A 57,430-nucleotide genomic window follows, 5' to 3' on the forward strand; every position below is an offset into this window, starting at 1 on the left:
GCCGCATTGAACGTCAGTCAGGAAGCGTCAGCCGGTGCCACCTTCGCCCGTGAGGGGAGCCTGCCGCGCGTGCCGCTGCCCACACTGGAGGCGAGCTGCGAGAGGTTCCTCGCCTGGTGCGCCCCCCTGCTGACCGCCGAGGAACGGGCCGCGACCCAGGCCGAGGTCACCGCCTTCCTCCGGCCGGACGGTCCGGGCAGGAAACTGCACGCGGCGCTGGAGGAGTACGACGCGACGGACGGCGTGCACAGCTGGCTCGACACCTTCTGGCCGTACCGCTACCTCGGCCGCCGGGACCGGATCGCGCTCAACGCCAACTTCTTCTTCCTCTTCCGGGACACCGGCCTCGGGCAGCTCGAACGCGCCGCCGGGCTCGTCGCGGGAGCCCTGCACTACAAGCACCGGCTCGACGAGGGGCTCGTCGAGCCGGTGGAACAGCGCGGCGTCCCGCAGTCGATGGTGCAGAACGCGTATCTCTTCTCCACGACCCGCATCCCCGGCGTACCGCTGGACAGCGTGCGCGCCCCGTACAGCGAGCGGGAGCCCGGCCCCTCCAGGGCGCGGCACATCGTGGTTTTCCACCGGGGCACCATGTTCCGGCTGGACGTGCTCGGCCCCGACGGCGTGCCCCACAGCCTCGACGAGATCGAGTCCGGGCTGCGCGCCGTGACCAAGGCCGACGTCCACACGGCCGAAGAGGACCGGGCCGGCCACCTGACCACCATGGCGCGCGCGGAGTGGGCGGAGGCCCGGCAGTCGCTCCTCGCGCTCCACCCCACCAACGCCCGGACGCTGGAGGACATCGAGACCGCCCTCTTCTGCGTCTGCCTGGAGGACTTCGCACCCGAGGACACCCAGGCGGCCTGCGACGAGCTGCTCCACGGCGACCGGGGCAACCGCTGGTTCGACAAGGCCGTCTCCTTCGTCGTCTTCGCGGACGGCCGGGCCGGCATCAACGTCGAGCACTGCGAGCTGGACGGGACGACCGTCCTGAGCTTCACCGACGCCCTGCTCGGCACCACCCCGGACGAGCACTCCCGCCGGTCCGGAGCGCGCTCCCAGGGCGAGCCGGTGCCGCAGCCGCTGGCCTTCGAGCTGGACGAGCGGCTGCGGGCCCAGGTCCGCTCGGCGGCCGAGGCGTTCGCCGCGTACGGACACGACACCGCCACCCGCACCGTGTCCTTCGACGACTTCGGCAGCACCGCGGCGAAGGCCCTCGGGGTCTCCCCGGACGCCTTCGTCCAGGCCGCCTACCAACTCGCCCACCAGCGCGCCAAGGGCCACCTGGGCGCCACCTACGAGTCGATCGCCACCCGCCAGTACCGCCACGGCCGCACCGAGGCGATGCGCGTCGTCACCCCCGAGATGCCCGCCTTCGTCGCGGCGATGGACGACCCCGCCGCCGGCCGCGACGCACGCCGCGCCGCCTTCCGGGCCGCGGCCGGAGCCCATGTGGCGCGGGCGAAGGAATGCCAGGCGGGCGAGGCCCCCGAACAGCACCTCTGGGAGCTGGAGTTGATCCAGCGCCGCCGGGGCGAGGAACTGGGCGTGCACGAGCAGCCTGCCCTGTACCGCTCCCCGGGCTGGCTCGTCATGCGCGACGACTACCTCAGCACGAGCTCGGCGCCCTCCGAGAACATCCAGTACTTCGGCTTCGGCTCCACGAGCAGCCGCTGCATCGGCGTCGCCTACGTCCTGCTGCCTGACCGCTTCAACCTCTACCTGAGCACCCCGCTCGCCGTGGCCGGCCAGATGCACGGCTTCGCCGACCGCCTCCGGGAGGCGGTGGCAGAACTGCGCGCACTGCTGACGGACTGACGGACGGACGCCGGCACGCCGAAGGGCCGCCGCCCCGTGCGGGGACGGCGGCCCTTCGGCGTGCGTCTGAGCTCGTGACCCTTAGAGGTCGAAGTACAGCTCGAACTCGTGCGGGTGCGGGCGCAGCTGGATCGGGGCGATCTCGTTGGTGCGCTTGTAGTCGATCCACGTCTCGATCAGGTCCGGCGTGAAGACGCCACCGGCCTGGAGGTACTCGTGGTCCTGCTCGAGGGCCTCGAGGACCGCCGGGAGCGAGGTCGGGACCTGCTGGACGCTCGCGTGCTCCTCGGGAGCCAGCTCGTAGAGGTCCTTGTCGATCGGCTCCGGCGGCTCGATCTTGTTCTTGACGCCGTCCAGGCCGGCCATCAGCAGCGCCGAGAACGCCAGGTACGGGTTCGACGACGGGTCCGGGGCGCGGAACTCGACGCGCTTCGCCTTCGGGTTGGAGCCCGTGATCGGGATACGCATCGCGGCGGAGCGGTTGCGCTGCGAGTACACCATGTTGACGGGGGCCTCGAAGCCAGGGACCAGGCGGTGGTAGGAGTTCACCGTGGGGTTGGTGAACGCCAGCAGCGACGGGGCGTGCTTCAGGATGCCGCCGATGTAGTAGCGCGCCATGTCCGAGAGGCCCGCGTAGCCCTGCTCGTCGTAGAACAGCGGGGAGCCGCCGGACCACAGGGACTGGTGGACGTGCATGCCCGAGCCGTTGTCACCGAAGATCGGCTTCGGCATGAAGGTCGCGGTCTTGCCGTTGCGCCAGGCGACGTTCTTCACGATGTACTTGAAGAGCATCAGGTCGTCGGCCGCGGCGAGCAGCGTGTTGAACTTGTAGTTGATCTCGGCCTGGCCGGCGGTGCCGACCTCGTGGTGCTGGCGCTCGACCTGAAGGCCGTTCTTGTCCAGCTCCATGGAGATCTCGGCGCGCAGGTCGGCGAAGTGGTCGACCGGCGGGGTCGGGAAGTAGCCGCCCTTGTAGCGGACCTTGTAACCCCGGTTGTTCTCGACCGCACCGGTGTTCCAGGCGCCCGCCTCGGAGTCGATGTGGTAGAAGCTCTCGTTCGCCGACGTCTGGAAGCGGACGTTGTCGAAGACGTAGAACTCGGCCTCGGGGCCGAAGTACGCGGTGTCGGCGATGCCGGTCGAGGCGAGGTAGGCCTCGGCCTTCTTGGCCACGTTCCGCGGGTCACGGCTGTACTGCTCGCCGGTGATCGGGTCGTGGATGAAGAAGTTGACGTTCACCGTCTTGTCGCGGCGGAAGGGGTCGACACGGGCCGTCGACAGGTCGGCACGGAGCGCCATGTCGGACTCGTGGATGGCCTGGAAGCCGCGGATCGAGGAGCCGTCGAAAGCCAGTTCCTCGGCCGGGTCGAAGGTCGCCGCCGGGATCGTGAAGTGCTGCATCACACCCGGCAGGTCGCAGAACCGGACGTCGATGAACTTGACGTCGTTGTCGGCGATGTACTTCTGGGCTTCGTCGGCGTTCTGGAACATCCAACTCCTCCTACTCCCGACCCGGGAAAGGGCGGGGTTGCAGCTCATTGTGCGGCCAGTGCGGTGGCACACGCTGGACCCGACCATAGGCAGGCCGGATTTCTCAAGCGTGACCCATTTGTTTCGCCCAAGTTAACCGGGGCGGCAGCGGGCGGCACCTCAACGCCCTGTTCCGTGCCCCGCCCGGCCAGGTGCAAACGCGGGCGCAGTACCGTGGACGGGTGGACAACAGGCAAGCAATCGGATCGTGGCTCTCCGGGCCTCGCGCGGCGGCGGAGGAAATGGGCGCCGACTTCGGCTACCGGGGCGAGCGCCTCGGTCTGCCCCAGGACGGCCCGGGCTCGATCGCCCCGCTCGGCCGGCGCTTCGGGGCCCTCTTCATCGACTGGGCCCTGTGCATGCTGATCGCATACGGGCTGATCGCTGCCGGTGACCAGCAGGCGGCCGGGAACTGGGCGCTGGGCGTGTTCCTCGTCATGAGCCTGCTGACGGTCGGAACGGTCGGTTCCACACCGGGCAAGCGGATTCTGGGCCTGCGCGTCATCGCCGAGGACGGCTCCCGGCTCGGTGTCCTGCGGGTCGCCCTGCGCAGCGTGCTGCTCCTCCTGGTGATCCCGGCGATCGTCTGGGACCGCGACAGCCGCGGTCTCCACGACCGGCTGGCCCGCGCCGTGCAGGTCCGCATCTGAGCGTGCGTACCCGTTCGGCGCCCGCCGCCGGACAACCGTGCGCATCGACGCCGGACGGACCGCGCACGACAACGGGCGTGCGCATCGACGCCGGACGGACCGCGCACGACAACGGGCGTGCGCATCGACGGCGACGGACCGCGCACCGACGAAGAGAGCGGCCCCGGACGATCTCCTCGTCCGGGGCCGCTCTCGTCGTCCATGCTCGGTCAGCGCATCTTTCCGCCGCGCGGCATCCGCATACCCTTCGGCATCGGGCCCTTCGGCAGCGGCATGTTGCTCATCAGGTCACCCATGGCCCGCAGCCGGTCGTTGGCCGCGGTCACCTGCGGGCCGGTCAGGACCCGCGGAAGCTTCAGCATCGTGGTGCGCACCTTCTTGAGCGGCACCTGGCCCTCGCCGTCGCCCACGATGATGTCGTGCACCGGGACGTCGACGACGATCCGGGCCATCCGCTTCTTCTCGGCCGCCAGGAGGCTCTTCACCCGGTTCGGGTTGCCCTCCGCCACCAGCACGATGCCGGCCTTGCCCACCGCACGGTGGACGACGTCCTGGCTGCGGTTCATCGCGACCGCCGGGGTCGTGGTCCAGCCACGGCCCACCCGGTCCAGCACGGCCGCCGCCGCGCCCGGCTGTCCCTCCATCTGCCCGAAGGCCGCGCGCTCGGCACGCCGCCCGAAGATGATCGCCATCGCGAGGAGGGCCAGCACGAAGCCCAGGATGCCCGCGTAGACAGGGTGGCCGATCAGGAAACCGATCCCGAGGAGGACACCGAAGGTGATGATTCCCACGCCGGCGACCACAAGACCCACCTTGGGGTCGGTCCGCCTGGTCATCTTGTAGGTCAGGGCGATCTGCTTGAGCCGCCCCGCGTTCTCGGCGCTGTCCGCGCCTTCAGTGTTTGCCTTCCTCGCCATGTACAGAAGTTTACGTGGCGACGGAGTGGCCTAGGAACGGAGGTCGGCCACAGCCCGGAGCACGTGCTCGGCCTCGACCCGGTCCTTGGCCCTGCGGCGGTCCTCCAGGACCGCCGTCCAGGCGTTCTGGCGGGCGGTGCGCTGGCCGCTGCTCAGCAGCAGCGACTCGACGGCGCGGAGCGCGGTGGCGACGGTCGGGATGGCGTTGGCGCGAACCGGTGCGGCGTGCATCGTGGGTGTTCCCCCTCGTAGCGGATGCGCGCGTCCGGCGCGCACTGAGTAGCGGGAAGCAATGACGACGGCGGCCACGGGAGCCGCCGCGTATGTACCTAGGGTCACTGCTCGGTGTTACCAGTGCATGACCGGTCGGTCAAACACCAATGAAACCCTGATTTCGGCGCCGCGCACGCCGACGCGGCCCATACGGGCCCCCGACCTGCGGGAGCCGTAGGGCCGCGTCGTCGCAGCTGTTACCGCTCAGTAGTTCCTTGTGCGCGGATTCACACGGCCGGTGCCGCCGTGGCGGCAGCTCCGCGCCGCTCGATCGCCTGCTGGAAGAGACGTCCCGCGCGGTACGAGGAGCGCACCAGCGGGCCCGACATGACACCGGAGTAACCGATCGCGTCGGCCTCGTCCTTCAGCTCCACGAACTCGTGCGGCTTCACCCAGCGCTCGACCGGGTGGTGCCGGACGGAGGGGCGGAGGTACTGCGTGATCGTGATGAGCTCGCAACCCGCGTCGTACAGGTCCTGGAGCGCCTCGCTGACCTCCTCGCGGGTCTCGCCCATGCCGAGGATCAGGTTGGACTTCGTCACCAGGCCGGCCTCGCGTGCCCGGGTGATGACCTCCAGGGAACGCTCGTAACGGAAGCCGGGACGGATCCGCTTGAAGATCCGCGGCACCGTCTCGACGTTGTGCGCGAGCACCTCGGGACGCGAGGAGAAGACCTCGGCGAGCTGCTCAGGCTCCGCGTTGAAGTCGGGGATCAGCAGCTCGACCTTGGTCGCGCCGCCCTCCCGCTCCGCGGTCAGCGCGTGGATCTGGCGCACGGTCTCCGCGTACAGCCAGGCGCCGCCGTCCTCCAGGTCGTCGCGGGCGACGCCGGTGATGGTGGCGTAGTTCAGGTCCATCGTGACGACGGACTCGCCCACGCGGCGCGGCTCGTCACGGTCCAGGGCCTCGGGCTTGCCCGTGTCGATCTGGCAGAAGTCGCAGCGCCGTGTGCACTGGTCCCCGCCGATGAGGAAGGTGGCCTCGCGGTCCTCCCAGCATTCGAAAATGTTGGGGCAGCCGGCCTCCTGGCACACCGTGTGCAGACCCTCGCTCTTCACGAGCTTCTGCAGCTGGTTGTACTCGGGGCCCATCTTCGCCCGGGTTTTGATCCACTCGGGCTTGCGCTCGATGGGGGTCTGGCTGTTCCGGACCTCGAGGCGCAGCATCTTGCGCCCGTCGGGTGCGACAGCGGACACTCCGGCACTCCCCTTTGCTTTCGCTGCATTGGAATCTTCGGCGAACACCAGGGTACGCCCGTCGTTAGAACGGTCCTACGTCTGCCCAACCTGTGGCCGACGGGGCCTATTCCCGTGGCACATACAGGCGTCTCGGGCCGGGGCGGCTCAGGTCCCGGCGGTCTCGACGAGGCGGGGCGCGAGCTCCGCGTTCTCCAGGACGTCCCGCAGGTGCTTCTCGGCGACCGGGAGGACGTCGTCGATCGTGATCTCGCGGCCCAGTTCGTACGAGAGCGAGGTCACCCCCGCGTCCCGGATGCCGCACGGGACGATCCGGTCGAACGAGGTGTTGTCCGGGTTCACGTTGAGCGAGAAGCCGTGCATCGTGACGCCCTTGGCGACGCGGATGCCGATCGCGGCCAGCTTGCGGTCCTCGCGGCGCTGGCCCGCGTTGGACGGCGCGTACTCGGGACCGTTCAGCCGGGGGTCGAACTCCTCGTCGTGCAGCCGGGGGTCGAAGTCCAGGGAGAGCCCGCCGAGCGAGGGCCGGTCCTCGACCGGATCGCCGAGCACCCAGACACCGCTGCGGCCCTCGACCCGGCTGGTCTCCACGCCGAACTCGGCGGCCGTGCGGATCAGGGCGTCCTCCAGGCGGCGGACGTGGGCGACCACGTCCACCGGCCGGGGCAGCTTGAGGATCGGGTAGCCGATGAGCTGGCCGGGACCGTGCCAGGTGATCTTCCCGCCGCGGTCGACGTCGATCACCGGGGTCCCGTCCAGCGGGCGCTCGCTCTCGGTCGTGCGCCGCCCGGCCGTGTAGACGGAAGGGTGCTCGAGGAGCAGGCAGGTGTCGGGGACGCTGTCCTCGAAGCGGGCGGCATGCACCTCGCGCTGCTTCTGCCAGGCCTCCTGGTAGTCGACCCGGTCCTCACCGAAGCCCAGACGGACGAACCGCAGCTCACTCACTCGGGTGCCTCCCTACTCGCGGTGACGAAAGGCCGGGGGGTGTCCCCGGAGCCGCGTCACCTTGCACTGATATGCGCCCGGAGCAACTGTACGACCGCTCCCGGCGGTCCGGTCGGGCAGGTGGAGTCCGGCGGCCCGCGCACCGGGTCTCCGCCAGCCCGCACCCCCGTTCCCGTCAGCGATCCGGAAATCCTCACACGATCGGATGAACGTGGAGCGAAGGCCGCTGGCCTCGCCGCCGGGGCGGTTAAGTTCGCGCCGTTCCATGACGGGCTCGCCCGCTCCCACTCGTGGGGGAGCCCGTAAGGGCTGCCCGCCCGGCGCCGAAGGCAGGAGACCTTACAGCTGATGTCGGAACGACCTCCGCAGCGAACCCCGAACCGGCGGCTCGCTGCGCTCATCGCGGAAGCCGGTTTCTCCCATGCGGGGCTGGCCCGCCGGGTGGACCAGCTCGGCCTCGAACACGGGCTCGATCTGCGGTACGACAAGACCTCGGTGACCCGCTGGCTGCGCGGCCAGCAGCCCCGGGGCACCACCCCCGCGCTGATCGCCGAGGTCTTCACGCGACGCCTCGGGCGCCGGCTCTCCGCCCAGGACCTCGGCCTGGACGCCTGTGCGCCCGTCTACGCCGGCCTGGAGTTCGCGGCCACCCCCGCCGAGGCCGTCGACATCGTCAGCGGCCTCTGGCGCAAGGACTCGGGCAGCCACGCCGAACTGCGCAAGATCGCCTTCACCCCGGCCGGCCTGGTCGTCCCCAGCCGGGACTGGCTGATCGGGCGGGCCGACGAATGGGGCGGCCGGGCGGAGCCGCCGGACCGGGTGAACGGCGCGGGCGGCCTCCCCGCGCCCCGCACACCCGCCGACGCCCACGGGCCGAGGGCGCCGCACGGCCTCCAGCGGCCCGACGGAGGAAACGGCACCGGCGTCCTCACGCCGCCGGGGCACGCAGCGGCCCAGATGCCCGGTCACGTGCCCGGCCAGATGCCGAGCGCCCCTGCCGGGTCCGCCGGCTCCGGGGCAGGGCACGGGGCGGGCGCGCAAGGGCCCGGCCGGGCCGGCGGAAGCCGTGGGCCCGTCCCCTCGCGTCCGCCCGCGCCCGCGGCGGGGCCGCCGATGGGAGTGCCACGTCAGCGGCAGACCGACCGCGGTGCGGGCCAGCGGGTCGGCAGCGGCGACGTCGCGGCGCTGCGCTCGGTCGGCGAGCTCTTCCGCACGCTGGACCACACCTACGGCGGCGGTCATGCCAGGCAGGCGCTCGTCCGTTACCTGGAGCACGAGGCCGAGCCCATGCTCCGCGGGACCTACGGCGAGGCGATCGGCCGCCGCCTGTTCTCCGCCGTCGCCGACCTGACCCGGCTGGCGGGCTGGACCTCGTACGACATCGCCGCGCACGGACTCGCCCAGCGGTATTTCGTCCAGGCGCTGCGGCTGGCCCAGGCCGCCGGAGACCGGGCGTACGGGGCCTTCGTGCTGATCACGATGAGCCGGCAGGCGGTCTATCTCGGGCACGGCAGGGAAGCCGTGCAGCTCGCACGCGTCGCCCAGCAGGGCATCGGCTCGTCCGCGCCGCCCGTCGTCATGGCGCTCCTGCACTCCGTCGAGGCGCGGGGGCACGGCGTCCTCGGCGACGCCCGGGCCTGTGTCGCCGCTCTCGTACGGGCGGAACGCGCGCTTCAGGCAGCCCGGCCCGGGGACGACGTGCCCTACTGGGGCCGCTACTTCGACGAGGCCCAGCTCGCCGACGAGTTCGGTCACTGCCACCGTGATCTGCAGCAGTACCGGGTCGCCGCGCAGCACGCCGAGCGCTCGCTCCAGTTGCGCGCGCCGGCGTACGCCCGCAGCAGGCTCTTCTGCCGGGTGGTGCTCGCCTCCGCGCGGCTGGGGCTGGGCGAGCTCGACCAGGCGTGCCTGCTGGGCGCCGAGGCGGCCCAGCAGGCGGCGGAGATGCGGTCGGTGCGCGCGACGGAGTACGTACGCGACTTCGAGCGCCGCCTGGAGCCCTACCGGGACGCCGTCGCCGTGCGGGGGTACCGCGACCGGGTGGCCGCGCTGGGCTGACTCCTACGCCGCCGCGGGCAGCGCGGGGCCGTCGCCGTGACGCGGGCCCACCCCCAGATCGTCGAGGATCGCCGACGCGGCCCGCCGGCCGGAGCGCAGGGCGCCCTGGACGGTGCTGGTGTCGCGGTGGTCGCCGCACACGTACAGCCCGGCCAGCACGCGGACCGGCCGGCGTGGATCGTGCGGGGGCGGCATCGCGGGGACCGCATCCGGGTCGTGACGGGAGGCCAGCAGCTCCCAGTCGTGCGTGGGCGTGCCGTAGAGCCTGGCCAGGTGGGAGCGGACCGTGCGGTCCAGGTCGGACGGCGGCGGTCCGAGCACCGTGGAACTGATCAGGGTGCGGCCGGCCGGTGCGCGCGAGGGATCGACCGCGCTCATCACCGCGGTGTGCGCGACGGGCCCCGAGCGGTCCGCGTCCAGCAGCAGCCGCGTGCCCGTGGGCGGAGCCTCGGGAGCCGTGTGGTGCAGGACCGTCACCGGATGGAAGGCGGGCATCCGCAGCCCCGGCAGCAGCTCGGCGGCGGCCCCCGCCCCCGTGGCCAGCAGCAGCGAACGGCAGCTGAGCTCGCCGTGCTCCTTGGTGCGTACGGAGGTGATGTCCGCGCCGGTCACATGGACCCCCGTGCGGACGGTCCCGGGTGGCAGGGCGTCCGCCAGCAGCGCGGGCAGTGCCGCGGAGCCGCCCGCGGGCACGCAGAGCCGGCCGCGTGCGTAGTCGCGCAGGGTGAGTTCGGCGCACCGGCTCGACGAGGTGAGCCCGGGGTCGCCGAGCAGCGCCGAGAGCAAGGGGTGCAGGAAGCCGTTCACGGTCCTGGGGGAGAGCCCGCGCCCGGCCAGGGCCGCCAGCGCCGGCCTCTCGGGCCGCTCGGCGACGCGTGACTCGGGAGCCGTCGCGAGGCGGGTCAGCCACGCGCCGAGCCTGGCCTGTTCTATCGCCCCGACCAGGGGCGCGTGGGGGGCGCTCGAACGGGAGCGCACGGCTCGAAGTGCGCCCCGCGCGCTCCGTACGTCCCCGGCGCGGTACTGCCGCCCCCCACTGTGGACGAGCACCCCGGGCGCGAAGTCCCGGAGGACCAGCCCGCCGAGCGCCGGCGTGCTCTCCAGCTCCGGGTACGCGGAACAGATCAGCGGGCCGAGATGGTCCAGCCGGAACCCGTCCATGTCATGGGTCGCCATCCGGCCTCCCACCTGTGGGGCGGCCTCCAGGACGGTGACGTTCACTCCTGCGCCGATGAGCTGGTGCGCTGCCGACAGGCCGGCGATCCCGGCCCCGATGACGACCACATCCGCGTGGTCTGCTGTGTGTGCCCTGAGCACGTGCCCCTCCCCGAGTCGGTGCGACTGGTGGGGAGCTACTGCCCCCGACAGGCCCCCGGAAAGCCCGAGTTCGGGTCGAGGCTAGGACCTTGGCCGAGTCCGGCGCAGTCGCACGCACCCAGGGCACCGGTGCACGGGGTCGCACGGCCGGCGCCCCGCACCGCCGGCGTCAGCGCAGGGCGGCCCGGATGGCGTCGTCGATCCCCGGGAAGGCGAACGCGAAGCCCGACTCCAGAAGACGGCCGGGAAGCACCCGCTGGCTGCCCAGCACGTCCCCGGCGAACTCCCCGAGAGCGATCCGCAGCGCGGGGGCGGGCGCGGTGAACAGCGTCGGACGCCGCAGCACCCGGCCCATCGCCGCCGTCACCTCCGCGTTGGTGACGGGGGTGGGGGCGGTGAGGTTCACCGGGCCGGAAAGGGACTCGGTGTCCAGGATGTGCCGCAGGGCCGCGATGTGGTCGTGCAGCGCGATGTGGCTCCAGTACTGCCGGCCGTTCCCGATGCGCCCGCCGAGCCCGGCCTTGAAGAGCGGGAAGAGCCGCCCCCAGGCCCCGCCCTCGCGTGAGACGACCAGCCCTGTCCGTGCGTGGACCGTCCGCACACCGGCCTCCTCGGCCGGGACCGTGGCCTCCTCCCAGTCCACGCACACCGACGGCAGGAACCCCTCGCCGGGCGGCGCGCCCTCGTCGACCGCGCGGTCCCCGGTGTCGCCGTAGAAGCCGATGGCGGACCCGGAGACCAGCACCTTCGGCGGGGTGTCCAGGGAGGCCACGGCCTCGGCGACCGCGGCCGTGCCCAGCACCCGGCTCTCGCGGATCTCGCGCTTGTACTCCTCGGTCCACCGGTGGTCCCCGACCCCGGCGCCCGCGAGGTGGACCACGGCGTCGCAGCCGGCCAGACCCGCGACGTCGACGTACTGACGTTTCGGGTCCCACTCCACCTCGTCACCCGTGGCGGCCGGGCGGCGCACGAGGCGCACCACCTCGTGCCCGTCGGCGCGCAGCGACCGCACGAGTGCGGCTCCGATGAGTCCGGTCGATCCGGTGACGGCGATACGGGAACGCAGCATGGCGCTCATCCTGCCCCATCTGCCGTCAGCCACGCGGGACACGCGTGGCACAGTGGCGCGCATGTCCGCGCCACACTTCCGTTCCCTCCTCCCCGTCCGCCTCGCCGTGCCCCAGGACGAATCCGCACTGGGCGAACTCGACCGGGCCACCTGGTCGACGCTCCACGCCGTGCAGCCGCGTCCGGTGCCGCCCTACGAGCCCTTCTTCGACGCGCGGCACCGTCCCGAGGAGTTCCTCCTCGCCGAGGCCGCCACCGGCGCGGGCGGGACGCACATCGCCGGCTACCTCAGGCTCGCCCGGCCGACCCCGCTCGCCTGCAACGCCCATGTGCGCCAGATACAGGGCCTCGCCGTCGCCGGCTGGGCCCGGCGCCACGGGGTCGCGCGGGCGCTGCTGCACGCCGCGTACGCCGAGGCCCGCCGCCAGGGCGCCGGACGGCTCACCCTGCGCGTCCTCGGGCACAACGCGCCCGCCCGGGCGCTCTACGCGGCGGAGGGCTTCGCCGTCGAGGGCGTGCTGCCCGGGGAGTTCTTCCTCGGCGGGCGGTACGTCGACGACGTCCTGATGGGGCGTTCGCTGGAGGACTGAGCCTCAGACCGGCCCGAAGCGCTCCCAGAGCGCGGGGTAGCGCTCGGCCAGCGCGGCGTCGTCGAAGGACACGGGGGTGCCCGCCGGCTCGGCGGCCTGCGGAGGCAGCCCCAGATCCGGGGCGACCACCCCGGTGAGCTGTTCGTAGGCCTCGTCGGCGGCGTAGCCCAGATCCTCGCCGTCGCCGTCCAGTTCCTCGTCGAAGTCGTCGAGGAGCTCGGCGAGGGAGTCCGGATCGTGCACCGCTCCCTCGAAGACCTCGCGGCCCTGCGCGATCAGCCAGCAGCGGAAGAAGTCGAACGCGTCGTCACTCGCCCCGCCCAGCAGTACGGCCGCCGCGCCCCACAGGTCCCAGCGGTAGGCGCGGTTGTAGCGGGCCTCGAAGTGCCGGCCGAAGTCCAGCACGGAGTCGGGGTCGAGCCGCACCAGCCGGTCGACGAGCAGATCGGCATGGTCCTCGGGGTCGCCCTCGGCGGCCTCGCGGGTGCTGTCGATGATCTCCCAGAACTCCGTCTCGTCCATCACGGGTCCAGCATCTGCCCCGACGGGGGGCGACGCACGCTCAGACACCGAAATGAGGCCTTCGGCGTCACTTCCCGGCCACTTCAGCGATACAGGTCGCGCAACCGTTCGGCAGTACCGGCAAAACGTTCGCGCAGGGACGCGGGTGCGAGGACCTCCACCTCGGGCCCGAGCGTGAGGAGCTGGGCGAAGGCCACATCCTCGGACTCGACCCGCAGCACGACCGTGCACAGGCCGTCCCGGTCAGGATCCGCCGCCCCGGCCAGCGCCTCGTCGGCCGCGGCCCGGTCCACGGCGTGCGGCAGCCTCCGCCGGCCGGCCTCGGAGAGCCGCAGGGTCACCTCGGCGCGCAGGAGCGACCGGGCGAACTGTGCGGCGCGGTCCGCCCAGAAGCCCGGCAGGTCGAAGTCCTCGTCCCTCACGAAGCGCTCCGGCGACACCGCGACGGAGGTGAACCGGTCGATCCGGTACACCCGGAAGTCACCACCGGCCCGGGCGCAGAGGTACCAGACGCCCGCCTTGAGCACGAGACCGTACGGCGACAGCTCGCGCTCCACCTCGCCCGACGGCCGGCGGTAGCGGGCCCGGACCGTCCGGTCGTCCCAGACGGCCTCCGCGACGGCGGGCAGCAGGTCGGGGGTGACCGGTTCCTGGTACCAGCCCGGTGCGTCCAGGTGGAAGCGCTGGACGACGGTCCGCGAGGCGTCCCGAACCGAGGGGAGGAGGGCCGCCGAGACCTTCAGCCGGGCGGCCGAGGCGGCGTCGTCGAGCCCCATCTCGCGCAGCGCGGAAGGCAGCCCGGAGAGGAAGAGAGCCTCGGCCTCATGACGTGCCAGCCCGGTCAGCCGGGTCCGGTAGCCGCCCACGAGCCGGTAGCCACCGCTCCTGCCCCGGTCGGCGTACACGGGCACGCCCGCCTCGGAGAGCGCCTGCGCGTCCCGGGTCACCGTGCGCTCCGACACCTCCAGCTCCCGCGCCAGCTCGGCGGCGGTCATGGTGGGCCGGGACTGGAGGAGCAGCACCATCTTGATGAGCCGGGCAGCACGCATGGAGCCCATTGTGGCGGCACCCGGTGACAACGGCGGGGGCGGGCACCGGGCGAACCGGTACCCGCCCCCGCGCGGTCTCACATCCCGTACTTCTCGCGGGCCTCCTTGACCTTCGAGGCCGGGATCTCACCGCGGCGGGCCAGCTGGGCCAGCGCGGCGACCGTGACGGACTGCGGGTCGACACCGAAGTGCCGGCGGGCGCCCTCACGGGTGTCGGACAGACCGAAGCCGTCCGTGCCGAGCGACGACCAGTCCTGCTCCACCCACTGGCTGATCTGGTCCGGGACGGCGCGCATCCAGTCGCTGACCGCGAGGACCGGGCCGGGGGCGCCGGAGAGCGCCTGGGTCACGTACGGCACACGCTCCTCCCCGCGGAGCAGCGCCTCGTCGGACTCCAGCGCGTCGCGGCGCAGCTCGCCCCACGAGGTGGCGGACCAGACGTCCGCCGTGACGCCCCAGTCGGCGGCGAGCAGTTCCTGGGCCGCCAGGACCCAGTGGATCGCCGTACCCGAACCGATGAGCTGGAGACGCGGCGCGTCGGCCGCCGCCGGTACGCCCTCCTTGAAGCGGTAGAGGCCCTTGACGATGCCCTCCTCGACGCCTTCCGGCATCGCGGGCTGCTGCTTCGGCTCGTTGTAGACCGTCAGGTAGTAGAAGACGTCCTCGGCCTCGGGGCCGTACATCCTCCGCAGACCGTCCTTGACGATCACCGCGATCTCGTACGCGAAGGCCGGGTCGTAGTTGAGCGACGCGGGGTTCGTGGACGCGATCAGGTGCGAGTGGCCGTCCGCGTGCTGGAGGCCCTCACCCGTCAGGGTCGTACGGCCCGCCGTGGCGCCGACGATGAAGCCCTTGCCGAGCTGGTCGGCGAGCTGCCACATCTGGTCACCGGTGCGCTGCCAGCCGAACATCGAGTAGAAGATGTAGAACGGGATCATCGTCTCGCCGTGCGTCGCGTACGACGAGGCGGCGGCGATGAAGTCGGCCATGGCACCGGCCTCGGTGATCCCCTCGTTGAGGATCTGGCCGTCCTTGGCCTCCTTGTAGTACATCAGCTGGTCGCGGTCGACCGGCTCGTACGTCTGGCCGAGCGGCGAGTAGATGCCCGCCGAGGGGAACAGCGACTCCATACCGAAGGTACGGGCCTCGTCCGGGACGATCGGAACCCAGCGCCTGCCGGTCTCCTTGTCCCGCATCAGGTCCTTCACCAGGCGGACGAACGCCATGGTGGTGGCCATCTCCTGCTTGCCGGAGCCCTTGTACAGGGCCTTGAAGGCGCGCTCCTCCGGCTCGGGCAGCGCCAGCGCGTGCACCCGGCGGGCGGGGGCAGGGCCACCGAGGGCGGCACGGCGCTCCTGGAGGTAGCGGACCTCGGGGGAGTCGGCGCCCGGGTGGCCGTAGGGGACCAGCCCGTCCTCGAAGGCGCTGTCCGGGATCGGGAGGCCGAGCAGCTCGCGCATGCTCTTGAACTCGTCGATCGACAGCTTCTTCATCTGGTGGTTGGCGTTCTTGGACTCGAAGCCCTTGCCGAGCGTGTAGCCCTTGACCGTCTGGGCCAGGATCACCGTCGGCGCGCCCTTGTGCTCCAGGGCGGCGCGGTAGGCCGCGTACACCTTGCGGGCCTCGTGGCCGCCGCGGGAGCTGTAGAAACACTCGGCGATCTTCGCGTCGCTCAGGAGTTTCGCCAGCTCGGCGAGGGCGGGCTCGGCGCCGAAGAAGTGCTCGCGGATGTAGGCCACGTCACGCGTCGCGTACGTCTGGAACTGCGCGTCCGGCACCTGGCGGAGACGGCGGATCAGCGCACCGGTGGTGTCCAGCTGGAACAGCTCGTCCCAGGCGCTGCCCCAGAGCGTCTTGACGACGTTCCAGCCGGCTCCGCGGAAGGCGCCCTCCAGCTCCTGGACCACGCGGAAGTTGGCGCGGACCGGGCCGTCGAGGCGCTGCAGGTTGCAGTTGATGACGAAGGTCAGGTTGTCGAGCTGCTCACGCGCCGCGAGGGCGAGGGCTGCGGTCGACTCGGGCTCGTCCATCTCGCCGTCGCCCAGGAAGGCCCAGACGTGCGAGTTCGACGTGTCCTTGATGTTGCGGTTGGTCAGATAGCGGTTGAAGCGCGCCTGGTAGATCGCCGAGAGGGGGCCGAGGCCCATCGACACCGTGGGGAACTCCCACAGCCAGGGCAGCCGCCGCGGGTGCGGGTAGGAGGGCAGGCCGTCGCCACCCGACTCCTGGCGGAAGTTGTCGAGCTGCTGCTCGGAGAGGCGGCCGTCGAGGAAGGCGCGGGCGTAGATGCCGGGCGAGGCGTGGCCCTGGATGTAGAGCTGGTCGCCGGAGCCGTCCCCTTCCTTGCCGCGGAAGAAGTGGTTGAAGCCGGTCTCGTACAGCCACGCCGCCGAGGCGAACGTGGCGATGTGACCGCCGACGCCGTACCGGGCGCCCCGGGTCACCATCGCGGCCGCGTTCCAGCGGTTCCACGCGGTGATCTTCGACTCCATCTCCAGGTCGCCGTCGAACGCGGGCTCGGCGGCGGTGGGGATGGTGTTGACGTAATCGGTCTCCAGCAGCTTGGGCAGCGCGATGCCGGCGCCCTCGGCGTGCTGGAGCGAACGCCGCATGAGGTAGGCGGCGCGGTGCGGGCCCGCGGCCTTGGTGACGGCGTCCAGGGAGGCCGCCCACTCGGCGGTCTCCTCGGGGTCGCGGTCCGGGAGCTGGTCGAGCTCGCTCGGAAGCTTTGCTACGGGGTCGGTCATGATCGCCGCCTTCCGGAGTGGGAGGGGGTGGAGAAGGCCCTGACTGGCAGGACAGGGCGATCGGGCCGGTGGGCCCGCTGATGAACTGTAAGTCGCCGATCGATGATCGATCAAAGGGTGAAGGGGAAAACTTCTCGATATGAAGAAAAGTGGCATGCGGTGCCGCTGAACGGGGCACGGAGTGACGGGATCAACGGGGCGAAACGGGCGCTGACCTGCACGGTCGAGCACTGCGCGACGCATATGGGCGCCCCGTCCGAGCCGGTGCTCAGGCGCGCGGCGCGCACCCCAGGACGTGCTGCTTCACCAGCACGGAGATCTGCGGGTCGCGCCGCTGGAACGCCTCGATGAGCGCCTCGTGCTCCTCGGCGTAGGACTTCTGCACCGTCCCCAGCCAGCGGATCGACAGGGCCGTGAACACCTCGATGCCCAGCCCCTCCCAGGTGTGCAGCAGCACCGCGTTCCCGGCGGCCCGCACCATCTCCCGGTGGAAGGCCACCGTGTGCCGCACCTGGGCCTCGCCGTCGGCCAGCCGGTCCGCCTCGTACAGGGCGCTCACGTGCGGGGTGAGCGCCGAGCAGTCCTCCGCGAGCGAGGGGGCCGCCAGCTCTGCCGCGATCTGCTCCAGGCCGGCCCGCACGGGGTAGCTCTCCTCCAGGTCGGCCGCGGTGAGATTGCGTACCCGGACGCCCTTGTTGGGGGCGGACTCGATCAGCCGCAGGGTCTCCAGCTCACGCAGCGCCTCACGCACCGGCGTCTGGCTCACCTCCAGCTCGGTCGCGATACGGCGCTCCACGATCCGCTCGCCCGGCTTCCAGCGCCCGCTGACTATCCCTTCCACGATGTGCTCGCGGATCTGTTCGCGCAGCGAGTGGACGACGGGCGGGGTCATGAGGTGCTCCTTCGAGGGCGAACCGGTGCTGCCGGGGCCGACACGGCGGCCGGAGGTGACCGGTGGTGTCTAGACAATACGGCGGCGCCCCCGCCCGGAGGAGTTCCGGACGGGGGCGCCGCTGGTGAGGCTGGTTACAGCTGTACTGCTCAGAGGCCGAGCTCGACCTCGAACTCGCCCGCCTCGAGGATCGCCTTGACCGTGGTCAGGTAACGGGCGGCGTCCGCGCCGTCCACCAGACGGTGGTCGTAGGAGAGCGAGAGGTAGGTCATGTCGCGGATGCCGATGACGGTGCCCTCGGCGGTCTCGATGACCGCCGGGCGCTTGACCGTGGCACCGATGCCCAGGATGGCCGCCTGGTTCGGCGGAACGATGACCGTGTCGAACAGCGCACCGCGCGAACCGGTGTTGCTGACGGTGAAGGTCGCACCCGACATGTCGTCCGGGGTGAGGCCGCCACCGCGCGCCTTGCCGGCCAGCTCCGCGGTCTTCTTCGCGATACCGGCGATGTTCAGGTCACCCGCACCCTTGATGACCGGGGTCATCAGGCCCTTCTCGGCGTCCACGGCGATGCCGATGTTCTCCGAGTCGAAGTACGTGATGGTGCCCTCGTCCTCGTTGATCCGGGCGTTGACGACCGGGTGGGCCTTCAGCGCCTGGGCCGCCGCCTTCACGAAGAACGGCATCGGGGACAGCTTGACGCCCTCACGGGCGGCGAAGGACTCCTTCGCCTGGTTGCGCAGCTTCATCAGCTTGGTGATGTCGACCTCGAGGACCGAGGTCAGCTGGGCCTGCGAGTGCAGCGCCTTCATCATGTTGTCGCCGATGACCTTGCGCATGCGGGTCATCTTGACCGTCTGACCGCGCAGCGGCGACGCCTCCAGCTTCGGCGCGGCCTTGGCCGCGGGAGCGGCGGCGGCCGGAGCCGGAGCGGCGGCTGCCTTGGCGGCCTCCGCGGCGGCGACGACGTCCTGCTTGCGGATACGGCCACCGACGCCGGTGCCCTTGACCGCGCCCAGGTCGACGCCGTTCTCGGCGGCGAGCTTGCGGACCAGCGGCGTGACGTACGCGCCGTCGTCACCGGAGGTCGCGGCCGGAGCCGGGGCGGCGGCGGCCGGAGCCGGAGCGGCCGGTGCCGGGGCGGCGGCGGCCGGAGCGGGGGCGGGGGCCGCCGGAGCCGGAGCCGGAGCGGCCGGGGCGGGAGCCGGGGCGGCGGGCGCCGGTGCGGGGGCCGCGGGGGCCTCCTGCGCCGGAGCGGCCTCCTGTGCAGGAGCCGCCGCGGGGGCCGGAGCGGCGGCGGGCGCGGCACCCGGAGCACCGATGACGGCGAGCTTGGCGCCCACCTCGGCGGTCTCGTCCTCACCGACGACGATCTCCAGCAGCACGCCGGAGGCCGGGGCGGGGATCTCGGTGTCGACCTTGTCCGTGGAGACCTCGAGCAGGGGCTCGTCCTCCGTGACCTCCTCGCCGACCTCCTTCAGCCAGCGGGTGACGGTGCCCTCGGTGACGCTCTCGCCGAGCGCCGGAAGGGTGACGTCGGTGCCGGAAGCGCCACCGGCCGGAGCGGCGGCGGGCGCCTCCTGGGCGGGGGCCTCCTGGGCCGGAGCCTCGGCTGCGGGCGCCGGGGCTTCCTGGGCCGGAGCCTCCTGGGCCGGGGCCTCGGCGGCGGCGGGCGCGCCCGAGCCGTCGTCGATGACGGCCAGCTCGGCGCCGACCTCGACGGTCTCGTCCTCGGCGACCTTGATGGACGACAGGACGCCGGAAGCCGGCGCGGGGATCTCGGTGTCGACCTTGTCGGTCGAGACCTCGAGCAGCGGCTCGTCGGCCTCGACGCGCTCGCCCTCGGCCTTCAGCCAGCGGGTGACAGTGCCCTCGGTGACGCTCTCGCCGAGCGCCGGAAGGGTTACGGAAACCGACATGGTTTCAGTTGCTCCTTACGAAAGTGCGGAAGTGGTCGGTCGTCCCCGGGACTGGATCAGTCGTGGGAGTGGAGAGGCTTGCCCGCCAGGGCCAGGTGGGCTTCGCCCATCGCCTCGTTCTGCGTCGGGTGGGCGTGGATCAGCTGCGCGACCTCGGCCGGCAGCGCCTCCCAGTTGTAGATCAGCTGCGCTTCGCCGACCTGCTCGCCCATACGGTCACCGACCATGTGGACGCCGACCACGGCACCGTCCTTGACCTGGACGAGCTTGATCTCGCCCGCGGTCTTCAGGATCTTGCTCTTGCCGTTGCCCGCGAGGTTGTACTTGAGCGCGACGACCTTGTCCGCACCGTAGATCTCCTTGGCCTTGGCCTCGGTGATGCCGACGGAGGCGACCTCGGGGTGGCAGTACGTCACCTTCGGAACGCCGTCGTAGTCGACCGGGACGGTCTTGAGACCGGCCAGGCGCTCGGCCACCAGGATGCCCTCGGCGAAGCCGACGTGGGCGAGCTGGAGCGTCGGGACGAGGTCGCCGACGGCAGAGATCGTGGGGACGTTGGTCTGCATGTACTCGTCGACGAGGACGTAGCCGCGGTCCATCGCGACACCCGCCTCCTCGTAGCCCAGACCCTGCGAGACCGGGCCGCGGCCGATGGCGACCAGCAGCAGCTCCGCCTCGAAGGTCTTGCCGTCGGCGAGGGTCACACGCACGCCGTCCTGCGTGTACTCGGCCTTGTCGAAGAAGGTGCCGAGGTTGAACTTGATGCCGCGCTTGCGGAAGGCGCGCTCAAGAAGCTTGGAGCTGTTCTCGTCCTCGACGGGGACCAGGTGCTTCAGGCCCTCGACGATGGTGACGTCGGTGCCGAAGGACTTCCACGCCGAGGCGAACTCGACGCCGATGACACCGCCGCCCAGGACGATCGCGGACTTCGGTACGCGGTCGAGCTTGAGCGCGTGGTCCGAGGAGATGATGCGGTTGCCGTCGATCTCCAGGCCCGGCAGCGACTTCGGCACGGAGCCGGTCGCCAGCAGCACGTGGCGGCCCTGGACACGCTGGCCGTTGACGTCCACCGAGGTGGGCGACGAGAGCTTGCCCTCACCCTCGATGTAGTGCACCTTGCGCGAGGCGACGAGCCCCTGCAGACCCTTGTACAGGCCCGAGATCACGTCGTCCTTGTACTTGTGGACGGCCGCCATGTCGATGCCCTCGAAGGTGGCCTTCACACCGAACTGCTCGGCCTCGCGAGCCTGGTCGGCGATCTCGCCGGCGTGCAGCAGCGCCTTCGTGGGGATGCAGCCGTTGTGCAGGCAGGTGCCGCCGACCTTGCCCTTTTCGATCAGTGCGACGTCCAGGCCCAGCTGAGCTCCGCGCAGGGCCGCGGCGTAACCGCCGCTACCACCGCCGAGGATCACTAGGTCGAAAACGGTGCTGGCGTCGTTCGCCACGTCACGTCCTCCATGCATGTGCGCCGTACGCCGGGCCCCGTCGCTGGGGTGTGACCGGCCGGTCGGCTGGTGTTCGGCCGCTTGCGTTATTCGGCCCTGTGGTGGGGGCCCTGTCCTGCCGAGAACCCATCTTCGCACTTGTTGCGGGCGGACGGGACGCGGGCCCCTGCTCCGAGCCGGACGAAGACCGGGCCCGGACGGTTACCGAGGCGTACGGATTTCCGGAGAAACCGGTCAGAGCCACTGAGGTGAACGCCCACGGCCCCGGACGTATGCCCGGGGCCGTGTGTGACGTGCGAGATCCGCGCGCGGAGTGCGCGAGGACGCCGGAGCCGGACGTCAGCCGAGGTCGCCGGCCGCGGTGCGCTCGGCCAGCCGCACCAGGGTGCGGACCGAGGAGCCGGTGCCGCCCTTGGGGGTGTAGCCGTACGGGGCGCCCTCGTGGAAGGCGGGGCCCGCGATGTCCAGGTGCGCCCAGGCGATGCCCTCGCCCACGAACTCCTGGAGGAAGAGGCCGGCCACCAGACCGCCGCCCATCCGCTCGCCCATGTTGGCGATGTCGGCGGTCGGCGAGTCCATGCCCTTGCGCAGGTCCGCGGGGAGCGGCATCGGCCAGGACGCCTCGCCGACCTCCTCCGCGATCTCGTGGATCGACGTACGGAACGCGTCGTCGTTGGCCATCACACCGAAGGTGCGGTTGCCCAGCGCCAGGACCATCGCGCCCGTCAGGGTCGCCACGTCCACGATCGCGTCCGGCTTCTCCTCGGAGGCGCGGGTCAGCGCGTCGGCCAGGACCAGCCGGCCCTCGGCGTCGGTGTTGAGGACCTCGACGGTCTTGCCGCTGTACATGCGCAGCACGTCACCGGGGCGGGTGGCGTTGCCGGACGGCATGTTCTCGGCGAGCGCCAGCCAGCCGGTGACGTTGACCCGCAGGCCGAGGCGGGAGGCCGCGACGACGGCGGCGAACACCGCGGCGGCGCCGCTCATGTCGCACTTCATCGTCTCGTTGTGCCCGGCCGGCTTGAGCGAGATGCCGCCCGAGTCGTACGTGATGCCCTTGCCCACCAGGGCGAGCGTCTTCTCCGCCTTGGGGTGGGTGTAGGCCAGCTTGACCAGGCGCGGGCCGTGGGTGGAACCCTGGCCGACGCCGAGCAGACCGCCGTAGCCGCCCTTGACGAGCGCCTTCTCGTCCAGCACCTGCACCTTGATGCCGTGCTCCTTGCCGGCGGCGGCGGCCACGGCGGCGAAGGACTCGGGGTACAGGTCGTTCGGCGGGGTGTTGATCAGGTCGCGGGCCCGGTTGATCTCCTCGGTGACCGCGACGGCGCGCTCGGCGGCAGCCTTGAACGCCTTGTCGCGCGGCTTGGCACCGAGCAGGGTGACCTCGGCGAGCGGCAGCTTCGCGTCGTTCCCGGCTGACTTGGACCGGGGCGCCAGGCGGTCCTCGCCGCCCTGGTAGGCGGTGAAGGCGTACGCGCCCAGGAGCGCGCCCTCCGCGATCGCCCCGGCGTCCTCGGCGGACTCCGTCGGCAGCGCGAAGCCGGCCTTCTTCGAGCCCTTCAGCGCACGAGCGGCGCTGCCCGCGGCCCGGCGCAGTGCCTCGGCCTCGTACGCGTCGTCCTTCGCCGGGACCGGACCGAGGCCGACCGCGACGACGACCGGTGCCTTGAGACCGGACGGCGCGGGGAGCTTGGTCACTTCGCCCTCGGCACCGGAGGCGCCCAGGGTCTCCAGGACGGCGGCGAGCTTTCCGTCGAACGCCTTGTCCACGGCTTCGGCGCCCGGTGCCACGACCAGGCCCCCCGACGTGGACCCAGCGCCCTTGGCGACGCCGACGACCAGTGCGTCGGCGCGCAGCGTCGCCGCACCGGAGGTGCTGAGAGTGAGAGCTGTCACGGTGGTGAAATCTCGCTTCCGTTGAGTTGTGTGCTGGTCTGTGGTGGTCGTGGGGGTGGCCGACCGTGCCCGGTGCATCGTGGACGCCGCCGCGATGCGCCGGGAATGAGCCTACGCGCGCCCATGCGTCCGGTTCACGGGGGCGGGCCGTCCGGGTGCGGGCCAGGCCCTAACCCAGCGACAGGGCCACCAGAGCCGCCGTCGCCGCAGTCTCCTCCAGTGCCCCGAAAACGTCACCCGTCACCCCGCCGAAGCGCCGCACGCAGTGACGCAGCATCAGCTGCGCCGCCGCCAGGCCCGCCGCGACGGCGAGAGCGTGGTGCAGAGCGGCACCGTGGCCGCCCAGCAGCGCGCCGGCGCCCGCGCAGCACACGGCCACCGCGCAGCACACCGCCAGCGCGCGCAGGAGCGGCACGGTGCCCGCGACGGCCGCGCCGAGCCCTTCCGGGCGGGCGGGCGGGATGCCTGCCCGGGAGGCCAGGGTGAGGGCGAGCCGGGCGGTGACGGCGGCGGCGACCGTACCCAGGGCTCCGTCGGCCCAGCCCCGGCCGTAGAGCCCGGCCAGGGCCGCGACCTGGGCGAGCAGCACGAGGACCAGGGTGATCACCCCGAACGGTCCGACGTCCGACTGCTTCATGATCCGCAGCGCGTCCTCGGCCGGCTTCGCGCTGCCGAGCCCGTCGGCGGTGTCCGCGAGCCCGTCCAGGTGCAGCCCTCTGGTCACAGCGGCGGGGAGCGCGGCGGACGCGACCGCCGCCATCAGCGGGCCCGCCCCGCCGAGCAGGAGCAGCACTCCCGGTACGGCGGCGAGCAGTCCCACGGCCAGCCCGGCGAGCGGGGCGCACAGCATGCCCGCGCGTGCGGTGGTGCGGTCCCAGCGGGAGACGCGGACGGGGAGCGCCGTCAGGGTGCCGAAGGCGAAACGTATGCCGTGGATGTTCAGGGAGGTCACGGCGCGCAGGCTAACCGGTGCGCCCGCACGCTAGATTGTGCAAAGTGGCCTGAAAGCCTCAATCGGTGACAGTCGGGCGGAGGTGGCATGGGTCACTGGTTCCAGGAGAACATCGTCGAGCCGGGCAAGCTCCCGCTGCTGATCGCGCTGAGCGCCTTCGTGCTGACGTTCGCCGTCACCCGGATGATCACCCGGCTGATCAGGGCCGGAAAAGGGCCGTTCCGCAACATCACGCCCGGCGGCGTGCACGTCCACCACGTCGTGCCGGGCGTCGTGCTCACGGTGGTCGGCGGTTTCGGCGCGGTCGCCAGCGGTCAGCGCGGCGTCGCCGCCTCACTCCTCGCCGTGGTGTTCGGCGTCGGGGCCGGCCTGGTGCTCGACGAGTTCGCCCTGATCCTGCACCTCGACGACGTGTACTGGACGGAGGAGGGCCGCCAGAGCGTGGAGGTCGTCGTCCTCACCGCCTCGCTCGTCCTGCTGGTGCTCGGTGGCTTCTCGCCCCTCGGGGTGGACGAGCTGAGCGGAGAACAGCAGCAGAACCGGCTGACGGTCATCCTGACCTACGTCCTCAACTTCGCCTTCGTGCTGATCGCCCTGTTCAAGGGCAAGGCCCGGATGGCGGTGATCGGCACCCTCATCCCGTTCGTCGCGCTGGTCGGGGCGCTCCGGCTGGCCCGGCCCGCCTCCCTGTGGGCGAAGCGCTTCTACCGCAGGCGCCACAAGACCCGCGCCAGGGCCGTGCTGAGGGCCTATCACCACGATGTGCGCTGGGTGGGCCCGCGCCGCCGCTTCCAGGACCTCATCGGCGGTGCCCCTGACCGGGCGCCGCTGCCGGGGCCCCGCCCGGGCAGCGGTCCCTGAGTCCGGCGGGCCGCCGTGTTCCGGCAGGCCCCGCCCGTGTTCCGGCAGGGGCCCCGGACCTCGTCAGGCGGTCGAGTCCGCGGGGCGGCCGTCCCCGGCGAGCTCCCCGGAAGGTGCCTCGTGGTCCCCGTCGACCTCGCCCTCCTCGCCGTCCCCGTCCTCGGGCTCCTGCGGACGCTCGGGCAGCTCCGCCGCCAGGGCCGCGGCGGCCTGGACGAGCGGCAGCGCCAGCAGGGCGCCGCTGCCCTCGCCCACGGTCACGCCGTGGTCCAGCAACGGCGTCAGCGCCATCCTGTCCAGCGCCTTGAGCTGTGCGGGCTCCCCGCTCAGCTGACCCGCGAGCCACCAGTCGGGGGCCCGGAACGCCGCCCGCTGGGCCACCAGCGCGCAGGCCGCCGAGACCACTCCGTCCAGCACCACGGGCATCCGGCGTACCGCGCTCTGCAACAGGAAACCGGTCATCGCCGCCAGATCGGCCCCTCCCACCGCCGCCAGCAGCTCCAGCTGGTCACCGAGGACCGGGCGCGCGCGGCGCAGCGCGTCACGGATCGCCGCGCACTTGCGCATCCACGCCAGATCGTCGATGCCGGCGCCGCCCCGCCCGGTCACCACCGAGGCGTCGGTCCCGCACAGGGCCGCGATCAGGGTCGAGGCCGCCGTCGTACCGCCCACGCTCAGGTCACCCAGCACCACGAGGTCGGTGCCGGAGTCGGCCTCCTCGTCGGCGACGCGCATCCCGAGGCGCACGGCCTGCTCGGCCTCCTCGGCCGTCAGGGCGTCCTCGACGTCGATCCGCCCGCTGCCGCGCCGCACCCGGTGGCGTACGACCGCCTCGGGCAGCAGCTCCGGATCGCAGTCCAGACCGGCGTCCACGATCCGCACCGGGACGGAGAAGCGGCGTGCCAGCACGGCGACGGGGCTCGCACCGTCCAGCACCGCCCGCACGAGCTCGTGCGCGGACCCGGCGGCCCGGCCGGACACCCCGAGCTCCGCCACCCCGTGGTCCGCCGCGAACAGCACCACACGCGGCCGGTCGACCGGCCTGACCGGGACCGCCTGCTGAGCGGCGGACAGCCACTCGCCCAGCTCGTCGAGCCGGCCGAGAGCGCCGCCGGGAACGGCCAGCCGCTCCCGGCGTTCCTCGGCGTCACGCCGTACACCCCCGTCGGGGCGTTCGATCAGGTCGGAGAAGTCGTCCAGATTCACGGGGATCTGCCTCGCGGGTCGTCACAGGGTGGGCCGGAACCCGCCCGGGGGCTCCTGTGCGGAACAGTACCCGGCACTCCGTGCCGCATCCCCGGCCCGCACCCGCCGGCGATCAGCCCCGCAGCACCAGCGCCCGCCCCGCCACCACGAGCAGCACCTGCTCGCACTCGGCGGCGAACGCGGAGTTCAGGCGGCCCAGTTCGTCCCGGAAGCGCCGCCCGGACGCCGTGGCGGGGACCACGCCCGAGCCGGCCTCGTTGGTCACGGCGACGACCGTACGGCGCGTGCCGCGCACCGCGCGGACCAGTTCCGCGACCCGTTCGCGCAGCTTCTCCTCGCCGCCGTCCGTCCAGCGCTCGTCGTCCCACGCGCCGGCCCGGTCCATCGCGTCCGTCAGCCACAGCGACAGACAGTCGATCAGGAGCGGCGGGCCGTCCTCCTCCAGAAGGCCCGTCAGCTCGCACGTCTCCTCCGTGCGCCAGGCGGCGGGCCTGCGATCCCGGTGCAGCCCGATCCGCGCCTCCCACTCCGCGTCCCCCTGGCGGCGGCCCCCGGTCGCCACGTACACCACCTCGGGAAAGGTCTCCAGGCGCTGTTCGGCCTCCACCGACTTCCCCGACCGGGCGCCGCCCGTCACCAGCGTGCGCCGGGGCACCTCGGGCACGGCGTGGTAGGCGCCCACCGGCAGCGTCGTCCCGTCCGGTACGGCCCGCGCCCCGCCCGCCGCGAGACGGCGGTCCAGCTCGGCACCGGGAGGCGCGTCGTGGTCCAGGTGCACGGCGACGATCTCGGTGGCCGCCCCGACGGCGTTCACGGCCCGCAGCCGGGCCACCGCGTCCGGCCGTGCGATCACGTCGCACACGACCATGTCGTACGGCTCCGCGACCGGGTCGGCCAGACCGGCGGGGGAGGCCCCGGGCGGCAGGTAGAGCAGCCGCTCGCCGTCCGGTGACGTCACCTCGTACCCCGTGCCCGGCGCGTCCATCGCCAGGGCGCGCACCCGGTGACCGCTGATCAGCGTCAGCTCCTGGCCGTCCGGAATCCGCCCCGCGGGCGGCAGCGAGGCGGGCAGCTCCATCGCGGGCCCGTCATGAGGGTGGGTCAGCAGCACCTGACGTACGGCGGCGAGCGAGCGGCCCGCGCGGGCGGCGGCGAACACGGCGCCGGGGGTGAGGTCCAGCAGCAGCGCGTCGTCGACGAGCAGCGCGGTCGCCGCGCGCGCCCGCGCACCACGGGAGGACGCGCACGCGGCGCAAGGGCAGTCGGGCCGCGGCAGCCCGTCGGGGGCGCCGGTGCCGAGCAGAGTCAGTTCCACGCTCTGATCCTCCCGTGTCCATGAACCACCTGCGCGGCCGGGACACCCACTAGTCTTCGGGGAGCAACGTGACCCAGGAGGCGGACATGGCGTGGACGTGGCGGTTCGAGAAGTCCGACGGTACGGAGACGGAGCCGGCGCTGCAGCCGGAGGAGTTCACGACCCAGGGCGACGCGGAGTCCTGGATCGGTGAGTTCTGGAAGGAGCTCCTGGAGGGCGGCGCCGACCAGGTGACGCTCTTCGAGGACACGACGAAGATCTACGGCCCGATGAGTCTCCAGGCCGACTGAGGCCCTCCGGCCCGCCCGCGCCCTCGTGTCCGGGCGGGCCACGGCCCCGTGGCCGCCCCGCCCCTGGCCGGCGCTCAGATCTCGCCCAGGGTGACCTCGGCCGTCCTCGCCGAGCCCCCTCGTGTGTACGTCACCGTGACCTTCTGGCCCGGCTTCGCGCCCGCCAGTGCCTCCGAGAGCGACGTGATCGTCGTGATCCGGTCGTCGCCGACCTTCGTCACGACGTCCCCGACGCGCAGGCCCGCCTTCTGCGCGGCCCCGCCGTCCTGGACGCTGACGACGGCGACACCGGCCGGCTGGTAGTCGTCGTCCACGACGGTGCGGCCCGTGATGTTCAGGCCCGCCCGCCCCGAGTCGGTGACCTTTCCCGACTCGATGATCTGGTCGGCGACCGTCCGCACCATCGAGACCGGGATGGCGAAGCCGATCCCGGGTGCCGCGCTGCCGCCCAGCTGCGGGTCGGTAGCGGCCAGGGTCGGGATGCCGATCACCTCGCTGTCGAGGTTCACCAGGGCGCCGCCGCTGTTGCCGGGGTTGATGGCCGCCGAGGTCTGCACCATGTCGACGAGGGTCGCCCCGGTGCCGCCGCCCGAGCTGCTCTCGCTGACGGTCCGGCCCACCGCCGACACGATGCCCTGGGTGACACTGCTGGACAGGCCGAGCGGCGAGCCCATCGCCAGGACGATCTGCCCCACCCCGACCTCGTCGGTGTCGCCGAACCTCGCGGCCCGCAGCCCGTCGGGGACCTCGTCGAGCTTGATGACGGCCAGGTCCTGGTCCGGATAGCTGGAGACCAGGGAGGCCTTGAGCACCTGCTCGCCGGTGGCGACGCTGACGTCGAAGGTCTTCTTGTCGCCCACCACATGGGCGTTGGTGACGACATGGCCCTTGTCGTCGTAGACGATGCCCGAGCCGAGCCCGTCCCCGGCGCCGACCTGCACGACGGAGGGCAGCACGTCCCTGATGACGTTCTGGTACTGCTCCTCCAGATCGCCCGCCGCCCGGGACACCACATCCTGACGGGCCGGGGCGGCCGTGGGGGCGGACGGCGCTCCCGCGCAGCCGGCCGCCAGGGCGATCAGGCAGCCGCCGGCGGCCAGGGGCGTGAACGAGCGGCGTACCCGGCTGCGGAAAGGGGATGCGTCCATGCCCGGAGTATCGCCAGGGCCCGCCGCCGACGGCCTGCGCTGGTGGGCCGATCAGGCGTACGCTCCCGGCCGTGTCAGCCGCGTACCCCGCACAGGTGCAGCAGTGCGGCGATCCCGCGGTACGGGTCCGTCCGGCCCGCCTTGTCCTCCGCGGCGAACACCTTCGCCAGCTCCTCGTGCCCGGGCAGCTCCGCCTCGTTGCTCACGTTGTCCGTGAAGACCCGCACGCCGTACCAGGCGTGCAGCGGTGCCGCGATCCCCGCGAGCGTGGCCCGCAGCGCGTCGAGCCGGTCGGCCCGGACGTCGAGCCCGAGCCTGTTCCGGTACGTGTCCGTGTCGAACGCGGCGAGGGCCGCGCCGAAGTCACCGTCGAGGCCCGGCCGCATCGCGAGCGCGTCCGCGTTCCGTACGAGCAGCGACAGCAGCCCGCCGGGCGCCAGCATCCGCGCGAGCCCGGCCAGCATGGGGTCCGGCTCCGGGACGTACATCAGCACGCCGTGGCACAGCACGACGTCGAAGCTGCCGGGCAGGAAGTGCACCCCGGTGTCGCGGCCGTCGCCCTCGATGAGGCGGAACCGCTCCCTGATGCCCTCGGGCTCGCGCGCGAGGGACTCACGTGCCGAGCTCAGCATCTCGGCGTCGGACTCCAGGCCGGTGACGGAGTGCCCGGCCCGCGCCAGGCGCAGGGCCTGCGTGCCCTGGCCCATGCCGACGTCGAGCACCCGCAGCCGCTGCCCCACGGGGAAGCGCGCGGCTATCTGCTCGTCGAGCTGCCGGGCGACGAGCTCCTGGCGGACCGTGTTGCGCAGTCCGCCGAGCCCGCCGAGCCACTGGGTGGAGCCCCCCGTGAAGCCTGAGGTCTCCGTGCTCAGGGCCGCTCTCCCCGCTTGACCTGCGGCTTGGGAAGACGCAGACGGCGCATCTGGAGCGTGCGCATCAGGCCGTAGGCCACCGCGCCGCGCTTCGGGGTGTCAGGGAAGCGCTGGGCCAGCTGCTTCCTGAGCCGGAACCCGAGGCCGATGGAGTCGACGACGATCAGCACGATCACGCCGAGCCAGAGCAGCAGCGAGATGTTCTGGATGTTCTGGACCTGGATCACGCTGAGGATCAGGATGATCACCGCGAGCGGGAGGAAGTACTCCGCGATGCAGAAGCGCGAGTCCACGAAGTCGCGGACGTAGCGCCGCACGGGGCCCTTGTCGCGCGCGGGCAGATAGCGCTCGTCACCGGAGGCGAGCGCCTCCCGCTGACGGGCCATGTCCGCCCGGCGTGCTTCGCGCTGGCGCCGCGCGGCCTCCTTGCGGTCGGTCGGCGCGCCACTGGAGGCACGCCGGCGCTGCGTCTGGGCGTCGCTGCGCTTGGGGGTGGGGCGACCCTTGGGAGCCTGAGGGTCGCGGGGCGTCTTGGAGAGGTCCGCCGTCACCTTGCCGGTGGGGGCCTTCTCTTCCTTGGAGCGGCTACGGAACACAAAACCCAAGGGTACGGGGTCGGCTGCGGCTCCCGAGGACCGGCCGGGAACGATCCGGCAACGGCCCGCGTCCTGAAAAGTGTCCCGACAGGGGCAGAACGGACGCCGCCCAGGCTTTTCCCCGAGGTTCGTCTACTCCTTGCGCGGGAGCGGTCACCGGCGGCAGTCGTCCTTGGGTAGGAGCACATCCGTGCTCGAACAGTGCGGTAATGGAGACAGGGCCCGTACTGTGGGTTCTGTTGGAGTGCTGGAGCTCAGTCCGTCAGAAGGGGGCGCGCGAAGCCCATGAGCGGTGTCATGAAGCGTATGGGAATGATCTTCCGCGCGAAGGCAAACAAGGCCCTTGACCGGGCCGAGGATCCGCGCGAGACCCTCGATTACTCGTACCAGAAGCAGCTGGAGCTGCTCCAGAAGGTACGCCGCGGGGTCGCCGACGTGGCGACCTCGCGCAAGCGCCTGGAGCTGCAGCTGAACCAGCTGCAGGGCCAGTCGTCCAAGCTGGAGGACCAGGGCCGCAAGGCACTCGCGCTCGGCCGCGAGGACCTGGCCCGCGAGGCGCTGTCCCGGCGCGCCGCCCTCCAGCAGCAGGTCACCGACCTGGAGACGCAGCACCAGACGCTGCAGGGCGAGGAGGAGAAGCTCACCCTCGCGGCCCAGCGCCTGCAGGCGAAGGTCGACGCCTTCCGCACGAAGAAGGAGACCATCAAGGCCACCTACACCGCCGCCCAGGCCCAGACCCGGATCGGCGAGGCCTTCTCGGGCATCTCCGAGGAGATGGGCGACGTCGGCCTGGCGATCCAGCGGGCCGAGGACAAGACCCAGCAGCTCCAGGCGCGCGCGGGAGCCATCGACGAGCTGCTCGCGTCCGGGGCCCTGGACGACCCCTCCGGCACGGCGAAGGACGACATCGCCGCCGAGCTGGACCGGATCTCCGGTGGTACGGATGTAGAACTGGAACTGCAGCGGATGAAGGCCGAGCTGGCCGGCGGTTCCGCCGGGCAGCAGCAGGCCATCGAAGGCGGTGCGCAGGACGCGGCACCGCAGTCGCAGCAGTCCCCGCACAAGTTCGACAAGCAGTGAGGACGGCGTCGTGATCGTACGGATCATGGGGGAAGGCCAGGTCAGCCTGGCCGACAGCCATGTCGCCGAGCTGGACGAGCTCGACGACATCCTCCTCGCGGAGATGGAGAGCGGTGACGGACCCGGCTTCCGCACCACGCTCCACGCGCTCCTGGACAAGGTGCGCGAGCTCGGCTCGCCGCTCCCCGACGACTCCCTGGAGCCCTCCGAACTGATCCTGCCGGCCCCCGACGCCACCCTCGAAGAGGTGCGCTCCATGCTCCGCGACGGCGGGCTCATCCCCGGCTGAGGGGCCTGCCCGCTCCGCACTCCTCATGGTGCCCCGCCCCGGTCCCGGCCGGCGCGGGGCACCGTGCGTGGGCCGTCTTCGTGGCCGCCTCCGGACATCGCCCGGACCTCGCCGTCGAGGGCACGCCGTACCGTTGTCCAACGTGACCACCCTCGGAACCGGGTTCGTGCGCGCCCGCCGCTGGCTGCGCGGCCACCCCCTCGCCTTCGACGCGTGGCTCGCCGCCGCCGTGCTCGCCTGCATGATCTGCGCGTCGTTCGCCGAGCAGAATCCGGGCCGCGGCCCCGTCTTCGGCACCCGGACCCCCGAACCGTCGAGCGTGCTCCTGATGGTGCTCGCCGCCGGGGCCCTCGTCCTGCGCCGGCGCAGGCCCATGACGGTGCTCGCCGTGACCGGCCTGCTCTCGGCCGCCGAGTTCCTTCTCATGGACCCGCCCGCCCCCGTGGTGCTGAGCACGGTCATCGCGCTCTACACCGTCGCGGCCGGCACCGACCGCCCCACCACCTGGCGCGCGGGTCTGCTGACCATGGGGGTGCTGACCGTGACCGCGATGTCGGCCGGAGCGAGCCCCTGGTACAGCCAGGAGAACCTCGGCGTCCTCGCGTGGACCGGTCTGGCCGGGGCCACCGGGGACGCGGTGCGCAGCAGACGGGCGTTCGTCGACGCGATCAGGGAACGGGCCGAACGCGCGGAGCGCACCCGCGACGAGGAGGCCCGCCGCAGGGTCGCCGAGGAGCGGCTGCGCATCGCCCGGGACCTGCACGACGTGGTCGCCCACCACATCGCCCTGGTGAACGTCCAGGCCGGCGTCGCGGCGCACGTCATGGACAAGCGCCCCGACCAGGCCAAGGAGGCCCTCGCCCACGTACGGGAGGCCAGCCGCTCGGCGCTGAACGAACTGCGGGCCACGGTCGGGCTGCTGCGCCAGTCCGGCGACCCGGAGGCCCCCACCGAACCCGCCCCGGGGCTCGCCCTCCTGGACGCGCTGGTGGAGACGTTCCGCAACGCGGGCCTCCCCGTCGAGGTGGCCCGCACCGACCGGGACAGCCCGCTTCCGGCGGCGGCCGACCTCGCGGCCTACCGGATCATCCAGGAGGCCCTGACCAACGTGCGCAAACACGCGGGCGCCGGCGCGAAGGCCGAGGTGAGCGTCGTCCAGGTCGGGGGGACCGCGGAGATCACGGTCCTGGACACGGGCGGGGGAGCGGTTCCCGTCCCGGGGCCGGACGACGGCGGCGGCCACGGCCTGATCGGCATGCGCGAACGCGTCACCGCGCTGGGCGGCACCCTCACGGCGGGGCCCCGTTACGGAGGCGGATTCAGGGTTCATGCGATCCTGCCGGTCACCGCCCGCACACGCGCGCCGGAACGGCCGGGCACGGCGGGGAGGACGGGGGGATGCGCATGACGCCCATCAAGGTGCTGCTCGCGGACGACCAGGCACTGCTGCGCAGCGCGTTCCGGGTCCTGGTCGACTCCGAGCCCGACATGCAGGTCGTGGGTGAGGCGGCCGACGGTGCGGAGGCCGTGGCACTGGCGCGTTCGACGGGGGCGGACGTCGTCCTCATGGACATCCGGATGCCGGGCACCGACGGGCTCGCCGCCACCCGGTCGATCAGCGCGGACCCGGACCTCGCCGGCGTCCGCATCGTCATGCTCACCACCTTCGAGGTCGACGAGTACGTGGTGCAGTCGTTGCGCGCCGGGGCCTCCGGCTTCCTCGGCAAGGGGGCGGAGCCCGAGGAGCTGCTCAACGCGATCCGCATCGCGGCGGCCGGCGAGGCGCTGCTCTCCCCGGCGGCCACCAAGGGCCTGATCGCCAGCTTCCTCGCCCAGGGCGGCAGCGCGGGCGAGGGTCCGGAGTCCGCCGAGTACTCCGCGCGCCTGGCGGCGCTCACGGGACGCGAGCGCGAGGTGCTCGTGCTGGTCGCCGGCGGCCATTCCAACGACCAGATCGCCGACCGGCTCGCCGTCAGCCCGCTCACCGTGAAGACCCATGTGAACCGGGCCATGGCGAAGCTCGGAGCGCGGGACCGGGCGCAATTGGTGGTTATTGCGTACGAATCGGGCCTGGTCCGCCCCAGGGTGGAGTGACGGGTGGAGCCGCGGCTACTCCAGCTGCGGTATGCCCGCCACGAGAAAGCAACCCGCGGGCCGACGAATCCGGCCGCGGGATGGGCGAACGTATAGGTGGGCGGGCTGTGTCCCCGGCGACCGTGTGAGGTCGCCGACCAGCCGCCCACCTGCCGCGTACGCCACAGAAGAGAGACCCACCCATGTCCTGGCTGTCCAGATTCAGCCTCGCGCAACGGGCCCTGATCGGGCTGATCTCGATCGTCGCGCTCGTCTTCGGAGCGATCGCGATCCCGCAGCTCAAGCAGCAGCTGCTGCCCACCATCGAGCTCCCGATGGTGTCGGTGCTGGCCCCCTACCAGGGTGCGTCTCCCGACGTGGTCGAGAAGCAGGTCGTCGAACCCCTCGAGAACGCCATCAAGGCCGTCGACGGCATCGAGGGCATCACCTCGACCGCCAGCGAGGGCAACGCCGTCATCATGGCGACCTTCGACTTCGGTGACGAGGGCACCAAGCAGCTCGTCGCCGACATCCAGCAGGCCGTCAACCGTGCCCGCATCCAGCTGCCCGACGACGTGGACCCGCAGGTCATCGCGGGTTCGACCGACGACATCCCGACCGTCGTCCTCGCCGTCACGTCCGACAAGGACCAGCAGGCGCTCGCCGACCAGCTGGACCGCACGGTCGTCCCGGCGATCGAGGACATCGACGGCGTCGGCCAGGTCACGGTCGACGGCGTCCAGGACCTCCAGGTCGCCGTCGTCCCCGACGACAAGAAGCTCGCCGCCGCCGGGCTGAACGCCGGCTCGCTGGCCCAGGCCCTCCAGGCCGGCGGCGCCACCGTCCCGGCGGGGTCCTTCGCCGAGTCGGGCAAGAGCCGCACCATCCAGGTCGGCGGCTCGTTCACCTCGCTCCAGGAGATCGAGGACCTCAAGGTCTCCGCGCAGAACCCGGCGACGGGCAGGGGCGGGAAGCCGGTCCGTGTCGGTGACATCGCCACGGTGAAGCAGGAGCCCGCCACCGCGGTCTCCATCACCCGCACGAACGGCAAGCCGAGCCTCGCGGTCGTGGCGACGATGGACCAGGACGGCAGCGCGGTCGCCATCTCGGACGCCGTCCAGGACAAGCTTCCGGACCTGCGCAAGGACCTCGGCGCCGGTGCCGAGCTGACGGTCGTCTCCGACCAGGGGCCCGCCGTCTCCAAGGCGATCTCCGGGCTGACCACCGAGGGCGCGCTCGGCCTGGTCTTCGCGGTCGTCGTGATCCTGGTCTTCCTCGCGTCGATCCGCTCGACCCTGGTCACCGCGGTCTCCATCCCGCTCTCCGTGGTCCTCGCCCTGATCGTGCTCTGGACCCGTGACCTGTCGCTGAACATGCTCACGCTCGGCGCGCTCACGATCGCGATCGGGCGCGTCGTCGACGACTCCATCGTGGTTCTGGAGAACATCAAGCGGCACCTCGGATACGGCGAGGAGCGCCACTCGGCGATCACCACCGCGGTCAAGGAGGTCGCGGGCGCGGTCACCTCGTCCACGCTCACCACCGTCGCGGTCTTCCTGCCCATCGGTCTGGTCGGCGGCATGGTCGGCCAGCTCTTCGGTTCGTTCTCCCTCACCGTCACGGCGGCGCTGCTGGCCTCGCTGCTGGTCTCGCTGACCGTCGTACCGGTCCTGTCGTACTGGTTCCTGCGGGCCCCCAAGGGCACCGACGCCGACCCGGACGAGGCGCGCCGCAAGGCCGAGGAGAAGGAAGCCGCGAGCCGGCTCCAGCGGATCTACGTCCCGGTGCTGCGCTTCGCGACCCGGCGCCGTGTCACCAGCATCGTCATCGCCTTCGCGGTCCTGTTCGGCACCTTCGGCATGGCACCCCTGCTGAAGACGAACTTCTTCGACCAGGGCGAGCAGGAAGTCCTCTCCATCAAGCAGGAGCTGACTCCCGGCACGAGTCTGGAGGCGGCCGACGAGGCCGCGCAGAAGGTGGAGAAGGTCCTCGCCTCGGACAAGGGTGTCGAGGACTACCAGGTCACCGTCGGCTCCTCCGGCTTCATGGCCGCCTTCGGCGGCGGCACGGGTGCCAACCAGGCGTCCTACCAGATCACCCTGAAGGACTCGGCCGACTTCGACGCCACGCAGGAGCGGATCGACGAGGCCCTCGGCAAGCTCGACGGCATCGGCGACACCACCATCGCCGCGGGTGACGGATTCGCCAGCCAGGACCTGAGCGTCGTGGTCAAGGCCGCCGACGCGGACGTCCTGAAGAAGGCGTCCGAAGCGGTGCGGGCCGAGGTCGCGAAGCTCGACGACGTCACCGACGTCCAGAGCGACCTGGCGCAGAGCGTCCCCCGCATCTCGGTCAAGGCCAACGACAAGGCGGCCGACGCGGGATTCGACGAGACCACGCTCGGCGGCGCGGTCGCCGGCGCGGTGCGCGGCACCCCGTCCGGCAAGGCGATCATGGACGACACCGAGCGTGACGTCCTGGTCAAGTCGGCGAACCCGGCCACCACGATGGCGGAGCTGAAGGCCCTGCCGCTCGGCCCCGTCACGCTCGGCCAGATCGCCGATGTCGAGCTGGTCCCCGGCCCGGTCTCCATGACCCGGATCGACGGTCAGCGCGCGGCGACGATCACCGCCAAGCCGACCGGCGACAACACGGGCGCGGTCAGCGCCTCGCTCCAGACGAAGATCGACGCCCTGGATCTCCCGGAGGGTGCCACGGCAACCATCGGCGGTGTGACGCAGGACCAGGACGACGCCTTCATGAAGCTGGGCCTGGCCATGCTGGCGGCCATCGCGATCGTCTTCATGCTGCTGGTGGCCACCTTCCGGTCGCTCGTCCAGCCGCTGATCCTGCTGGTCTCCATCCCCTTCGCGGCGACCGGCGCCATCGGTCTCCTCGTCGCCACCGGGACCCCGATGGGTGTCCCGGCGATGATCGGCATGCTGATGCTGATCGGCATCGTGGTGACCAACGCGATCGTGCTCATCGACCTGATCAACCAGTACAGGGCTCAGGGCATGGGCGTCGTCGAGGCGGTCGTCGAGGGCGGACGCCACCGTCTGCGCCCGATCCTCATGACGGCACTGGCGACGATCTTCGCCCTTCTCCCGATGGCGCTCGGCGTCACCGGCGAGGGCGGCTTCATCTCCCAGCCGCTGGCGGTCGTGGTGATCGGCGGTCTGATCACCTCCACGCTGCTCACCCTTCTCCTGGTGCCCACGCTCTACGCGATGGTGGAGCTCCGCAAGGAGCGCCGCGCCAAGAAGAAGGCGGCCAAGCGCGAGGCGAAGTCCGGCGACAACCCCTCGGGGGCGGCCGAGGCTCCCTCGGAGGAGCCGGAGCCGGCGAAGGCCTGACGCGGGCCCTGCCCGCAAGCCACGAGGAAGGCCCCCGATGCCGTCGTACTGCATCGGGGGCCTTCCTCGTGGCAGTGAGAGCGGTGCCAGGGCTGGACCTCGCCGTACGCGCCCTGAAAGAGCGGCTGACGCCCGCCCCAGGGGCCCAGGGGCGAGCCCGTGCGCCGGGAGAAGCCAGGCGCGCCGTGCCCAGGGCCAGGTGCGCGCCCCCGCGGCAGGAGACACGCGGCCTGCGCCCTGGGGGAGGCAGTGGCCCCGCGCTCAGGGCCAGGCAGCTGCCCCGCGTCCGGGGCGAGGCAGGCGCCCCGCGCCCTGGGCCAGGGCCCAGGGAAGCGCCCCGCGCCCGGGCATACAGGCACCCCGTGCCCGGAGTCAGGCGGGCGGCCCGTACCGGGGGAGCCATACAGGCGCCCCGCGCCCGGGGCCAATACAGGCGGCCCGTCGCCCCGAGGGGGGCGACGGGCCGCCTGGGTCCGGTCCGAGGACTACGGGAGCGCCAGCATCCGCTCCAGCGCCAGCTTCGCGAACTTCTCCGTCTCGGCGTCGACCTGGATGCGGTTCACCAGGTTGCCCTCGGCCAGCGACTCCAGCGTCCACACCAGGTGCGGCAGGTCGATGCGGTTCATCGTCGAGCAGAAGCAGACCGTCTTGTCGAGGAAGACGATCTCCTTGTCCTCGGCAGCGAAACGGTTCGCCAGACGGCGGACCAGGTTCAGCTCCGTACCGATCGCCCACTTCGAGCCGGCCGGAGCCGCCTCCAGCGCCTTGATGATGTATTCCGTCGAGCCCACGTAGTCCGCGGCGGCCACGACCTCGTGCTTGCACTCCGGGTGCACCAGCACGTTGACGCCCGGAATCCGCTCCCGCACGTCGTTGACGGACTCCACCGAGAAGCGCCCGTGCACCGAACAGTGCCCGCGCCACAGGATCATCTTGGCGTCCCGCAGCTCCTGCGCGGTCAGCCCGCCGTTCGGCTTGTGCGGGTTGTAGAGGACGCAGTCCTCCAGGGACATCCCCATGTCCCGCACGGCCGTGTTCCGGCCGAGGTGCTGGTCCGGCAGGAAGAGGACCTTCTCACCCTGCTCGAAGGCCCACTCCAGCGCCCGCTTCGCGTTGGACGAGGTGCAGATCGTGCCGCCGTGCCTGCCGGTGAACGCCTTGATGTCGGCCGAGGAGTTCATGTACGAGACCGGCACGACCTGTTCGGCGACCCCGGCCTCCGTCAGCACGTCCCAGCACTCGGCGACCTGCTCGGCCGTGGCCATGTCGGCCATCGAGCAGCCTGCCGCGAGGTCCGGCAGGACGACCTTCTGGTCGTCGCCGGTCAGGATGTCCGCCGACTCCGCCATGAAGTGCACGCCGCAGAAGACGATGTACTCCGCCTCGGGCCGCGCCGCCGCGTCCCGCGCGAGCTTGAAGGAGTCGCCGGTGACGTCGGCGAACTGGATGACCTCGTCGCGCTGGTAGTGGTGGCCGAGCACGAAGACCTTGTCCCCGAGCTTCTCCTTCGCCGCGCGCGCCCGGGCCACCAGGTCCGGGTCGGACGGGGAGGGCAGGTCGCCGGGGCATTCGACCCCGCGCTCGCTCCGCGGGTCGGCCTCGCGGCCGAGCAGCAGAAGGGCGAGGGGCGTGGGCTGGACATCCAGGGGCTGGGCGGTGGTCACGACACGCACCCTTTCTTTTCTGCGAAACGCCTTTTCGTCTAATTGACGTTATCTATCATAACCGCTTCGTGTCAGCTTGACGATGCCGATAGCGTCGATGTGACGCATCCCCCGGCGGGGCCGGTGTGCGAGCATGAAGGTGAACAGACACGCGCCTGGCCCGGAATGAATCCGCGGCCCCGACGGTTGGACCGTCGGCAAGCAGTCCGTACAACCCGGGAGAGAAGCAGATGTCCGTATCGGACGAGACCACCACCGTGAGCGACGGCATCCTCCTGTCCGACGCCGCCGCAGCCAAGGTCAAGGCCCTGCTGGAGCAGGAAGGCCGGGACGACCTCGCGCTGCGCGTCGCCGTACAGCCCGGAGGCTGCTCGGGCCTGCGCTACCAGCTCTTCTTCGACGAGCGCTCGCTCGACGGGGACGTCGTGAAGGACTTCGGAGGCGTCAAGGTCGTCACCGACCGGATGAGCGCCCCGTACCTGGGCGGCGCCTCCGTCGACTTCGTGGACACCATCGAGAAGCAGGGCTTCACGATCGACAACCCGAACGCCACGGGCTCCTGCGCCTGCGGTGACTCGTTCAGCTGAGCCCGAGTCGTACCGAGAGCGGCGGCGCTCCCCTTTCCGGGGGCGCCGCCGCTTTTTCGTGCGCGTGAACTCCTGCCCCGTGCCCGTGTGCCCCTGCCTCCGACGTGTGCCTCGTTCGAGGAGCGCCGCCGACTCGTGGTCGAGGGGCCGAACGGCTGAGGGGCTGAGGGGCCCGACGGGGTCTGGAGGTCCGAGGCGCCGAGGGTGCGCCTCAGGCGCGCGGCACCGTCCGGCCGGTGTCCGCGTCCACCACGGTCCTGCCGTCCAGCGGCGCGTCCAGCGTCACGGTCCGGGTCAGCTCCTTGGCGATCATGATGCACGCCTTCCCGGGCTCCTGCCGCGACTCGGTGACCGTGACCCGGACCCGCGTGCCGTCCTCCGTAGCGGACGCCTTGTACGTGCTGCACACGCCGCCCCAGAAGGTGACGTCCAGCGTCCGGCCGTCCGAGCTGTACGAGAGGACCTCGGGGCCCCGGCCCTCCGGGTCGTGGGTGGGCTCCGGAGCGGGCCTGCTGGGATCCGGCGCCAGGTGCTCCGGATCCACCGCGACCTGTACGACGGTGTTCCCGGGGCCGCCCCCGTCGGGCCGCACGGAGAACAGCCAGGAGGGCACCAGGATCTGCTCCCCGCCGGAGGTCCGGGCGGCGAGTCCGAACGTGGCCCGCTCGACCGTCACGGTGGTGGGCGGCGGTGTGTCCCCCCGTGCCTCGCAGCGGGCCTGCGGCGATGCCGGATCGCTTCCCGGCGCATCGCCCTCGGCCGTATCGCCCTCCAGGGGCTCCGGGGTCGCGCACCCGCCGATGCCGCCCTTCGGCGCCCGCGCGCTCTGCTCGTTCAGCTGCTTCAGGGCGTCCTGCGCGGCGAGGACCGGATAACTGTCGCCCTTCTCCAGCCCCTTCAGGTGCCCGCTGCCGCCGACGACCTCGCCGTCGGCGCCCACCTGGACACCGGTCGACCAGCCGTACGTCGGCAGTCCGCCCACGACGGGATCGGCGTTCACCACCCGCAGGGAGCCCATCACCTGGCGCGCGTCGAGTGCCGCACCGTCCTGCCCCACGGCCTTGAGCACCGGAGCAGCCGCCGCCTTCGCGGCCTTCTCGCTCACGGGGGAGCCGGACGGAGCGGTGGCGCGCTTCGAGCAGGTCTCCGGGGACTCGCAGGCATCCGTGCCGCCGACGGAGTGCCGCGCGAACGTCCAGGTCCCTGGCGCCTGCTTGTTCACCCGCAGGAAGGGTCCCGACCCGTCCCCCTCGCTGCCCACCTTCCAGGCCGTGCCCTCCGCACGCGGGGTGCCCGGTACACCGAGGGCCTCCGCCAGCCGTGTCACCTCGGCCGCGGTCACCGTGCCCTGTGCCCGGTGGACGGCGGCCGTCCCGGGGCCCTCCGGCAGCGGGCCCTCGGCGCGGTACACGACCCCGCTGCCGTGCGGGTCGGGCTCACCGGGGGCGATGCCCTGCGAAGGCGCGGAGGGGCCGTCGGCCAAGTCCAGTGCCAGGGGCGGGGGTGCGCCGTCCGAGGCGGCCCGGCCGGCGTCCGTACCGCCGTCGCCCGAGGCGGTGGAGGCCCAGTAGGCCGCCCCGCCCCCGGCCAGCAGCACGGCCGCGGCCACCGAGGCCACCGCCAGCGGCGGACGCCGCCGCCGTGGGCGGATCGTGTCGTTCTCGGGTCGCTCGGTGCTCACCGGATCGCTCCTTCGGCTGCCTGGCCGTCACTGGCGCATCGTCCGTCACCCGTATGGGGACACCGGTGGGACGGGACGCAGGAGCGCGCGGTTCCACCCGCTCGCGCGGGGGAGCGGCCGGGATCAGTCCCCGTACTCGGACATGGCGTCGATCAGCCGTGCGGAGGACGGCGGCACGGTGACCCCATGGATGCGGGAGGGCTCCACCGGCTTCGCGGTGGTCTTCGCGGGTACGACCCAGTGCGGGGCCATCCGCGCGCAGTCCCCGCGCAGCTCGGCCAGGCTCATCTCGGACTCACGCGGAACAATAGGGTTCGACATATTCGAACCGTACGCACGGTGGAGCTCAGGTAGAAAGACCTACTATCGGGTAGTTTTGACCCTTCGAGCACGGTCGCTCCAGCGGGTAGCGTGAACTGTCATGCCGTCCCGGAGGCGCGCTCGCCGCGTTCCCTCCGCCATCCGCAGGAGCATCCTCGCCGTGCGCATTGCAGTCACCGGCTCCATCGCCACCGACCACCTGATGACCTTCCCCGGCCGATTCGCCGACCAGTTGGTCGCGGACCAGCTGCACACGGTCTCCCTCTCCTTCCTCGTCGACAACCTCGATGTGCGCCGCGGGGGCGTCGCCGCCAACATCGCCTTCGGCATGGGCCTGCTCGGGACGGAGCCGATCCTGGTCGGTGCCGCCGGGGCGGACTTCGACGACTACCGCGCCTGGCTCGACCGGCACGGCGTCGACACCGGATCGGTCAGGATCTCCGAGGTCCTGCACACGGCCCGCTTCGTCTGCACGACGGACTCGGACCACAACCAGATCGGCTCCTTCTACACGGGCGCGATGAGCGAGGCCCGGCTGATCGAGCTCAAGAGCGTCGCCGACCGGGTGGGCGGGCTCGACCTCGTCTCCATCGGCGCCGACGACCCCGAGGCGATGCTCCGCCACACGGAGGAGTGCCGTTCGCGGGGCATCCCGTTCGCCGCCGACTTCTCGCAGCAGATCGCCCGGATGGACGGCGAGGAGATCCGGATCCTCCTCGACGGCGCCACGTACCTCTTCTCCAACGAGTACGAGAAGGGGCTCATCGAGTCCAAGACCGGCTGGAGCGACGAGGAGATCCTGTCCCGGGTCGGCCACCGCGTCACCACCCTCGGCGCCCGTGGGGTCCGCATCGACCGGGCCGGCCACGACCCCATCGAGGTCGCCTGTGCCGAGGAGGAGCGCAAGGCGGACCCGACCGGCGTGGGTGACGCCTTCCGGGCCGGCTTCCTCTCGGGCCTGGCCTGGGGGGTGAACCTGGAGCGCGCCGCGCAGGTCGGCTGCATGCTCGCCACCCTGGTCATCGAGACCGTGGGCACCCAGGAGTACACCCTGCGTCGCACCCACTTCATGGACCGCTTCACCAAGGCCTACGGCGACGAGGCCGCCACCGAGGTCCGCAAGCACCTCTCCTGACCGGACGCGTACGGGCTCACACGAGCCGGCGGACCACATAGGCCGAGCCGCGGTCCGCCGGCTCCTCGCCCACGTACTCCTGTTCGCGCATCGCGCACCAGGCCGGAATGTCCAGCCGGGCGGCCTCGTCGTCGGAGAGCACCGTCACCGTGCCGCCCACGGGTACCTCTCCGATCACCTTTGCGAGCTCGATCACCGGCATCGGGCAGCGCCGGCCCAGCGCGTCGACCACCAGGGACGCCCGGGGCGCGGAGGAGGGGGCCGCCGGCGCGGGCGCGCCGAGCCGTTCCCGGACCTCGGCCACCACGCCCGGAAGGACGCCGAGGAAGGCGTCGACGTCGCCCTCCGGGGTCCCGGCCGGAAGCGACACCCGGATGTTCCCCTCCGTGAGCACCCCCATCGCCTTGAGGACATGGCTGGGTGTCAGTGTGCTGCTCGTGCAGGACGAACCGGATGAAACGGAGAATCCGGCACGGTCCAGCTCGTGCAGCAGAGTCTCTCCGTCGACATAGAGACAGGAGAAGGTGACGAGATGCGGGAGTCGCCGCACCGGATCACCGGTCACCTCCACGTCGGGCACCAGGGCCGCCACCGCGGCGCGGACGCGGTCCACCAGGGCGCGCAGCCGCGCGTCCTCGGCCGCGGCCTCCGCGCGCACGGCCCGCAGCGAGGCGGCGGCGGCCACGATCGCCGGGATGTTCTCGAAGCCCGCGGCCCGGCCCGACTCCCGCTCGTCGACCGGCCCTTGTGAGGCGAACCGGACACCCTTGCGTACGGCGAGCAGCCCGACCCCGGCCGGCCCGCCCCACTTGTGGGCCGAGGCCGCCAGGAGCGACCAGCGGCCGGGCACGGGGCCCCAGCCCAGCGACTGGGCGGCGTCCACCAGGAGGGGGACACCCGCCCCGGCGCAGATCTCGGCCACCTCCGCCACCGGCTGCACGGTCCCGACCTCGTGGTTGGCGGACTGCAGGCAGGCCAGCGCCGTGTCCGGGCGCAGCGCCCGGCCGTACGCCGCGGGGTCCACCGCCCCGGTCCGGTCCACCGGCACCTCGGTGGACGACCCGCCCGCCGCCTCCAGCGCGGCTGCCGAATGGAGTACGGAGGAGTGTTCGACGGCGGAGAGCACCAGATGGCGTCCGACACGCCGACGGCCGGCAAGTGATCCGGAGACCGCCGAGTGCACCGCGCGGGTGCCGGACGAGGTGAAGACCAGCTCGTCCGGACGGCAGCCGACCGCCTCCGCCGCGGTCTCCCTGGCCGCGTCGAGCAGGAGCGCGGCCCGCCGCCCCTCGCGGTAGAGCCGGGCCGGGTCGGCCCAGCCCTCGTCCAGTGAGGCAAGCAGGGCCTGGCGGGCGACGGGGTGCAGGGGGGCGGAGGAAGCCGCGTCGAAGTAGGGCACGCGGCCACGCTAGCCCGCAGGGGGACGCGACCAGGTGCGGGAGTGCCGCGGGGGTGGGGAGAGAGGCCGTCAGATGGCGGCCGGAGGCTCGGATTCCACCCCTTCGGGGTGTCGGGCGGCGCGTTGGGCACCCTCCCCGCGCGACCCCAAATAGCGTCCAGTAGGGTTTGGTCCGCATAAACATCCAAACCCCTGCCCGCGTCAGGGCCGGCGACCGACCAAGCGAGACGGCCGCGCCGACCGTGCGGGCGAGACTCTCGGGAAGGCGCTACGTGAGTCCCAACGGCTCCGACCGCTCGTCGCGGCGCCCGATGCGGCGGAAGCTGCCGCAGGTGCTGACTGCGGGCCTGGTCCTGGCGACGGCCTCCGGTTGTTCATACAACTGGGAGGATTTTCCCCGCCTCGGTATGCCCACCCCGGTAACGGAAGAGGCCCCTCGGATCCTCTCCCTCTGGCAGGGCTCGTGGGCGGCAGCGCTCGCCACGGGTGTCCTTGTCTGGGGGCTGATCATCTGGAGCGTCATCTTCCACCGGCGTAGCAGGACCAAGGTGGAGGTACCTCAGCAGACCAGGTACAACATGCCCATCGAGGCGTTGTACACAGTGGTTCCCCTGATCATCGTCTCGGTGCTCTTCTACTTCACCGCGCGCGATGAATCGAAGCTCCTGGAGCTCACTCCCAAGCCCGCCCACACCATCAACGTGGTCGGCTACCAGTGGAGCTGGGGCTTCAACTACATCGAGAAGGTGGAGGGCCAGCCCTCCGCCGGCAGCGAGATCCCGAAGGAACTCGACGCCATCCCCGACAAGTACCGCGAGGACTTCCCCGAGGGCGCCGGCGGCGTCTACGACGTGGGCGTCCCCGGTACGCGTAACCCGCAGAACGGCAACCCGGGTCCGACCCTGTGGCTGCCGAAGGGCGAGAAGGTCCGTTTCATCCTGACTTCGCGTGACGTCATCCACTCCTTCTGGGTGGTGCCGTTCCTCATGAAGCAGGACGTCATTCCGGGCCACACCAACTCCTTCGAGGTCACGCCGACGAAGGAGGGCACCTACATGGGTAAGTGCGCCGAGCTCTGCGGCGTGGACCACTCCCGGATGCTCTTCAACGTCAAGATCGTTTCTCCCGAGCGTTACCAGCAGCACCTCAAGGAGCTGGCGGAGAAGGGTCAGACGGGCTACGTGCCGGCAGGCATCGAGCAGACGGACCCGGCCAGGAATGCGGAGACGAACAAACTGTGAGCATCCTCAACGAATCCCAGGGTGCCGCGGCGGCAGACGCCTCGTTCGAGGACGAGCTGCCGGTACGGCGCAAGCAGCCGGGAAGTGTCGTCGTCAAGTGGCTGACCACCACCGACCACAAGACCATCGGCACGATGTACCTGGTCACCTCCTTCGCCTTCTTCTGCATCGGCGGTCTGCTGGCGCTCTTCATGCGCGCCGAGCTGGCCCGTCCGGGTACGCAGATCATGTCGAACGAGCAGTTCAACCAGGCGTTCACGATGCACGGCACGATCATGCTGCTGATGTTCGCGACGCCGCTGTTCGCCGGATTCGCGAACTGGATCATGCCGCTGCAGATCGGCGCGCCCGACGTGGCGTTCCCGCGGCTGAACATGTTCGCGTACTGGCTGTACCTCTTCGGCTCGCTGATCGCGGTGGCCGGCTTCCTCACCCCGCAGGGCGCCGCCGACTTCGGATGGTTCGCCTACTCCCCGCTGTCGGACGCGGTCCGCTCGCCGGGCGTCGGCGCCGACATGTGGATCATGGGTCTGGCCTTCTCCGGCTTCGGCACGATCCTCGGTTCGGTCAACTTCATCACCACGATCATCTGCATGCGCGCACCCGGCATGACGATGTTCCGCATGCCGATCTTCACCTGGAACGTCCTGCTGACCGGTGTCCTGGTCCTGCTGGCCTTCCCGGTCCTCGCCGCCGCGCTCTTCGCGCTGGAGGCGGACCGTAAATTCGGCGCACACATCTTCGATGCGTCGAACGGTGGCGCATTGCTCTGGCAACACCTCTTCTGGTTCTTCGGCCATCCAGAGGTGTACATCATCGCGCTACCGTTCTTCGGAATCATTTCCGAGATCATTCCGGTGTTCAGCCGCAAGCCGATGTTCGGTTACATCGGTCTGATCAGCGCGACGATCGCCATCGCCGGTCTTTCGGTGACGGTGTGGGCCCACCACATGTACGTCACCGGCGGTGTGCTGCTGCCGTTCTTCTCCTTCATGACATTCCTCATCGCCGTACCGACCGGTGTGAAGTTCTTCAACTGGATCGGCACGATGTGGAAGGGGTCGTTGTCCTTCGAGACACCGATGCTCTGGTCCGTCGGCTTCCTGATCACCTTCGCCTTCGGTGGTCTGACCGGCGTGATCCTGGCGTCGCCGCCGCTGGACTTCCACATCTCCGACTCGTACTTCGTCGTCGCGCACTTCCACTACGTCGTCTTCGGCACCGTGGTCTTCGCGATGTTCGCCGGATTCCACTTCTGGTGGCCGAAGTTCACCGGCAAGATGCTGGACGAGCGGCTCGGCAAGGTGACCTTCTGGACGCTGTTCATCGGCTTCCACGGCACCTTCCTGGTGCAGCACTGGCTCGGTGCCGAGGGCATGCCGCGTCGCTACGCGGACTACCTCGCCGCCGACGGCTTCACCGCCCTGAACACGATCTCGACGATCTCCTCGTTCGTGCTCGGACTGTCGATCCTGCCGTTCTTCTACAACGTCTGGAAGACCGCCAAGTACGGCAAGAAGATCGAGGTCGACGACCCGTGGGGCTACGGCCGTTCGCTCGAATGGGCGACGTCGTGCCCGCCTCCGCGGCACAACTTCATCAGCCTGCCGCGCATCCGCTCCGAATCCCCGGCGTTCGACCTGCACCACCCGGAGATCGCGGCGCTCGAGCAGCTGGATCACCTGTCCGAGGGTGACAAGGTCCTCGTCGGTGGCAAGGAGGACGGCAAGTGAAGATCCAGGGCAAGCTCTTCATCTGGCTGAGCATCTTCATGCTGGCCATGGCCGTCACCTACGGCGTCTGGTCGAAGGAGCCGGTCGGCACCACCGCGCTGGTCCTGTCCTTCGGGCTGACCATCATGATCGGCTTCTACCTGGCCTTCACGGCCAACAGGGTCGACGCGATGGCTCAGGACAACAAGGAGGCCGACGTCGCGGACGAAGCCGGTGAGGTGGGCTTCTTCTCCCCGCACAGCTGGCAGCCGCTCTCGCTGGCCATCGGCGGCGCGTTCCTCTTCATGTCCGTCGTCTTCGGCTGGTGGCTGGCCTACTTCTCGGCCCCGCTGCTCCTGATCGGCCTCTTCGGCTGGGTCTTCGAGTACTACAGGGGCGAGAACCGCACCCAGTAGGACACGCCGTCCAAGGACGCGCAGCACCCGTACGGGGGCCCGGCCCGCTCAGTGATGAGCGGGCCGGGCCCCCGTTTGCAGTCACTGAACGCGCTGGATCGGATGAATCTTCTTAGCGTGGGTTCATGAACCACACGCCGCGCATCCGCACCGTAGTGAGCTGCACCCTGCTGGTCGTGACCCTCGTCGCAGGTGCGACCGCCTGTGGCGAGCCCGACGGTGATCCGCTGTCGCTGAAGCCTCACGACGCGGCCGACCTCATCTCCTTCAACGGGCCGGCCGAGGACAAGAAGGCCGACCCCGACAAGCCCCTCGAGGTCACCGTCAAGGAGGACGACGCCAAGATCACGGACGTGACGGCCGTGGACACCGAAGGCCGTCACCTCGCCGGAGAGCTGGACGCCGACGGGAAGCGGTGGCACTCCACCACCTCACTCGCCGCCGGAACCCGATACACCGTCAAGGTCTCCACCGAGAACGGCGACGGAGCCCCCGGCAGCCGTACGTACGCCTTCGGGACGGAGGCGGCCAAGAAGTTCCTGAAGGTCTCCTTCGGCCCGCAGGCGGGCACCTACGGCGTCGGACAGCCCCTCACGGCGGAACTCAGCGCTCCGGTCACCGACCGGGCGGCCAGGGCCACCGTGGAGCGAGGGCTTCAGGTCCGGTCCAGCCCCGCCGTCACGGGCTCCTGGCACTGGGTCGACGCCAAGACGCTGCACTACCGGCCCAAGGAGTACTGGCCGGCCGGCGCCAGCATCGACCTCCGCAGCAACCTCAAGGGCATCAAGGTCACCGGCGCCCTCCACGGTGCCGAGACGAAGCCCCTCAAACTCACGACCGGCGACCGCATAGAAGCCATCACCGATGCCTCGGACCACTCCATGACGGTCCTGCGCAACGGTGAAGTGATCAACACCATTCCGGTCACCACGGGCAAGCCGGGCTTCGACACGCGCAACGGCGTCAAGGTCGTGCTGGCCAAGGAGCAGTTCGTACGCATGCGCGGCGAGAGCATCGGGATCGCCGCCGGTTCCTCGGAGTCCTACGACCTGCCCGTCTACTGGGCGACCCGTGTCACCTGGAGCGGGGAGTACGTCCACGCGGCGCCCTGGTCCACCGGCTCGCAGGGCAACGCCAACGTCAGCCACGGCTGCACGGGCATGAGCACCGCCGACGCCGAGTGGTTCTTCGAGACCGTGCGCGAAGGCGACATCGTCAAGGTCGTGGGCAGCGACGGCGAGATGATGACGCCGTTCGACAACGGCTTCGGCGACTGGAACCTGGCCTGGGACGACTGGCTCAAGGGCAGCGCCCTGCACGGCGGGGGCACGCCGGACACCGACAGTACGGACACCGGCGCCGACGTCCAGACGGCGCGGCTGCGCCCCCAGGTCTGATCCGAGTGCACCGCGCCCCGGAGGGACACCGCGAAGGGGATCGGGGCCCCTTCGCCTCAGGCCCCTACGGACAGCCTGCGGCGCAGCAGGGAGGCCAGCGCGCCCGAGAAGTCGACCGGGTCGACGGGATGCGTCACAGCGGCGTCCGCGCGGCTCCACGTGGCCAGCCAGGCGTCCTGGGGGCGCCCGATCACCAGCAGCACGGGCGGGCAGTCGAAGATCTCGTCCTTGATCTGCCGGCAGACGCCCATACCGCCCGCCGGCGCGGTCTCGCCGTCCAGCACGCAGACGTCGATGCCCCCCCGGTCCAGCGCGCTCAGCACGGCCGGCAGGGTGGCGCACTCCAGGAACTCCACCGGTGGCACGTCCGCCGCAGGCCTGCGCCCGGCTGCCAGCCTCACCTGCTCGCGGGTGTGGGCGTCGTCGCTGTAGACCAGGACCGTGGCGGTCGGCTGCATTGTTCCTCCGTGACGTCTGTGTCTTCGGGGCTCTGTGGGCATGAACCGATGGGCGGATGGTACTCCGGCGGACTGCCTGTCAGCACCGGTAAGGACGGCGATTCGATGGGCCGTTCGGTGAGGACACACCCCGCTGACACACCGAACGGCACCCCCCGGAGTGAGGGCGGGATAAGCGACCGACATAATGTCGGTCGTGGCGACAGCAACGACAGTAGAAACCGGGCACGCGCACCCGTCGGTCAATCGACCGAACCTCACCAGCGTCGGAACCATCATCTGGTTGAGTTCCGAGCTGATGTTCTTCGCGGCCCTCTTCGCGATGTACTTCACCCTGCGATCGGTGATGGGACCCGATCACTGGAAGGAGATGGCTCACCATCTGAACTTCCCGTTCTCGGCGACGAACACCACGATCCTGGTGCTTTCCTCTCTCACCTGCCAGCTCGGCGTTTTCGCCGCGGAGCGGGGCGATGTGAAGAAGCTCCGCACCTGGTTCATCATCACGTTCGTGATGGGTGCGATCTTCATCGGAGGCCAGGTCCTCGAGTACACCGAGCTGGTCAAGGACGCGGGGCTCTCCCTGTCCTCCGACCCGTACGGCTCGGTGTTCTACCTGACGACCGGCTTCCACGGTCTGCATGTGACAGGCGGCCTCATCGCCTTCCTGCTCGTACTGGGCAGGACATACGCGGCCTCGAGATTCACCCACGAGCAGGCCACCGCGGCCATCGTCGTGTCCTACTACTGGCACTTCGTCGATGTCGTCTGGATCGGCCTGTTCGCCACGATCTACATGATCAAGTAACCGGGCTCGCACCCGCCCATCATCGACGCAGAAGATCCTGACACCGGGGTAATCCGTGAAAAAGCTCTCCGCACGACGACGCCATCCGCTGGCGGCCGTCGTCGTACTACTCCTCGCGCTGGCGGCTACCGGGGGGCTGTACGCCGCGTTCGCGCCTGCGGGTAAGGCGCAGGCCGACGACACCGCCCAGTCCCTCGCCATCGACGAGGGCAAGAAGCTCTACTCCGTGGGCTGTGCCAGCTGCCACGGATCCGGCGGTCAGGGAACCACCGACGGGCCGTCCCTCGTGGGCGTCGGCTCCGCGGCCGTCGACTTCCAGGTCGGTACCGGACGCATGCCGGCCCAGCAGCCGGGCGCCCAGGTGCCGAAGAAGAAGGTCATCTACAGCCAGGCCGAGATCGACCAGCTCGCGGCGTACGTCGCGTCGCTGGGCGCCGGTCCGATCACGCCGACCGAGAGTCAGGTCGACCCCGCCGGCGCGGACGTGGCCAAGGGCGGTGACCTGTTCCGTACGAACTGCGCGCAGTGCCACAACTTCACCGGCGAGGGCGGCGCGCTGACGAACGGCAAGTACGCCCCGAGCCTGGAAGGTGTGAGCCCGAAGCACATCTACGAGGCCATGCAGACCGGCCCGCAGAGCATGCCCTCCTTCCCCGACACCACGATGCCGGAGCAGGAGAAGAAAGACATCATCGCGTACATCAAGACCGTCAACGGTGATGAGTCCGAGACCCCCGGTGGCCTCTCGCTCGGTGGCCTCGGCCCCGTCAGTGAAGGTCTCTTCGGCTGGATCTTCGGCCTGGGCGGCCTGGTCGCCATCGCCGTCTGGGTCGCGGCCCACACCGCTAAGGCCAAGAAGTCATGAGTAGCCAACAGATTCCAGAAGAGAACCTGCCGGTCGAGCAGGGCACCGCGCACGGCGCGGTGCAGGTGGCGGACGACCCGTTCGCCAACCCCGGACTGCCGGCCCACAAGCCGCGCATCCAGGACATCGACGAACGTGCGGCGAGGCGCTCCGAGCGGGCCGTCGCGTTCATGTTCACGCTGTCCATGCTGGCGACGGTCGGCTTCATCGCCTCCTACGTCATCTTCCCGGTCGACAAGATCGTCTACATCTGGCCGTTCGGGCACGTGAGCGCGCTCAACTTCTCCCTGGGTCTGACCCTCGGACTCGCGCTCTTCTGCATCGGCGCCGGTGCCGTCCACTGGGCCCGCACCCTGATGTCCGACGTGGAGGTCGCCGACGACCGTCACGCGATCGAGGCGACGCCCGAGGTCAAGGCCAAGGTCATGGCCGACTTCGCGGACGGCGCCCGTGAGTCCGCGATCGGCCGGCGCAAGCTGATCCGCAACACCATGTTCGGCGCGCTGGCCCTGGTGCCGCTCTCCGGTGTGGTGCTGCTGCGCGACCTGGGTCCGCTGCCGGAGAAGAAGCTCCGCTCGACCCTGTGGGCCAAGGGCAAGCAGCTCGTCAACATGAACACCATGGAGCCGCTGCGTCCCGAGGACGTCGTCGTCGGTTCGCTGACCTTCGCCATGCCCGAGGGCCTGGAGGAGGACGCGCACGACTTCCAGTCGCAGATCGCCAAGGCCGCCCTGATGATCGTCCGCATCGAGCCGGACAACATCAAGGACAAGCGCGAGCGCGAGTGGGCCCACGAGGGAATCGTGGCCTTCTCCAAGATCTGCACCCACGTCGGCTGCCCGATCAGCCTGTACGAGCAGCAGACGCATCACGTGCTCTGCCCGTGCCACCAGTCCACCTTCGACCTCTCCGACGGCGCCCGCGTCATCTTCGGTCCGGCCGGTCACGCCCTTCCGCAGCTGCGGATCGGTGTGAACAGCGAGGGCAACCTCGAGGCGCTCGGTGACTTCGAAGAGCCCGTCGGTCCTGCCTTCTGGGAGCGCGGATGAGTACTGCGACGGAAACACAGCGCAAGGCACCCGCCGGCGAGCGGGTGGCCGACTGGGCGGACGGCCGGCTCGGCATCTACGGCCTGGCCAAGGCCAACATGCGCAAGATCTTCCCGGACCACTGGTCCTTCATGCTCGGTGAGATCTGCCTCTACAGCTTCATCATCATCATCCTCACGGGTGTGTACCTGACGCTGTTCTTCCACCCGAGCATGAACGAGGTCATCTACCACGGCTCGTACGAGCCGATGCAGGGCATCCGGATGTCCGAGGCCTACGCCTCGACGCTGGACATCAGCTTCGACGTCCGCGGTGGTCTGCTCGTCCGGCAGATCCACCACTGGGCAGCGGTGATCTTCCTCGCCGGCATGTTCGTGCACATGTTCCGGGTGTTCTTCACCGGCGCGTACCGCAAGCCGCGTGAGATCAACTGGCTGTTCGGCTTCCTGCTGTTCGTCCTCGGCATGTTCACCGGGTTCACCGGCTACTCGCTGCCGGACGACCTGCTCTCCGGTACGGGTGTGCGCTTCACGCAGGGCGCCATCCTGTCGATGCCGATCGTCGGTACGTACATCTCGATGTTCCTGTTCGGCGGGGAGTTCCCCGGCACCGACATCATCGCGAGGTTCTACTCGATCCACATCCTGCTGCTGCCGGGCATCATGCTCGGGCTCGTGGTCGGCCACCTCATCCTGGTCTTCTTCCACAAGCACACGCAGTTCGCGGGTCCCGGCCGCACGAACAAGAACGTCGTCGGCATGCCGCTGCTCCCGGTGTACATGGCCAAGGCCGGAGGCTTCTTCTTCCTGGTCTTCGGCTTCATCGCGATCATCGCGGCGATCGCCACGATCAACCCGATCTGGGCCCTCGGGCCCTACCGTCCCGACCAGGTGTCCACGGGCGCCCAGCCGGACTGGTACATGGGCTTCGCCGAAGGCTTCGTCCGTGTGATGCCGGGATGGGAGATCAACCTCTGGGGCCACACGCTGGTCCTGGGCGTGCTGATCCCCCTGGTCCTGTTCGGTGTGATCCTCGCGGCGCTGGCGCTCTACCCGTTCATCGAGTCCTGGATCACCGGGGACAAGCGCGAGCACCACATCCTGGACCGTCCGCGCAACGCTCCGACCCGTACGGGTCTGGGTGTCGCCTGGGTGACGATCTACTTCGTCATGCTGGTCGGCGGCGGCAACGACATCTGGGCGACCCACTTCCATCTGTCGCTCAACGCGATCAGCTGGTTCGTGCGCATCGCCTTCTTCGTCGGCCCGGTCCTGGCGTTCGTCGTCACCCGCCGGATCTGCCTCGGCCTCCAGCGCCGCGACAAGGAGAAGGTGCTGCACGGGCGCGAGTCCGGCACCATCAAGCGCCTGCCGCACGGTGAGTTCGTGGAGATCCACGAGCCGCTCGGTCCGGAGCAGCTGCACACGCTCACCGCGCACGAGCAGTACAAGCCGCTCGAGCTCGGCCCGACGGTCGACGAGAACGGTGTCGAGCGCAAGCCGTCGGTACTCCAGAAGGTGCGGGTCAGGCTCAGCAAGAGCTACTACGGCGAGGACAACCAGATCGCCAAGCCCACCGTCGAGGAGTACAAGGAGATCACCAGCGGCCACGGCCACCACTGATCACCTCAGCTGAACGCCACAGCAGGAGCCCCGTCCATCCGATGGACGGGGCTCTTCGCCGTCCGGGGGCCTGGATAAGGTGGGAGCCATCCTTGTATCGGCTGTGGACCCAGGAGCGGACCATGAACGTTGTGACCCCGGACGGCGGCGACAGCGTGGCGGCCCGTACCTGGCCCGGCGTCCTGACCCCCCTGCTGCGCGGCGAGCACCTGGGCGCGGACGACACCGCGTGGGCCATGGACCGCATCATGAGCGGTGAGGCGACGGACGTGCAGATCGCCGGTTTCGCGGTGGCCCTGCGGGCCAAGGGCGAGACCGTGGACGAGGTCACCGGCCTGGTCCGCGCCATGTACGAGCACGCCCACACCATCGAGGTGCCCGGCCACACGGTCGACATCGTGGGGACCGGCGGCGACATGGCCAAGACGGTCAACATCTCCACCATGTCGGCGATCGTCGTGGCCGGGGCCGGCGCCAAGGTCGTCAAGCACGGAAACCGCGCCTCCTCCTCGGCGAGCGGTGCCTCGGACGTGCTGGAGAAGCTGGGCGTCAACCTGGAGCTCACGCCGCAGCGCGTTGTCGCCGTCGCCGAGGAGGCGGGCATCACCTTCTGCTTCGCCGTGAAGTTCCACCCGGCCCTCCGCTACGCGGCCAGGGCACGCAAGGAGCTCGGTACCCAGACCACCTTCAACATCCTCGGCCCGCTCACCAATCCGGCCCGGGTGCGCTCCCAGGCCATCGGGGTGGCCGACGTGAAGATGGCGCCCATCGTCGCGGGCGTGCTGGCCGGCCGGGGGAACTCCGCCCTGGTCTTCCGCGGTGACGACGGCCTGGACGAGCTGACGACCACGGCGACCTCCCGGGTCTGGGTCGTGCGCGACGGGGCCGTACGGGAGCAGGCCTTCGACCCTCGGGACGTCGGCCTGGACCTCGTGCCCGTCGAGGCGCTGCGCGGCGCCGACGCCGCGTACAACGCGGACGTCGCCCGGCGGCTGCTCGACGGCGAGACCGGCCCGGTACGCGACGCGGTGCTGCTCAACTCCGCCGCCGCGCTGGTCGCTTCGGACCAGGGCGAGGGCACGCTGGAGGAACAGCTCGCCGCAAAGATGGTGCGGGCCGCCGAGTCGATCGACTCGGGCGCCGCCAAGCGGGCGCTGGAGCGCTGGGTGGCGGCCAGCAACGCCTGAGGGCGTACACGGTGTGAGCAAGGGCGCAGTCCGGATCGCGGACTGCGCCCTTGCGCGTCCCGGGCGATATGGCAAGATGCTGCGCAGGTCATGAGTGACAGCGACTACGGCCCCGGCCCGCTGTCCGGCAACCCTCCGTCCGTGGCGGGGTGCCCCGGGTGAAGACCAGGCCGCAGGCAGCGAGGTCTGCGGCAAGCGCGGGCCCCTCGGCATCGTCGGATGCCACCCCTTGGGGTCCTGGTCCCAGGGAGCCTCTTGTGAGCAAGCGAATGCGATAGGGCTCGACGCCCTCTCCGCGCACCCTTCTGTCTTCCTCTCCACGCGCTGCCGCGTCCCTTCGTGACTGCCGGCGCGAGGATGTCGCCTGCCTCTTACGGGAGTTCGCCATGTCTGTCTCCACCGCTGCCGTCGACCAGTCCATTTGTGCACCGCTGCCGGTTCTCGGCGCGGATGTCGCTGTTCCGCTCGTGACGGGCGGAGAAGTCACCTATGCGGCCCTCGACTACGCGGCAAGTGCCCCGGCTCTTCAGCGGGTCTGGGACGATGTGGCCGCCTACGCTCCGTACTACGGCAGCGTGCACCGCGGTGCCGGCTACCTCTCGCAGCTCTCCACCGACCTCTTCGAGAGCAGCCGCGTGACCGTCGCGGAGTTCCTCGGCTGCCGCGAGGACGACCAGGTGGTCTTCACCCGCTCGACGACCGACTCCCTCAACCTGCTCGCCGCCGCGCTGCCCGCCGGCTGCGAGGTGTTCGTGTTCGAGACCGAGCACCACGCCTCGCTCCTTCCCTGGCGCGACGCCCGGGTGACCTACCTCGACGCCCCCCGCACCCCGGAGCAGGCCGTCGCCACGCTGGAGCGGGCTCTCGCCGCCCGTGCCTCCTCCCCGGACTCCCGGCCCCGTCCGGGCGAGGCGGGCACCGGCAGCCCGGCGCTCGTCTGCGTCACGGGCGCGTCCAACGTCACGGGGGAGCTGTGGCCGGTGAAGGAGCTCGCGGCAGCCGCCCGCGCGCACGGGGCGCGGATCGTGCTCGACGCGGCGCAGCTGGCACCCCACCACCCGGTGGACATCGCCGAGCTGGACGTCGACTGGGTCGCCTTCTCCGGGCACAAGCTGTACGCGCCCTTCGGCTCGGGTGTGCTCGCGGGCCGCACCGACTGGCTGCGGGACGCCGAGCCGTACCTCGCGGGCGGCGGCGCCTCCCGCAAGGTCGCCCGGCGCGCCGACGGTGGTGTGGACGTGGAGTGGCACACCACCGCGGCCCGGCACGAGGCCGGATCGCCCAACGTCATCGGCGTCTACTCCATCGCCGCCGCCTGCAAGGCCCTGACCGAGGCGGGCTTCGACCGGCTCGTCGCGCGGGAGCAGCAGCTGGTCACCCGGGTCCGTGAGGGCCTCGCGGGCGTCCCCCAGGTCACGGTGCTCTCGCTGTTCGGCGACGACGCCCCGCGGGTGGGCGTCATCTCCTTCGTGGTCGAGGGCTGGAACAGCTCGCACTTCGCCGCGGCCCTCTCCGCCGAGTACGGCATCGGGGTGCGCGACGGCCTGTTCTGCGCCCACCCGCTGGTGCGGACCCTGCTCGGCAGCGAGCCGCAGGACCCGGGCGAGTGCGGCGCGCCCGAGGCCGCGCCGGGGGAGAGGTCGCTCAACGCCATCCGGGTGAGTTTCGGTGCCGGTACACCGGACGAGCACGTCGAGCGGTTCCTGGGCGCGGTCCGGGAGCTCGTCGGCAAGGGTGCCCGCTGGACCTATCGCACGGAGGACGGCCGCTGCGTCCCCGACCGCGGCGCGGCCCAGGTCTGACCCGCGGACCGGACGGCTCCGGCCGGGCGGGGGGCGCCTGTCCCCTGCCCGGCCGGAGCCGTCCCGCGGTGTGCCGTCCGCCGTACTAGGCGTCGAGACCGATGGCGAAGGCCGCCTCGAGGTCGTGCTGCGAGTACGTGCGGAAGGCGACATGGGTGTCCGTCGCCTCGACGCCCGGGATCTTGCTGATCCGGCCCGGGATGACATCGGCCAGATCGTCGTGCCTGGCCACCCGGACCATGGCGATCAGGTCGTACGTACCGGTGACCGAGAAGACCTCACTGACGCTGTCCAGCGAGGCGATGGCCTCGGCGATCTCGGGAATCCGGTCCACGCTGGTTTTGATGAGCACGATCGCGGTGATCACGGCTGGCTTTCTCCCTCAGTGGCCGTGGCTGGAGACTTCACTGTAGTACCACCCCGGAAACGCACCCAGGCGTAGAGGAACCCGGCCGCGAAGCCCGCCACGTGCGCGAGGTAGGCCACCCCGGGGCCGCTGCCCGCGCTCCGGGCCGCCAGCCATTGCAGGACGAACCAGAACACCAGCACGATCCAGGCAGGGAAGCGCAGCGGGAGGAAGAACAGGAAGGGGAAGAGGCTCGTGACCCGGGCGCGGGGGAAGAGGTAGAGGAACGCGCCCAGCACCGCCGAGATCGCCCCGGACGCTCCCACCAGGGTCTGGTCGGAGTCCGCGTGCACCACCGCGTAGGCCGCGAGCGCGAAGTAGCCGCACACGACGTAGAAGAAGGTGAACTCGGTCCGGCCCATGCGCTCCTCGGCCATCGCGCCGAACACGTACAGGAACAGCATGTTGCCCAGCAGGTGCAGCCAGCTGCCGTGCACGAAGAGCGCGGTCAGCGGGGTCAGCGCCGCGCGTGCGGAGCCGGCCACGAGCTCACTGGGGATCACGCCCCACCGCTCGAAGTACGCGGCCTGCGCGGCCAGCAGGCTGTCGGCACCGCCGTAGGCGGGGTTGAAGCCGGAGAGCGGGCTGATCAGGAACACCGCGCAGCACAGCGCGATGAGCCCGTACGTGACGGGGGCGCCGCCCGCGGAGGCCGCGGTCCCGAGCTCCCTGGCCCGCTCCCGCCAGTCGACTTTCCGCCAATCGGTCACGTACAGAGCATGACGTACCAGGAGAGAACGGGACAGACCGCCTCGCCGTGCCGATAGGTATGCGCAAGGCCGTAGGGTTACCGGAGGACATCCGCAGTTC

At 71.0% G+C, this 57,430-nt stretch carries 50 protein-coding genes and 1 riboswitch; of the genes, 23 read left to right on the forward strand and 27 right to left on the reverse strand.

The window, feature by feature from the left end; translation table 11 throughout:
* The first annotated feature begins 69 nt into the window (after nt 1-69).
* Entirely contained in the window at nt 70-1,818 is a 1,749-nt protein-coding gene (locus ACFY8O_RS10415; RefSeq protein WP_387900536.1) for a choline/carnitine O-acyltransferase, read from the forward strand.
* Nucleotides 1,819-1,899: 81 nt separating this feature from the next.
* Here the strand turns inward: ACFY8O_RS10415 and glnA are convergent, their stop codons facing one another.
* Complete coding sequence (gene glnA / locus ACFY8O_RS10420; protein WP_145801975.1) at nt 1,900-3,309, reverse strand: type I glutamate--ammonia ligase; 1,410 nt, start codon at nt 3,307-3,309, stop codon at nt 1,900-1,902.
* Between the two features lie 221 nt (nt 3,310-3,530).
* Between glnA and ACFY8O_RS10425 the strand changes: the two genes are divergently transcribed.
* Nucleotides 3,531-3,998 carry an RDD family protein gene (locus ACFY8O_RS10425; RefSeq protein WP_387900538.1) on the forward strand — a complete coding sequence of 156 codons (468 nt, stop codon included), beginning with the start codon at nt 3,531-3,533 and terminating at the stop codon, nt 3,996-3,998.
* 209 nt (nt 3,999-4,207) lie between these two features.
* Here ACFY8O_RS10425 and ACFY8O_RS10430 read toward each other — a convergent pair whose 3' ends face one another.
* The 4 genes from ACFY8O_RS10430 to lipB form a co-directional block, all read right to left on the reverse strand.
* The gene (locus tag ACFY8O_RS10430; RefSeq protein ID WP_073747606.1) at nt 4,208-4,915 is read right to left on the reverse strand and encodes a DUF4191 domain-containing protein; all 708 of its coding nucleotides are present in this window, start codon (nt 4,913-4,915) and stop codon (nt 4,208-4,210) included.
* A gap of 30 nt (nt 4,916-4,945) precedes the next feature.
* A complete protein-coding gene (locus tag ACFY8O_RS10435; RefSeq protein WP_145801979.1) occupies nt 4,946-5,146 on the reverse strand; it encodes an SCO2195 family GlnR-regulated protein in 201 nt (66 codons plus the stop codon).
* A 269-nt stretch (nt 5,147-5,415) separates the two neighbouring features.
* On the reverse strand, nt 5,416-6,384 hold the full coding sequence (lipA, locus tag ACFY8O_RS10440; protein WP_145801981.1) for a lipoyl synthase: 969 nt from the start codon (nt 6,382-6,384) through the stop codon (nt 5,416-5,418).
* Nucleotides 6,385-6,531: 147 nt separating this feature from the next.
* A complete protein-coding gene (gene lipB / locus ACFY8O_RS10445) occupies nt 6,532-7,329 on the reverse strand; it encodes a lipoyl(octanoyl) transferase LipB (RefSeq protein ID WP_387900541.1) in 798 nt (265 codons plus the stop codon).
* 348 nt (nt 7,330-7,677) lie between these two features.
* Here lipB and ACFY8O_RS10450 point away from each other — a divergent pair, with 348 nt between their 5' ends.
* On the forward strand, nt 7,678-9,387 hold the full coding sequence (locus tag ACFY8O_RS10450; RefSeq protein ID WP_387900542.1) for a regulator: 1,710 nt from the start codon (nt 7,678-7,680) through the stop codon (nt 9,385-9,387).
* Nucleotides 9,388-9,390: 3 nt separating this feature from the next.
* Here the strand turns inward: ACFY8O_RS10450 and ACFY8O_RS10455 are convergent, their stop codons facing one another.
* On the reverse strand, nt 9,391-10,704 hold the full coding sequence (locus ACFY8O_RS10455) for an NAD(P)/FAD-dependent oxidoreductase (protein WP_387900544.1): 1,314 nt from the start codon (nt 10,702-10,704) through the stop codon (nt 9,391-9,393).
* A gap of 169 nt (nt 10,705-10,873) precedes the next feature.
* Entirely contained in the window at nt 10,874-11,773 is a 900-nt protein-coding gene (locus tag ACFY8O_RS10460) for a TIGR01777 family oxidoreductase (protein WP_145801990.1), read from the reverse strand.
* 61 nt (nt 11,774-11,834) lie between these two features.
* On the opposite strand from ACFY8O_RS10460, the gene ACFY8O_RS10465 reads away from it, so the two are divergent.
* Nucleotides 11,835-12,362 (forward strand): GNAT family N-acetyltransferase, encoded by a 528-nt coding sequence (locus tag ACFY8O_RS10465; protein WP_387900546.1) that lies wholly within the window; start codon nt 11,835-11,837, stop codon nt 12,360-12,362.
* A gap of 3 nt (nt 12,363-12,365) precedes the next feature.
* On the opposite strand, the gene ACFY8O_RS10470 is transcribed toward ACFY8O_RS10465, so the two are convergent.
* The 8 genes from ACFY8O_RS10470 to ACFY8O_RS10505 all read right to left on the reverse strand — a co-directional run bounded on the left by ACFY8O_RS10470 (nt 12,366) and on the right by ACFY8O_RS10505 (nt 23,784).
* Nucleotides 12,366-12,884 carry a DUF4240 domain-containing protein gene (locus ACFY8O_RS10470; RefSeq protein ID WP_387901092.1) on the reverse strand — a complete coding sequence of 173 codons (519 nt, stop codon included), beginning with the start codon at nt 12,882-12,884 and terminating at the stop codon, nt 12,366-12,368.
* Nucleotides 12,885-12,967: 83 nt separating this feature from the next.
* A complete protein-coding gene (locus ACFY8O_RS10475) occupies nt 12,968-13,933 on the reverse strand; it encodes a helix-turn-helix transcriptional regulator (RefSeq protein ID WP_387900547.1) in 966 nt (321 codons plus the stop codon).
* A 77-nt stretch (nt 13,934-14,010) separates the two neighbouring features.
* A complete protein-coding gene (aceE, locus tag ACFY8O_RS10480) occupies nt 14,011-16,680 on the reverse strand; it encodes a pyruvate dehydrogenase (acetyl-transferring), homodimeric type (RefSeq protein WP_387900549.1) in 2,670 nt (889 codons plus the stop codon).
* 268 nt (nt 16,681-16,948) lie between these two features.
* Nucleotides 16,949-17,572 (reverse strand): GntR family transcriptional regulator, encoded by a 624-nt coding sequence (locus tag ACFY8O_RS10485; protein WP_145801996.1) that lies wholly within the window; start codon nt 17,570-17,572, stop codon nt 16,949-16,951.
* A gap of 149 nt (nt 17,573-17,721) precedes the next feature.
* Nucleotides 17,722-19,491 carry a 2-oxoglutarate dehydrogenase, E2 component, dihydrolipoamide succinyltransferase gene (gene sucB / locus ACFY8O_RS10490; RefSeq protein ID WP_387900552.1) on the reverse strand — a complete coding sequence of 590 codons (1,770 nt, stop codon included), beginning with the start codon at nt 19,489-19,491 and terminating at the stop codon, nt 17,722-17,724.
* A gap of 56 nt (nt 19,492-19,547) precedes the next feature.
* Complete coding sequence (gene lpdA / locus ACFY8O_RS10495) at nt 19,548-20,936, reverse strand: dihydrolipoyl dehydrogenase (protein WP_145802000.1); 1,389 nt, start codon at nt 20,934-20,936, stop codon at nt 19,548-19,550.
* A gap of 339 nt (nt 20,937-21,275) precedes the next feature.
* Nucleotides 21,276-22,832, reverse strand: coding sequence for a leucyl aminopeptidase (locus ACFY8O_RS10500; RefSeq protein WP_145802002.1), 1,557 nt, complete (start codon nt 22,830-22,832; stop codon nt 21,276-21,278).
* 169 nt (nt 22,833-23,001) lie between these two features.
* Nucleotides 23,002-23,784, reverse strand: a complete 783-nt coding sequence (locus ACFY8O_RS10505) for an adenosylcobinamide-GDP ribazoletransferase (RefSeq protein ID WP_387900554.1) — start codon at nt 23,782-23,784, stop codon at nt 23,002-23,004.
* Between the two features lie 87 nt (nt 23,785-23,871).
* On the opposite strand from ACFY8O_RS10505, the gene ACFY8O_RS10510 reads away from it, so the two are divergent.
* Entirely contained in the window at nt 23,872-24,645 is a 774-nt protein-coding gene (locus tag ACFY8O_RS10510) for a hypothetical protein (protein ID WP_387900556.1), read from the forward strand.
* A 63-nt stretch (nt 24,646-24,708) separates the two neighbouring features.
* Here the strand turns inward: ACFY8O_RS10510 and cobT are convergent, their stop codons facing one another.
* Nucleotides 24,709-25,851, reverse strand: coding sequence for a nicotinate-nucleotide--dimethylbenzimidazole phosphoribosyltransferase (cobT, locus tag ACFY8O_RS10515; protein ID WP_387900558.1), 1,143 nt, complete (start codon nt 25,849-25,851; stop codon nt 24,709-24,711).
* Nucleotides 25,852-25,963: 112 nt separating this feature from the next.
* Nucleotides 25,964-27,166 (reverse strand): bifunctional adenosylcobinamide kinase/adenosylcobinamide-phosphate guanylyltransferase, encoded by a 1,203-nt coding sequence (locus ACFY8O_RS10520; protein ID WP_145802011.1) that lies wholly within the window; start codon nt 27,164-27,166, stop codon nt 25,964-25,966.
* 86 nt (nt 27,167-27,252) lie between these two features.
* Between ACFY8O_RS10520 and ACFY8O_RS10525 the strand changes: the two genes are divergently transcribed.
* Nucleotides 27,253-27,456, forward strand: coding sequence for a hypothetical protein (locus ACFY8O_RS10525; protein ID WP_033300039.1), 204 nt, complete (start codon nt 27,253-27,255; stop codon nt 27,454-27,456).
* A 74-nt stretch (nt 27,457-27,530) separates the two neighbouring features.
* Here the strand turns inward: ACFY8O_RS10525 and ACFY8O_RS10530 are convergent, their stop codons facing one another.
* The 3 genes from ACFY8O_RS10530 to ACFY8O_RS10540 form a co-directional block, all read right to left on the reverse strand.
* Entirely contained in the window at nt 27,531-28,604 is a 1,074-nt protein-coding gene (locus ACFY8O_RS10530) for a S1C family serine protease (RefSeq protein WP_387900560.1), read from the reverse strand.
* A gap of 74 nt (nt 28,605-28,678) precedes the next feature.
* Nucleotides 28,679-29,413: a class I SAM-dependent methyltransferase gene (locus tag ACFY8O_RS10535; protein WP_387901094.1), complete on the reverse strand. Its 735-nt coding sequence runs from the start codon at nt 29,411-29,413 to the stop codon at nt 28,679-28,681.
* Between the two features lie 59 nt (nt 29,414-29,472).
* Nucleotides 29,473-30,072: a DUF3043 domain-containing protein gene (locus tag ACFY8O_RS10540; RefSeq protein WP_145802017.1), complete on the reverse strand. Its 600-nt coding sequence runs from the start codon at nt 30,070-30,072 to the stop codon at nt 29,473-29,475.
* A gap of 297 nt (nt 30,073-30,369) precedes the next feature.
* Between ACFY8O_RS10540 and ACFY8O_RS10545 the strand changes: the two genes are divergently transcribed.
* From ACFY8O_RS10545 to ACFY8O_RS10565, 5 genes are all read left to right on the forward strand, one after another.
* Complete coding sequence (locus ACFY8O_RS10545; RefSeq protein WP_031093722.1) at nt 30,370-31,152, forward strand: PspA/IM30 family protein; 783 nt, start codon at nt 30,370-30,372, stop codon at nt 31,150-31,152.
* Nucleotides 31,153-31,162: 10 nt separating this feature from the next.
* Nucleotides 31,163-31,441: a PspA-associated protein PspAA gene (pspAA, locus tag ACFY8O_RS10550; RefSeq protein ID WP_387900562.1), complete on the forward strand. Its 279-nt coding sequence runs from the start codon at nt 31,163-31,165 to the stop codon at nt 31,439-31,441.
* Between the two features lie 142 nt (nt 31,442-31,583).
* A complete protein-coding gene (locus tag ACFY8O_RS10555) occupies nt 31,584-32,849 on the forward strand; it encodes a histidine kinase (RefSeq protein WP_387900563.1) in 1,266 nt (421 codons plus the stop codon).
* Complete coding sequence (locus ACFY8O_RS10560; protein ID WP_387901096.1) at nt 32,846-33,535, forward strand: response regulator; 690 nt, start codon at nt 32,846-32,848, stop codon at nt 33,533-33,535. Before ACFY8O_RS10555 ends, ACFY8O_RS10560 begins: the two co-directional genes overlap by 4 nt.
* A gap of 182 nt (nt 33,536-33,717) precedes the next feature.
* Entirely contained in the window at nt 33,718-36,870 is a 3,153-nt protein-coding gene (locus ACFY8O_RS10565; RefSeq protein WP_387900565.1) for an efflux RND transporter permease subunit, read from the forward strand.
* A gap of 485 nt (nt 36,871-37,355) precedes the next feature.
* On the opposite strand, the gene nadA is transcribed toward ACFY8O_RS10565, so the two are convergent.
* Nucleotides 37,356-38,543, reverse strand: coding sequence for a quinolinate synthase NadA (gene nadA / locus ACFY8O_RS10570; protein ID WP_387900567.1), 1,188 nt, complete (start codon nt 38,541-38,543; stop codon nt 37,356-37,358).
* A gap of 221 nt (nt 38,544-38,764) precedes the next feature.
* Between nadA and ACFY8O_RS10575 the strand changes: the two genes are divergently transcribed.
* Nucleotides 38,765-39,121: an iron-sulfur cluster assembly accessory protein gene (locus ACFY8O_RS10575; protein WP_014045490.1), complete on the forward strand. Its 357-nt coding sequence runs from the start codon at nt 38,765-38,767 to the stop codon at nt 39,119-39,121.
* 211 nt (nt 39,122-39,332) lie between these two features.
* Here ACFY8O_RS10575 and ACFY8O_RS10580 read toward each other — a convergent pair whose 3' ends face one another.
* Nucleotides 39,333-40,802: a hypothetical protein gene (locus ACFY8O_RS10580; protein WP_387900569.1), complete on the reverse strand. Its 1,470-nt coding sequence runs from the start codon at nt 40,800-40,802 to the stop codon at nt 39,333-39,335.
* Between the two features lie 123 nt (nt 40,803-40,925).
* Complete coding sequence (locus ACFY8O_RS10585; RefSeq protein ID WP_145802031.1) at nt 40,926-41,123, reverse strand: hypothetical protein; 198 nt, start codon at nt 41,121-41,123, stop codon at nt 40,926-40,928.
* A 160-nt stretch (nt 41,124-41,283) separates the two neighbouring features.
* Between ACFY8O_RS10585 and ACFY8O_RS10590 the strand changes: the two genes are divergently transcribed.
* Complete coding sequence (locus ACFY8O_RS10590; RefSeq protein WP_145802033.1) at nt 41,284-42,258, forward strand: carbohydrate kinase family protein; 975 nt, start codon at nt 41,284-41,286, stop codon at nt 42,256-42,258.
* A 16-nt stretch (nt 42,259-42,274) separates the two neighbouring features.
* Here the strand turns inward: ACFY8O_RS10590 and ACFY8O_RS10595 are convergent, their stop codons facing one another.
* Complete coding sequence (locus ACFY8O_RS10595; protein ID WP_387900571.1) at nt 42,275-43,657, reverse strand: cysteine desulfurase/sulfurtransferase TusA family protein; 1,383 nt, start codon at nt 43,655-43,657, stop codon at nt 42,275-42,277.
* 272 nt (nt 43,658-43,929) lie between these two features.
* On the opposite strand from ACFY8O_RS10595, the gene ctaC reads away from it, so the two are divergent.
* From ctaC to ACFY8O_RS10615, 4 genes are all read left to right on the forward strand, one after another.
* The gene (gene ctaC, locus ACFY8O_RS10600) at nt 43,930-44,898 is read left to right on the forward strand and encodes an aa3-type cytochrome oxidase subunit II (protein WP_145802037.1); all 969 of its coding nucleotides are present in this window, start codon (nt 43,930-43,932) and stop codon (nt 44,896-44,898) included.
* The gene (gene ctaD / locus ACFY8O_RS10605; protein ID WP_145802040.1) at nt 44,895-46,631 is read left to right on the forward strand and encodes an aa3-type cytochrome oxidase subunit I; all 1,737 of its coding nucleotides are present in this window, start codon (nt 44,895-44,897) and stop codon (nt 46,629-46,631) included. Before ctaC ends, ctaD begins: the two co-directional genes overlap by 4 nt.
* Nucleotides 46,628-47,026, forward strand: a complete 399-nt coding sequence (locus tag ACFY8O_RS10610; protein WP_145802041.1) for a cytochrome c oxidase subunit 4 — start codon at nt 46,628-46,630, stop codon at nt 47,024-47,026. Before ctaD ends, ACFY8O_RS10610 begins: the two co-directional genes overlap by 4 nt.
* A gap of 125 nt (nt 47,027-47,151) precedes the next feature.
* A complete protein-coding gene (locus ACFY8O_RS10615) occupies nt 47,152-48,423 on the forward strand; it encodes a L,D-transpeptidase (protein WP_387900573.1) in 1,272 nt (423 codons plus the stop codon).
* Nucleotides 48,424-48,479: 56 nt separating this feature from the next.
* On the opposite strand, the gene ACFY8O_RS10620 is transcribed toward ACFY8O_RS10615, so the two are convergent.
* The gene (locus ACFY8O_RS10620; protein ID WP_387900575.1) at nt 48,480-48,881 is read right to left on the reverse strand and encodes a hypothetical protein; all 402 of its coding nucleotides are present in this window, start codon (nt 48,879-48,881) and stop codon (nt 48,480-48,482) included.
* Between the two features lie 187 nt (nt 48,882-49,068).
* Here ACFY8O_RS10620 and ctaE point away from each other — a divergent pair, with 187 nt between their 5' ends.
* The 6 genes from ctaE to ACFY8O_RS10650 all read left to right on the forward strand — a co-directional run bounded on the left by ctaE (nt 49,069) and on the right by ACFY8O_RS10650 (nt 56,214).
* A complete protein-coding gene (gene ctaE / locus ACFY8O_RS10625) occupies nt 49,069-49,689 on the forward strand; it encodes an aa3-type cytochrome oxidase subunit III (RefSeq protein WP_014156684.1) in 621 nt (206 codons plus the stop codon).
* 55 nt (nt 49,690-49,744) lie between these two features.
* Nucleotides 49,745-50,554 carry a cytochrome bc1 complex diheme cytochrome c subunit gene (gene qcrC / locus ACFY8O_RS10630; protein WP_145802047.1) on the forward strand — a complete coding sequence of 270 codons (810 nt, stop codon included), beginning with the start codon at nt 49,745-49,747 and terminating at the stop codon, nt 50,552-50,554.
* Entirely contained in the window at nt 50,551-51,603 is a 1,053-nt protein-coding gene (qcrA, locus tag ACFY8O_RS10635) for a cytochrome bc1 complex Rieske iron-sulfur subunit (RefSeq protein ID WP_145802049.1), read from the forward strand. The genes qcrC and qcrA overlap by 4 nt, the downstream gene beginning before the upstream one ends.
* Nucleotides 51,600-53,225 carry a cytochrome bc1 complex cytochrome b subunit gene (gene qcrB, locus ACFY8O_RS10640; RefSeq protein ID WP_145802051.1) on the forward strand — a complete coding sequence of 542 codons (1,626 nt, stop codon included), beginning with the start codon at nt 51,600-51,602 and terminating at the stop codon, nt 53,223-53,225. The genes qcrA and qcrB overlap by 4 nt, the downstream gene beginning before the upstream one ends.
* 122 nt (nt 53,226-53,347) lie before the next feature.
* On the forward strand, nt 53,348-54,412 hold the full coding sequence (gene trpD / locus ACFY8O_RS10645) for an anthranilate phosphoribosyltransferase (protein WP_145802053.1): 1,065 nt from the start codon (nt 53,348-53,350) through the stop codon (nt 54,410-54,412).
* Between the two features lie 86 nt (nt 54,413-54,498).
* Nucleotides 54,499-54,616, forward strand: a riboswitch (SAM riboswitch).
* A 182-nt stretch (nt 54,617-54,798) separates the two neighbouring features.
* Nucleotides 54,799-56,214, forward strand: coding sequence for an aminotransferase class V-fold PLP-dependent enzyme (locus ACFY8O_RS10650; protein WP_387900579.1), 1,416 nt, complete (start codon nt 54,799-54,801; stop codon nt 56,212-56,214).
* An 85-nt stretch (nt 56,215-56,299) separates the two neighbouring features.
* Here ACFY8O_RS10650 and ACFY8O_RS10655 read toward each other — a convergent pair whose 3' ends face one another.
* Both ACFY8O_RS10655 and ACFY8O_RS10660 read right to left on the reverse strand, forming a co-directional pair.
* Complete coding sequence (locus ACFY8O_RS10655) at nt 56,300-56,581, reverse strand: Lrp/AsnC family transcriptional regulator (RefSeq protein ID WP_145802057.1); 282 nt, start codon at nt 56,579-56,581, stop codon at nt 56,300-56,302.
* Nucleotides 56,578-57,336 (reverse strand): rhomboid family intramembrane serine protease, encoded by a 759-nt coding sequence (locus ACFY8O_RS10660; protein WP_387901099.1) that lies wholly within the window; start codon nt 57,334-57,336, stop codon nt 56,578-56,580. The genes ACFY8O_RS10655 and ACFY8O_RS10660 overlap by 4 nt, the downstream gene beginning before the upstream one ends.
* Between the last annotated feature and the right edge of the window lie 94 nt (nt 57,337-57,430).

Origin of the sequence: Streptomyces argenteolus, assembly GCF_042902585.1 — a bacterium.
GTDB classification, from domain to species: Bacteria; Actinomycetota; Actinomycetes; order Streptomycetales; family Streptomycetaceae; genus Streptomyces; species Streptomyces argenteolus.

Bases quoted from the DNA above. Each gene is read 5' to 3' on its own strand.
- glnA (WP_145801975.1), bottom strand. From the start codon at position 3,309: ATGTTCCAGAACGCCGACGAAGCCCAGAAGTACATCGCCGACAACGAC.
- ACFY8O_RS10430 (WP_073747606.1), bottom strand. From the start codon at position 4,915: ATGGCGAGGAAGGCAAACACTGAAGGCGCGGACAGCGCCGAGAACGCG.
- ACFY8O_RS10435 (WP_145801979.1), bottom strand. From the start codon at position 5,146: ATGCACGCCGCACCGGTTCGCGCCAACGCCATCCCGACCGTCGCCACC.
- ACFY8O_RS10450 (WP_387900542.1), top strand. From the start codon at position 7,678: ATGTCGGAACGACCTCCGCAGCGAACCCCGAACCGGCGGCTCGCTGCG.
- ACFY8O_RS10460 (WP_145801990.1), bottom strand. From the start codon at position 11,773: ATGCTGCGTTCCCGTATCGCCGTCACCGGATCGACCGGACTCATCGGA.
- ACFY8O_RS10465 (WP_387900546.1), top strand. From the start codon at position 11,835: ATGTCCGCGCCACACTTCCGTTCCCTCCTCCCCGTCCGCCTCGCCGTG.
- ACFY8O_RS10470 (WP_387901092.1), bottom strand. From the start codon at position 12,884: ATGGACGAGACGGAGTTCTGGGAGATCATCGACAGCACCCGCGAGGCC.
- ACFY8O_RS10475 (WP_387900547.1), bottom strand. From the start codon at position 13,933: ATGCGTGCTGCCCGGCTCATCAAGATGGTGCTGCTCCTCCAGTCCCGG.
- aceE (WP_387900549.1), bottom strand. From the start codon at position 16,680: ATGACCGACCCCGTAGCAAAGCTTCCGAGCGAGCTCGACCAGCTCCCG.
- ACFY8O_RS10485 (WP_145801996.1), bottom strand. From the start codon at position 17,572: ATGACCCCGCCCGTCGTCCACTCGCTGCGCGAACAGATCCGCGAGCAC.
- sucB (WP_387900552.1), bottom strand. From the start codon at position 19,491: ATGTCGGTTTCCGTAACCCTTCCGGCGCTCGGCGAGAGCGTCACCGAG.
- ACFY8O_RS10510 (WP_387900556.1), top strand. From the start codon at position 23,872: ATGGGTCACTGGTTCCAGGAGAACATCGTCGAGCCGGGCAAGCTCCCG.
- ACFY8O_RS10525 (WP_033300039.1), top strand. From the start codon at position 27,253: ATGGCGTGGACGTGGCGGTTCGAGAAGTCCGACGGTACGGAGACGGAG.
- ACFY8O_RS10530 (WP_387900560.1), bottom strand. From the start codon at position 28,604: ATGGACGCATCCCCTTTCCGCAGCCGGGTACGCCGCTCGTTCACGCCC.
- ACFY8O_RS10545 (WP_031093722.1), top strand. From the start codon at position 30,370: ATGAAGCGTATGGGAATGATCTTCCGCGCGAAGGCAAACAAGGCCCTT.
- ACFY8O_RS10560 (WP_387901096.1), top strand. From the start codon at position 32,846: ATGACGCCCATCAAGGTGCTGCTCGCGGACGACCAGGCACTGCTGCGC.
- ACFY8O_RS10565 (WP_387900565.1), top strand. From the start codon at position 33,718: ATGTCCTGGCTGTCCAGATTCAGCCTCGCGCAACGGGCCCTGATCGGG.
- ACFY8O_RS10575 (WP_014045490.1), top strand. From the start codon at position 38,765: ATGTCCGTATCGGACGAGACCACCACCGTGAGCGACGGCATCCTCCTG.
- ACFY8O_RS10585 (WP_145802031.1), bottom strand. From the start codon at position 41,123: ATGTCGAACCCTATTGTTCCGCGTGAGTCCGAGATGAGCCTGGCCGAG.
- ACFY8O_RS10615 (WP_387900573.1), top strand. From the start codon at position 47,152: ATGAACCACACGCCGCGCATCCGCACCGTAGTGAGCTGCACCCTGCTG.
- ACFY8O_RS10620 (WP_387900575.1), bottom strand. From the start codon at position 48,881: ATGCAGCCGACCGCCACGGTCCTGGTCTACAGCGACGACGCCCACACC.
- ctaE (WP_014156684.1), top strand. From the start codon at position 49,069: ATGTCGGTCGTGGCGACAGCAACGACAGTAGAAACCGGGCACGCGCAC.
- qcrA (WP_145802049.1), top strand. From the start codon at position 50,551: ATGAGTAGCCAACAGATTCCAGAAGAGAACCTGCCGGTCGAGCAGGGC.
- qcrB (WP_145802051.1), top strand. From the start codon at position 51,600: ATGAGTACTGCGACGGAAACACAGCGCAAGGCACCCGCCGGCGAGCGG.
- trpD (WP_145802053.1), top strand. From the start codon at position 53,348: ATGAACGTTGTGACCCCGGACGGCGGCGACAGCGTGGCGGCCCGTACC.
- ACFY8O_RS10650 (WP_387900579.1), top strand. From the start codon at position 54,799: ATGTCTGTCTCCACCGCTGCCGTCGACCAGTCCATTTGTGCACCGCTG.